At 72.7% G+C, this 55,945-nt stretch carries 53 protein-coding genes (1 of these 53 cut by a window edge); 24 read left to right on the top strand and 29 right to left on the bottom strand.

All coding sequences use genetic code 11. The features are described from left to right. A protein-coding gene (gene prcB / locus ACIBG4_RS18860) for a proteasome subunit beta (RefSeq protein WP_310709052.1) crosses the window boundary here: on the bottom strand, positions 1-480 show its 5' portion. The gene continues 369 nt to the left of window position 1, outside the view; 480 of the gene's 849 nt are visible here — the first part of the coding sequence; its start codon is at positions 478-480; its stop codon lies off the left edge, out of view. Positions 481-687: 207 nt separating this feature from the next. On the opposite strand from prcB, the gene ACIBG4_RS18855 reads away from it, so the two are divergent. Continuing rightward, positions 688-1,797 carry a DNA polymerase IV gene (locus ACIBG4_RS18855; RefSeq protein ID WP_397202831.1) on the top strand — a complete coding sequence of 370 codons (1,110 nt, stop codon included), beginning with the start codon at positions 688-690 and terminating at the stop codon, positions 1,795-1,797. Here the strand turns inward: ACIBG4_RS18855 and ACIBG4_RS18850 are convergent. Then, positions 1,773-2,762, bottom strand: a complete 990-nt coding sequence (locus ACIBG4_RS18850; protein ID WP_397202830.1) for an endonuclease domain-containing protein — start codon at positions 2,760-2,762, stop codon at positions 1,773-1,775. The genes ACIBG4_RS18855 and ACIBG4_RS18850 overlap by 25 nt on opposite strands. Positions 2,763-2,812: 50 nt before the next feature. Beyond that, positions 2,813-3,022, bottom strand: a complete 210-nt coding sequence (locus ACIBG4_RS18845; protein WP_355449279.1) for a ubiquitin-like protein Pup — start codon at positions 3,020-3,022, stop codon at positions 2,813-2,815. A gap of 148 nt (positions 3,023-3,170) precedes the next feature. Between ACIBG4_RS18845 and ACIBG4_RS18840 the strand changes: the two genes are divergently transcribed. Beyond that, the gene (locus tag ACIBG4_RS18840; RefSeq protein ID WP_397202829.1) at positions 3,171-3,578 is read left to right on the top strand and encodes a hypothetical protein; all 408 of its coding nucleotides are present in this window, start codon (positions 3,171-3,173) and stop codon (positions 3,576-3,578) included. Between the two features lie 84 nt (positions 3,579-3,662). On the opposite strand, the gene dop is transcribed toward ACIBG4_RS18840, so the two are convergent. The 4 genes from dop to ACIBG4_RS18820 all read right to left on the bottom strand — a co-directional run bounded on the left by dop (position 3,663) and on the right by ACIBG4_RS18820 (position 9,344). Continuing rightward, positions 3,663-5,177: a depupylase/deamidase Dop gene (gene dop, locus ACIBG4_RS18835; RefSeq protein WP_310709047.1), complete on the bottom strand. Its 1,515-nt coding sequence runs from the start codon at positions 5,175-5,177 to the stop codon at positions 3,663-3,665. A gap of 86 nt (positions 5,178-5,263) precedes the next feature. Further along, complete coding sequence (locus ACIBG4_RS18830) at positions 5,264-6,388, bottom strand: acyltransferase family protein (RefSeq protein ID WP_397202828.1); 1,125 nt, start codon at positions 6,386-6,388, stop codon at positions 5,264-5,266. 127 nt (positions 6,389-6,515) lie between these two features. Then, positions 6,516-8,279: a proteasome ATPase gene (gene arc / locus ACIBG4_RS18825; RefSeq protein ID WP_310709045.1), complete on the bottom strand. Its 1,764-nt coding sequence runs from the start codon at positions 8,277-8,279 to the stop codon at positions 6,516-6,518. A gap of 204 nt (positions 8,280-8,483) precedes the next feature. Then, positions 8,484-9,344, bottom strand: a complete 861-nt coding sequence (locus ACIBG4_RS18820) for a tRNA (adenine-N1)-methyltransferase (protein ID WP_310709044.1) — start codon at positions 9,342-9,344, stop codon at positions 8,484-8,486. A gap of 55 nt (positions 9,345-9,399) precedes the next feature. On the opposite strand from ACIBG4_RS18820, the gene ACIBG4_RS18815 reads away from it, so the two are divergent. Further along, positions 9,400-10,491: a GNAT family N-acetyltransferase gene (locus ACIBG4_RS18815; RefSeq protein ID WP_397202827.1), complete on the top strand. Its 1,092-nt coding sequence runs from the start codon at positions 9,400-9,402 to the stop codon at positions 10,489-10,491. 154 nt (positions 10,492-10,645) lie between these two features. Then, positions 10,646-11,161 (top strand): hypothetical protein, encoded by a 516-nt coding sequence (locus ACIBG4_RS18810; protein WP_397202826.1) that lies wholly within the window; start codon positions 10,646-10,648, stop codon positions 11,159-11,161. A 28-nt stretch (positions 11,162-11,189) separates the two neighbouring features. Here ACIBG4_RS18810 and ACIBG4_RS18805 read toward each other — a convergent pair whose 3' ends face one another. Both ACIBG4_RS18805 and ACIBG4_RS18800 read right to left on the bottom strand, forming a co-directional pair. Next, on the bottom strand, positions 11,190-12,800 hold the full coding sequence (locus ACIBG4_RS18805) for an FHA domain-containing protein (RefSeq protein ID WP_397202825.1): 1,611 nt from the start codon (positions 12,798-12,800) through the stop codon (positions 11,190-11,192). A 418-nt stretch (positions 12,801-13,218) separates the two neighbouring features. Next, on the bottom strand, positions 13,219-14,355 hold the full coding sequence (locus ACIBG4_RS18800) for a site-2 protease family protein (protein WP_397202823.1): 1,137 nt from the start codon (positions 14,353-14,355) through the stop codon (positions 13,219-13,221). A gap of 113 nt (positions 14,356-14,468) precedes the next feature. Between ACIBG4_RS18800 and ACIBG4_RS18795 the strand changes: the two genes are divergently transcribed. The 3 genes from ACIBG4_RS18795 to ACIBG4_RS18785 all read left to right on the top strand — a co-directional run bounded on the left by ACIBG4_RS18795 (position 14,469) and on the right by ACIBG4_RS18785 (position 17,590). Continuing rightward, positions 14,469-15,329, top strand: coding sequence for a RecB family exonuclease (locus ACIBG4_RS18795; RefSeq protein WP_397202822.1), 861 nt, complete (start codon positions 14,469-14,471; stop codon positions 15,327-15,329). Between the two features lie 360 nt (positions 15,330-15,689). Next, the gene (locus ACIBG4_RS18790; protein WP_397202821.1) at positions 15,690-16,910 is read left to right on the top strand and encodes a sensor histidine kinase; all 1,221 of its coding nucleotides are present in this window, start codon (positions 15,690-15,692) and stop codon (positions 16,908-16,910) included. After that, positions 16,907-17,590: a response regulator transcription factor gene (locus tag ACIBG4_RS18785; RefSeq protein WP_310709037.1), complete on the top strand. Its 684-nt coding sequence runs from the start codon at positions 16,907-16,909 to the stop codon at positions 17,588-17,590. The genes ACIBG4_RS18790 and ACIBG4_RS18785 overlap by 4 nt, the downstream gene beginning before the upstream one ends. A 69-nt stretch (positions 17,591-17,659) precedes the next feature. On the opposite strand, the gene ACIBG4_RS18780 is transcribed toward ACIBG4_RS18785, so the two are convergent. The 8 genes from ACIBG4_RS18780 to metH form a co-directional block, all read right to left on the bottom strand. Next, entirely contained in the window at positions 17,660-18,652 is a 993-nt protein-coding gene (locus ACIBG4_RS18780; protein ID WP_355449325.1) for a dipeptide ABC transporter ATP-binding protein, read from the bottom strand. Positions 18,653-18,720: 68 nt separating this feature from the next. Then, positions 18,721-19,749, bottom strand: coding sequence for an ABC transporter ATP-binding protein (locus ACIBG4_RS18775; RefSeq protein ID WP_310709035.1), 1,029 nt, complete (start codon positions 19,747-19,749; stop codon positions 18,721-18,723). After that, on the bottom strand, positions 19,746-20,759 hold the full coding sequence (locus ACIBG4_RS18770; protein WP_310709034.1) for an ABC transporter permease: 1,014 nt from the start codon (positions 20,757-20,759) through the stop codon (positions 19,746-19,748). Before ACIBG4_RS18770 ends, ACIBG4_RS18775 begins: the two co-directional genes overlap by 4 nt. A 96-nt stretch (positions 20,760-20,855) precedes the next feature. Further along, positions 20,856-22,622, bottom strand: coding sequence for an ABC transporter substrate-binding protein (locus tag ACIBG4_RS18765; protein ID WP_397202820.1), 1,767 nt, complete (start codon positions 22,620-22,622; stop codon positions 20,856-20,858). Positions 22,623-22,680: 58 nt separating this feature from the next. Continuing rightward, the gene (locus ACIBG4_RS18760; RefSeq protein ID WP_397202819.1) at positions 22,681-23,679 is read right to left on the bottom strand and encodes an ABC transporter permease; all 999 of its coding nucleotides are present in this window, start codon (positions 23,677-23,679) and stop codon (positions 22,681-22,683) included. Positions 23,680-23,993: 314 nt separating this feature from the next. Next, a complete protein-coding gene (locus ACIBG4_RS18755) occupies positions 23,994-24,494 on the bottom strand; it encodes a cellulose synthase (protein WP_310709031.1) in 501 nt (166 codons plus the stop codon). Positions 24,495-24,648: 154 nt separating this feature from the next. Then, a complete protein-coding gene (locus ACIBG4_RS18750; protein WP_397202818.1) occupies positions 24,649-25,293 on the bottom strand; it encodes an HAD family hydrolase in 645 nt (214 codons plus the stop codon). A 68-nt stretch (positions 25,294-25,361) separates the two neighbouring features. Beyond that, positions 25,362-28,829 (bottom strand): methionine synthase, encoded by a 3,468-nt coding sequence (metH, locus tag ACIBG4_RS18745; RefSeq protein WP_397202816.1) that lies wholly within the window; start codon positions 28,827-28,829, stop codon positions 25,362-25,364. Positions 28,830-29,056: 227 nt separating this feature from the next. Here metH and ACIBG4_RS18740 point away from each other — a divergent pair, with 227 nt between their 5' ends. Continuing rightward, complete coding sequence (locus ACIBG4_RS18740; protein WP_397202815.1) at positions 29,057-29,911, top strand: PAC2 family protein; 855 nt, start codon at positions 29,057-29,059, stop codon at positions 29,909-29,911. A gap of 253 nt (positions 29,912-30,164) precedes the next feature. Beyond that, complete coding sequence (locus ACIBG4_RS18735; RefSeq protein ID WP_397202814.1) at positions 30,165-30,665, top strand: hypothetical protein; 501 nt, start codon at positions 30,165-30,167, stop codon at positions 30,663-30,665. Between the two features lie 85 nt (positions 30,666-30,750). Here the strand turns inward: ACIBG4_RS18735 and ACIBG4_RS18730 are convergent, their stop codons facing one another. Continuing rightward, positions 30,751-31,458 (bottom strand): sirohydrochlorin chelatase, encoded by a 708-nt coding sequence (locus ACIBG4_RS18730; protein WP_397202813.1) that lies wholly within the window; start codon positions 31,456-31,458, stop codon positions 30,751-30,753. A gap of 86 nt (positions 31,459-31,544) precedes the next feature. Continuing rightward, positions 31,545-32,714, bottom strand: a complete 1,170-nt coding sequence (locus ACIBG4_RS18725; protein ID WP_397202812.1) for a uroporphyrinogen-III synthase — start codon at positions 32,712-32,714, stop codon at positions 31,545-31,547. 296 nt (positions 32,715-33,010) lie between these two features. Between ACIBG4_RS18725 and ACIBG4_RS18720 the strand changes: the two genes are divergently transcribed. Beyond that, positions 33,011-33,496, top strand: coding sequence for a peptide deformylase (locus ACIBG4_RS18720; protein WP_310709024.1), 486 nt, complete (start codon positions 33,011-33,013; stop codon positions 33,494-33,496). On the opposite strand, the gene ACIBG4_RS18715 is transcribed toward ACIBG4_RS18720, so the two are convergent. The 3 genes from ACIBG4_RS18715 to ACIBG4_RS18705 are packed head-to-tail and all read right to left on the bottom strand — an operon-like array spanning position 33,432 to position 35,260. After that, positions 33,432-33,716, bottom strand: coding sequence for a WhiB family transcriptional regulator (locus ACIBG4_RS18715; RefSeq protein WP_310709023.1), 285 nt, complete (start codon positions 33,714-33,716; stop codon positions 33,432-33,434). The two genes, ACIBG4_RS18720 and ACIBG4_RS18715, sit on opposite strands and share 65 nt — an antisense overlap. Before the next feature lie 30 nt (positions 33,717-33,746). Then, positions 33,747-34,670 carry a glycosyltransferase gene (locus ACIBG4_RS18710; RefSeq protein ID WP_397202811.1) on the bottom strand — a complete coding sequence of 308 codons (924 nt, stop codon included), beginning with the start codon at positions 34,668-34,670 and terminating at the stop codon, positions 33,747-33,749. Continuing rightward, positions 34,667-35,260: an HAD-IIIA family hydrolase gene (locus tag ACIBG4_RS18705; RefSeq protein WP_310709021.1), complete on the bottom strand. Its 594-nt coding sequence runs from the start codon at positions 35,258-35,260 to the stop codon at positions 34,667-34,669. The genes ACIBG4_RS18710 and ACIBG4_RS18705 overlap by 4 nt, the downstream gene beginning before the upstream one ends. Positions 35,261-35,432: 172 nt before the next feature. On the opposite strand from ACIBG4_RS18705, the gene ACIBG4_RS18700 reads away from it, so the two are divergent. The 10 genes from ACIBG4_RS18700 to ACIBG4_RS18655 all read left to right on the top strand — a co-directional run bounded on the left by ACIBG4_RS18700 (position 35,433) and on the right by ACIBG4_RS18655 (position 45,285). Further along, entirely contained in the window at positions 35,433-37,064 is a 1,632-nt protein-coding gene (locus ACIBG4_RS18700) for a carbamoyltransferase (RefSeq protein ID WP_397202810.1), read from the top strand. Further along, positions 37,061-38,011 (top strand): glycosyltransferase family 2 protein, encoded by a 951-nt coding sequence (locus ACIBG4_RS18695; protein ID WP_397202809.1) that lies wholly within the window; start codon positions 37,061-37,063, stop codon positions 38,009-38,011. Before ACIBG4_RS18700 ends, ACIBG4_RS18695 begins: the two co-directional genes overlap by 4 nt. Next, on the top strand, positions 38,008-39,021 hold the full coding sequence (locus ACIBG4_RS18690; protein WP_310709018.1) for a glycosyltransferase family 9 protein: 1,014 nt from the start codon (positions 38,008-38,010) through the stop codon (positions 39,019-39,021). Before ACIBG4_RS18695 ends, ACIBG4_RS18690 begins: the two co-directional genes overlap by 4 nt. Beyond that, the gene (locus tag ACIBG4_RS18685) at positions 39,018-40,250 is read left to right on the top strand and encodes a glycosyltransferase (protein WP_397202808.1); all 1,233 of its coding nucleotides are present in this window, start codon (positions 39,018-39,020) and stop codon (positions 40,248-40,250) included. Before ACIBG4_RS18690 ends, ACIBG4_RS18685 begins: the two co-directional genes overlap by 4 nt. A gap of 3 nt (positions 40,251-40,253) precedes the next feature. Next, positions 40,254-40,802 carry an SIS domain-containing protein gene (locus ACIBG4_RS18680; RefSeq protein ID WP_310709016.1) on the top strand — a complete coding sequence of 183 codons (549 nt, stop codon included), beginning with the start codon at positions 40,254-40,256 and terminating at the stop codon, positions 40,800-40,802. Then, the gene (locus ACIBG4_RS18675) at positions 40,799-42,133 is read left to right on the top strand and encodes a PfkB family carbohydrate kinase (RefSeq protein ID WP_397202807.1); all 1,335 of its coding nucleotides are present in this window, start codon (positions 40,799-40,801) and stop codon (positions 42,131-42,133) included. Before ACIBG4_RS18680 ends, ACIBG4_RS18675 begins: the two co-directional genes overlap by 4 nt. Before the next feature lie 74 nt (positions 42,134-42,207). After that, positions 42,208-42,882, top strand: coding sequence for an SDR family oxidoreductase (locus ACIBG4_RS18670; RefSeq protein ID WP_310709014.1), 675 nt, complete (start codon positions 42,208-42,210; stop codon positions 42,880-42,882). Beyond that, positions 42,873-43,757 carry a glycosyltransferase family 9 protein gene (locus tag ACIBG4_RS18665; protein WP_310709013.1) on the top strand — a complete coding sequence of 295 codons (885 nt, stop codon included), beginning with the start codon at positions 42,873-42,875 and terminating at the stop codon, positions 43,755-43,757. Before ACIBG4_RS18670 ends, ACIBG4_RS18665 begins: the two co-directional genes overlap by 10 nt. Further along, a complete protein-coding gene (locus ACIBG4_RS18660; RefSeq protein WP_310709012.1) occupies positions 43,754-44,716 on the top strand; it encodes a UDP-glucuronic acid decarboxylase family protein in 963 nt (320 codons plus the stop codon). Before ACIBG4_RS18665 ends, ACIBG4_RS18660 begins: the two co-directional genes overlap by 4 nt. Positions 44,717-44,745: 29 nt before the next feature. Continuing rightward, positions 44,746-45,285 carry an isochorismatase family cysteine hydrolase gene (locus ACIBG4_RS18655; protein WP_355440936.1) on the top strand — a complete coding sequence of 180 codons (540 nt, stop codon included), beginning with the start codon at positions 44,746-44,748 and terminating at the stop codon, positions 45,283-45,285. Between the two features lie 31 nt (positions 45,286-45,316). Here ACIBG4_RS18655 and mshC read toward each other — a convergent pair whose 3' ends face one another. From mshC to ACIBG4_RS18630, 5 genes are read right to left on the bottom strand one after another with little or no spacing between them, the layout of a single operon-like run. Next, positions 45,317-46,558 carry a cysteine--1-D-myo-inosityl 2-amino-2-deoxy-alpha-D-glucopyranoside ligase gene (mshC, locus tag ACIBG4_RS18650; RefSeq protein ID WP_397202805.1) on the bottom strand — a complete coding sequence of 414 codons (1,242 nt, stop codon included), beginning with the start codon at positions 46,556-46,558 and terminating at the stop codon, positions 45,317-45,319. A 10-nt stretch (positions 46,559-46,568) separates the two neighbouring features. Then, entirely contained in the window at positions 46,569-47,267 is a 699-nt protein-coding gene (locus tag ACIBG4_RS18645) for an NRDE family protein (protein ID WP_397202804.1), read from the bottom strand. A gap of 23 nt (positions 47,268-47,290) precedes the next feature. Continuing rightward, positions 47,291-48,055 (bottom strand): SCO1664 family protein, encoded by a 765-nt coding sequence (locus ACIBG4_RS18640; protein WP_397202803.1) that lies wholly within the window; start codon positions 48,053-48,055, stop codon positions 47,291-47,293. Further along, positions 48,052-48,600 (bottom strand): DUF3090 domain-containing protein, encoded by a 549-nt coding sequence (locus ACIBG4_RS18635; protein WP_310709007.1) that lies wholly within the window; start codon positions 48,598-48,600, stop codon positions 48,052-48,054. The genes ACIBG4_RS18640 and ACIBG4_RS18635 overlap by 4 nt, the downstream gene beginning before the upstream one ends. A gap of 9 nt (positions 48,601-48,609) precedes the next feature. Further along, positions 48,610-49,296 carry a histidine phosphatase family protein gene (locus tag ACIBG4_RS18630; protein WP_397202802.1) on the bottom strand — a complete coding sequence of 229 codons (687 nt, stop codon included), beginning with the start codon at positions 49,294-49,296 and terminating at the stop codon, positions 48,610-48,612. 64 nt (positions 49,297-49,360) lie between these two features. Between ACIBG4_RS18630 and ACIBG4_RS18625 the strand changes: the two genes are divergently transcribed. Both ACIBG4_RS18625 and ACIBG4_RS18620 read left to right on the top strand, forming a co-directional pair. Next, the gene (locus ACIBG4_RS18625; RefSeq protein ID WP_310709005.1) at positions 49,361-50,308 is read left to right on the top strand and encodes an aldo/keto reductase; all 948 of its coding nucleotides are present in this window, start codon (positions 49,361-49,363) and stop codon (positions 50,306-50,308) included. Between the two features lie 132 nt (positions 50,309-50,440). Further along, positions 50,441-51,334 carry a hypothetical protein gene (locus ACIBG4_RS18620; protein WP_397202801.1) on the top strand — a complete coding sequence of 298 codons (894 nt, stop codon included), beginning with the start codon at positions 50,441-50,443 and terminating at the stop codon, positions 51,332-51,334. 75 nt (positions 51,335-51,409) lie between these two features. Here the strand turns inward: ACIBG4_RS18620 and fabI are convergent, their stop codons facing one another. Together fabI and fabG are read right to left on the bottom strand one after the other, a co-directional pair. Further along, positions 51,410-52,174 (bottom strand): enoyl-ACP reductase FabI, encoded by a 765-nt coding sequence (gene fabI, locus ACIBG4_RS18615; protein ID WP_310709003.1) that lies wholly within the window; start codon positions 52,172-52,174, stop codon positions 51,410-51,412. A 1-nt stretch (position 52,175) separates the two neighbouring features. Next, complete coding sequence (gene fabG, locus ACIBG4_RS18610; protein ID WP_310709002.1) at positions 52,176-52,871, bottom strand: 3-oxoacyl-ACP reductase FabG; 696 nt, start codon at positions 52,869-52,871, stop codon at positions 52,176-52,178. A 77-nt stretch (positions 52,872-52,948) separates the two neighbouring features. On the opposite strand from fabG, the gene ACIBG4_RS18605 reads away from it, so the two are divergent. Beyond that, positions 52,949-54,445 carry a TldD/PmbA family protein gene (locus ACIBG4_RS18605; RefSeq protein ID WP_397202800.1) on the top strand — a complete coding sequence of 499 codons (1,497 nt, stop codon included), beginning with the start codon at positions 52,949-52,951 and terminating at the stop codon, positions 54,443-54,445. Positions 54,446-54,477: 32 nt separating this feature from the next. Continuing rightward, positions 54,478-55,833, top strand: a complete 1,356-nt coding sequence (locus ACIBG4_RS18600) for a metallopeptidase TldD-related protein (protein WP_397203134.1) — start codon at positions 54,478-54,480, stop codon at positions 55,831-55,833. The last annotated feature ends 112 nt before the right edge of the window (positions 55,834-55,945 follow it).

Here is a 55,945-nt window from a genome sequence, read left to right as displayed (position 1 = left end):
GGCCGCGAACAGCGGCACCACCACCAGCCCCTGCATCGCCATGCCGAGGTTGCCGCGGATCATCGTGGCCAGGCGGTTGGCCTTGCCCGCCACCGAAAGGGTGCGGCCCTCCATCTTCTCGTAGTGCTCCAGCTCCACGCGGTAGAGGCGGGCCATCTCGATGCCGGTGCTGGCCGTGCCCGCGATGCCCATGCAGGAGTAGTCGTCGGCCCGGAAAACCTTCTCCACGTCACGCTGGGAAATGATGTTGCCGGAGGTCGCCCGGCGGTCACCCGCCATCACCACGCCGCCCGCGAAGGTCGCGGCGACGATCGTGGTCGCGTGGGGAACCTGGTCACCGATCGGGGTGGCGAGGACCTTGTCACGCTGCGGCAGGATGTCAGGCGCGTACCCCGCGACGAACTCCGTGAACGAGGAACTCCCGGTGTTGTGGAAAAGGTGGTTCACCAAGCCGGCGGGCAGATCCCTGTGCGATGCCACGCGACTCCCTCCCAAAGGTCAGTGTTCCTAGAGCGACCCTACTCATGTTGTGTTGCTGTCTGCACTTCCCACGATCAGCTCACGGCGAACCGGTCACCAGATCGTTTCTTTACACTCGCCAGAGCACCGGCCCCTCCCCCCCCGACGCGGCGGCCGCCGCCGGGCACGAAACGGGCGTCAGCCCTCTGAGCGGGACATACTTGCAGCATGTCCACCGGGCCCACCGACTCGACGGGATCCACCGGATCCGGCCGCGACTGGATCCTGCACGTGGACCTCGACCAGTTCATCGCCGCCGTGGAGCTGCTGCGCCACCCCGAGCTGCGCGGCCGGCCCGTCGTCGTGGGCGGCTCCGGCGACCCCACAAAGCCGCGCACCGTGGCCGCCACCGCCACCTACGAGGCCCGCGCGTACGGCGTCCACTCGGGCATGCCGCTGCGCACCGCCCTCAGACGCTGCCCCGACGCCGTCTTCCTGCCCGCCGACCGGCCCGCCTACGAGGCCGCCTCCGAGCGGGTCATGGCCACGCTGCGCGGCCTCCCCATCCGCCTGGAGGTCTGGGGATGGGACGAGGCGTTCGCCGGCGCCCGGACCGACGACCCCGAGGCCCTGGCCGCCGAGCTCCAGCGGGCCGTCCTCACCGCCACGGAGCTGACCTGCTCGGTCGGCATCGGCGACAACAAGCACCAGGCCAAGCTGGCCTCCGCCTTCGCCAAGCCCGCCGGGATCTTCCGGCTCACCACCGACACCTGGCGGGAGGTCATGGACGACCGGCCCACGGACGCCCTCTGGGGCATCGGGGCCCGGACCGCCGGGAAGCTCGCGGACCTGGGCCTGCACACGGTCGCCCAGCTGGCCGCCGCCGACCCCGCCGAGCTGGCCCGCCGCTTCGGTCCCACCAACGGCCCCTGGTACCGCTACCTCGCCCTCGGCCACGGCGAGTCGGAGATCGTCACCACCCCGTGGGTGCCGCGCGGTCACAGCCGCGAGACCACCTTCCCCCACGACCTCACCGACGCGGCCGACATCGCCGCGCACGTCGCCACCCTCGCCGGACAGGTCGCCTCGGACGCGGCCGCCGAGAACCGCGCCGCCGTCCGCGTCTCCGTCAAGGTGCGATTCGCCCCGTTCCTCACCCGCACACGCCAGACGAAACTCGCGGCACCGACCACGGACCCCGCCGAGCTGACCCGCGTCGCCCTCGCCGTCCTCGGCCGGTTCGACCTCACCCGCCCCGTCCGCCTGCTCGGCGTCGGCGTCGAGTACGCCCCACCCGACGGCGAACAGGCCCCCTACACCCTCACCACCCTGGAATAGAACTCCGACCAGGCATCCTCATCCACCTGCTCCAGCCGCGCGAACTCCTCAGGGGACAGCTCCACCTCGGCGTAGCACTCAGCCTCCTCGGGCGTGGCCGCCTCCACGTAGGCCAGAGCCCGCCGCACCACCCCGGCGTCGTCCCGGAACTGCCCGATCCCCGTATTGCACGGCAGGCAGAGCGCGAAGCGGACATCACCCGTACGGTGACAATGATCGACATGCTCCGGCGGGCGGTCCCAGCACACCACGCACAGCCCGAACTGGTCGGCGATCATCCGCTCGACGTCCTCGTGCCGCACCCCGTAACGCTGCGACAGGTGGTACGACCTCGTCCGGGCCACCTCCCCGCCCGGCCGCCCCTGCGGCGGCACCACGAACTCGGGCCGAAACCCCCATCCATCGAGATAGAAGGCGGCCAGCTCCAGCAGCACGGTGTTGTCGCCGAAGTGCCCCAGTCCGTTGTTGCAGTTGAAGCACAACACGCCGCGCACCCGCCCGCTGCTGTGGCAGTGGTCGACGAACGTGCCCGGTACGGCACGGCAGATGGCGCACAGACCGCCCTGTTCCGCCAGCATGCGGTCGAAGTCAGCCTCGGTGATGCCGTAGCGGTACTTCAGCAGATAATTCCGCTCGCTGCCGTGGTTTCTGATCTTGTTGTCGAGCATCACCCGGGCATGGCACGGCTTGCAGTACGAGGTCAGCCCGTCCTTGCTGGATCGGTTACTGCCGAACTCGGCATGTGCCTTGATCTCTTCGCACCTCGGACAGTACTTGTGGCCGGGGGGCGGCACCACCCGCTCACGCACGACCTTGCCCTGTTCGGCCTTGCGCTTGCGGTAGCTCCGGGTGGAGCGGACCTGGAAGCAGGGCTTGCAGTAGCGCGCACGGCCATCGGCCATGCGCTTGTTGAGCCCGAACTCGGAGAGCGTCTTGACCTCCCCGCAGTCCGGGCACCGCTTCAAGCCCTCATCGCTTTCCACACTCTTGCCCTACTTTGCCCGTCCGTTTCGTCCTACTGTCCGCCCTTTTGGACGTAACTGCGCACGAACTCCTCTGCGTTCTCTTCGAGAACTTCGTCGATTTCGTCCAGGATGGCGTCGACGTCGTCCGTCAGCTTCTCCTGGCGCTCCTGGACGTCGGGCGCCGCCGACGCCTCGGTCTCCTCGACCTCGCCCTCACGCCGGCCGGCCTGCTTCTGACCTCCGGAGTCCCTGTTCGCCATGTCGTACCTCCACTCGGGGGACTGCCTCTTGAGGCATATCTTCCCCGAACCGGGCGACATTTCGCGCCGAAGGACCGGCGATCTTGCCGGTTTGTCTGGATAGCTGTACTATCCAATACGCCCCAGACGCTCTGCCAGGAGGTTTCCCGTGTCCCCCGCGTCCCTGACCATGGCCGGTGTGCTGCTCATCACCGTGCCGACGATCGCCTTCGGCGGCGTCACCCTGCTGAAGTTCCTCATGCGCGGCGTGCCGGGCTACGTCGACAACCCCGTGCGGCGCGGTCTGTGGCGGGCCGGGCACGCCCACGCCGGCGTGCTGGTGCTGTTCAGCCTGGTGGCCATGCTCTACGTGGACCAGACCGGCCTGTCGGAGGGCCTGAAGTGGCTGGTGCGGGTGCTGATCGTGGCCGCGCCCATCCTGATGCCCCTGGGCTTCTTCCTGTCGGTGATCAGGCCGGGCGACACGAAGCCGAGCCGCCTGATCGGGCTGACCGTCGCGGGGGGCGCCTGTCTGGCCGTGGGCGCGCTGTCGCTGGGCGTGGGCCTGCTGATCTGAGCGGCCGTCGCCTTTACGTCGTAGATCAAAAGAGCGGCGTCCCGGACGAGGGCCGGGGACGCCGTAGAAGTGCCGGTGGGAGGGTCAGTCGCCGCCGGTGAGGGCGGCGACCAGGTCGGCCGCGGTGCGGCAGCGGTCGAACAGCTCGCCCACGTGCGCCTTGGTGCCGCGCAACGGCTCCAGGGTGGGGACGCGCTGCAGGGACTCGCGGCCGGGGATGTCGAAGATGACGGAGTCCCAGGAGGCCGCGGCGACCGACTCGCTGTACTGGCGCAGGCAGCGTCCGCGGAAGTAGGCCCGGGTGTCGGTCGGCGGGTTCTCCACGGCGCGCTGGACCTCGTCCTCGGTGACGAGGCGCTGGATGCGCCCGCGCGCGACGAGGCGGTTGTAGAGGCCGCGGTCGGGCCGGATGTCGGAGTACTGGAGGTCGACGAGCTGGAGCCTGGAGTGGGACCAGGGCAGGTTGTCGCGGGTGCGGTAGCCCTCCAGCAGCTCCAGCTTGGCGACCCAGTCGAGCTCGCGGGACAGCTGCATGGGGTCCTCGGCCAGGCGGGTGAGGACGGACTCCCAGCGGTCGAGGATGTCCTTGTTCATCTCGTCCTGGGCGGTGCCGCGCTCCTCGACGTACTTGCGGGCCTGGTCGAGGTACTCCATCTGCAGCTGGACCGCGGTGAGCCGGCGACCGTCGCGCATGGAGATCTCGTAGCGGCAGGTCGGGTCGTGGGAGACGGCGCGCAGCGCCTGGACCGGGTTGTCGACGGCCAGGTCGCGGGTGATGAAGCCGTCCTCGATCATGGCGAGGACGAGCGCGGTGGTGCCGAGCTTCAGGTACGTCGAGATCTCGGACATGTTGGCGTCGCCGATGATGACGTGCAGCCGCCGGTACTTCTCCGGGTCGGCGTGGGGCTCGTCGCGGGTGTTGATGATGGGGCGTTTGAGCGTGGTCTCCAGCCCGACCTCGACCTCGAAGAAGTCGGCGCGCTGGCTGATCTGGAAGCCCTCGCCGCGGGAGTCCTGGCCGATGCCGACCTTGCCGGCTCCGACGACCACCTGACGGCTGACGAAGAACGGGGTGAGGTGGCGGACGATGTCGGCGAAGGGGGTGGAGCGCCGCATGAGGTAGTTCTCGTGGCAGCCGTACGAGGCGCCCTTGGCGTCGGTGTTGTTCTTGTAGAGCTGGATGGGCGCGTTGGACGGGATGGCGGAGGCGCGCTGCGCCGCGTCGTACATGACCCGCTCGCCCGCCTTGTCCCAGAGGACGGCGGCGCGGGGGTTGGTGCACTCGGGCGTGGAGTACTCGGGGTGGGCGTGGTCGACGTAGAGGCGGGCGCCGTTGGTGAGGATGACGTTGGCCAGTCCGAGGTCCTCGTCGGTGAGCTGGCTGGGGTCGGCGACCTCTCTGGCGAGGTCGAACCCGCGGGCGTCGCGGAGGGGGTTCTCCTCCTCGAAGTCCCAGCGGGCCCTGCGCGCGCGGGCCGCCGAGGCCGCCAGATAGGCGTTGACCACCTGCGAGGAGGTCACCATCGCGTTGGCGCCCGGCTGACCTGGTACGGAGATGCCGTACTCGGTCTCGATGCCCATCACCCGACGCACCGTCATGCAGCACCCTCTGTTCGTCCGGATCTGCCTATCCGCCGTTTATATGCCCGAGCCTATGCCCTTCACAGTGCCCCAGGGTCACAGAGTTATGGCACCGACGCCTTTTCCACCTGTACGGCCGGGGCCGGTCGGGCCGGTGAGTGGCGGCGTGGCTTGAGCAGACGCTGGATCGGGCGTTCGGCAAAGGTGTAGACGAGATACGACAGGAGGATCGCCGCGAGCGCGGTCACGGTCGCGGTGAGCCATGGGGGCAGGCTGCCGGTCAGGCGCGGGACGAGGGCGACCGCGACGGCGGAGTGGAGCAGGTACAGCGGGTAGGTGGTCGCGCCGAGCGCGGTGAGGACCTTGGACGGCTTGAGCCGGAGGAGGCCGAGGGCGACGAGCGCCATCACGGCGAAGACGAGGGTGATGGTGATGATCACGGAGACGTCGGTCACCGGCATGTTCTTGAATCCGGCGACCTTGATGCGGCCGTGGACGCGTTCGAGGGCGGAGTGGAGGGACATGGCCCATCCGGCGACGACGTAGAGCCAGGGTAACCAGGCGCTGCCGCGCTTGTGGATGAGGTAGAGGGCCATGCCGGCGACGAAGTAGGGGGCGTAGCGGGGCATGACGAACTCGTTGAGGAGGTCGTTGCCGAGCAGTTCGGCGCCGAGGGCCGCGGCGAGCCAGACGCCGCCGAGGACGAGCACCCGCCCGTAGGTCACGCCGATGATGACGAGGATCGCCATGATCAGGTAGAAGCGGAGTTCGGCCCAGAGCGACCAGTAGACGCCGGCGGCGTCGGTGACGCCGAACAGCCGCTGGAGCATGGTGGCGTTCACGGCGTACTCGCCGGGGGTGAGCTTGGGGTCCAGCGCTTTGGCGCCGGTGAGGCCGTACAGGGCCGCGACGGCCGCCAGGCTCAGCCAGTACGCCGGGTAGAGGCGGACGAGCCGGGAGCGGGCGAAGGCGCCCAGGGAGCGGCCCCAGGCGCTCATGAGGATGACGAAGCCGCTGATGACGAAGAACAGCTCGACGCCGAGGATGCCGAGCCCGGCCAGGGGCGCGACGGCGGGGAACAGCTCGGCGGGCCGGTCGCCCCACACGGAGGCGTAGGCGACGAGGTAGTGGAAGGCGAGCACGGCCAGGGCGGCGGCGAAGCGCAGCAGGTCGAGCTCGGCCAGCCGGCCGTCCCCCCGGGCATGGCGCGGCCGGTTGCTGAGATGCACGACCCTTGGACGTCACGTCGATCACTTCGGTTCCCGCGGTAACAGCTTTCACAGACCGGCGCGGGGCGGAATGCGAGAGGGGCGCGCGGGTGACCCGCGCGGCCCTCTTCGAGGTGACGGGACGCGACTACAGGTACTGGCCGGTGTTGGCGACGGTGTCGATGGACCGGCCGGCTTCGGCGCCCTGCTTGCCGGAGACGAGCGTGCGGATGTAGACGATCCGCTCGCCCTTCTTGCCGGAGATGCGGGCCCAGTCGTCGGGGTTGGTGGTGTTGGGCAGGTCCTCGTTCTCGGAGAACTCGTCCACGCAGGCCGTGAGCAGGTGCTGCACCCGCAGGCCCTTCTGGCCGCTTTCGAGGAACTGCTTGATGGCCATCTTCTTGCCCCGGTCGACGATGTTCTGGATCATCGCTCCGGAGTTGAAGTCCTTGAAGTACAGGACCTCCTTGTCGCCGTTGGCGTAGGTCACCTCGAGGAAGCGGTTCTCCTCGCTCTCGGTGTACATGCGCTCGACGACGCTCTGGATCATGCCGTGGATGGTCGCCTCGCGGGAGCCGCCGTGCTCGGAGAGGTCCTCCGGGTGGAGCGGCAGGCCGGCCACGAGGTACTTGGAGAAGATGTCCTTGGCCGCTTCGGCGTCCGGCCGCTCGATCTTGATCTTGACGTCCAGGCGGCCGGGCCGCAGGATCGCCGGGTCGATCATGTCCTCGCGGTTGGAGGCGCCGATGACGATGACGTTCTCCAGGCCCTCGACGCCGTCGATCTCCGACAGCAGCTGAGGGACGATGGTGTTCTCCACGTCGGAGGACACGCCCGATCCGCGGGTGCGGAAGATCGAGTCCATCTCGTCGAAGAACACGATGACCGGGGTGCCCTCGGAGGCCTTCTCCCGGGCCCGCTGGAAGACCAGGCGGATGTGCCGCTCGGTCTCGCCGACGTACTTGTTGAGCAGCTCGGGGCCCTTGATGTTGAGGAAGAAGCTCTTGCCGGACTGGCCGGTCTTCTCCGCGACCTGCTTGGCCAGGGAGTTGGCGACCGCCTTGGCGATGAGCGTCTTGCCGCAGCCGGGAGGGCCGTAGAGCAGCACGCCCTTGGGCGGGCGCAGCTGGTGCTCGCGGAACAGGTCGGCGTGCAGGTAGGGCAGCTCGATGGCGTCACGGATCTGCTCGATCTGCCGGGACAGTCCGCCGATCTCCTCGTAGGAGATGTCGGGGACCTCCTCCAGCACGAGCTCCTCCACCTCGGACTTGGGGATGCGCTCGTAGACGTAGCCCGAGCGGGGCTCCAGCAGGAGCGAGTCACCGGCTCTGATGGGCTGGCCCACCAGCGAGTCGGCGAGGCGGACGACGCGCTCCTCGTCGGCGTGCGAGATGACGAGGGCGCGCCTGCCCTCGTCGAGGAGCTCCTTGAGCATGACGATCTCGCCGACCTCTTCGTAGCCGAGGGCTTCGACCACGTTGAGGGCCTCGTTGAGCATGACCTCCTGGCCGCGCTTCAGCGAGTCGACGTCGACGGCCGGGCTGACGTTCACCCGCAGCTTGCGGCCGCCGGTGAACACCTCGATCGTGCCGTCTTCTCTGGCCTCCAGGAAGGTGCCGAAACCGGATGGCGGCTGCGCCAGCCGGTCGACCTCCTCCTTGAGGGCGACGATCTGGTCCCGGGCCTCCTTCAACGTGGCGACCAGGCGCTCGTTCTGGCCGGTGACGGCCGCGAGGTTCGCCTGTGCCTCGTGGAGGCGCTCTTCGAGGACTCTGGCCTGACGGGGTGACTCGGCCAGCTTCCGCCTCAGCGCGGTGATCTCCTCTTGGAGGAAGGAGACCTGTGTTGAAAGATCAGCGACCTCCCGTTCGCGCTGCGCGGCTCGAGCCTCTGCATCATCGCGAGCTGCCACGCCCCGTCACCTCCTTCCCAGTCGAGGGCGACTACTTAGGACCTTACCTATCTCGGGCCCCTCCGTAACCTGGCCGGGCAGTGTTCGTAGAGTGACATTCAGTGTTCGGTGAATAATCCTCTGTCGTGCGTTTAATCCTGCCAGCGCGGGAACCCGGCGGCTTGTTCCCGTCTCACGCACCAAAGCATCCCCGTGGCCGAATTGTCATAGTTCCTCGGTGGTTCCCTTCGGTCGTCGGCGACGTGGCGGGGGTGTCACGCCGTCCGCCATGCGGCGGGCGGTGACGAGGAAACCCGTGTGCCCGATCATCCGGTGATCGGGCCGTACGGCGAGTCCTTCGACATGCCAGTCGCGAACCAGGGTCTCCCACGCATGGGGCTCCGTGAAACTCCCGTGATCGCGAATGACCTCGACGGTCTTGGACATCTGCGTCGTCGTGGCCACGTAGCAGCAGATCACTCCCCCGGGTGTCAGCGCCTTGGCGGCGGCGTCCACGCACTCCCACGGGGCCAGCATGTCGAGGATCACCCGGTCCACGTCGACCTCGTCGATCGAGGCCACGAGGTCGCCGACGACCAGCCGCCAGTTGGCCAGCGGCCCGTCCTCCTCGGTGCCGAAGAACTTCTCCACGTTGCCGCGGGCCACGTCGGCGAACTCCTGGCGCCGCTCGTACGAGGTGACGTGCCCCTCGGGGCCGACGGCCCGCAGCAGGAAGCAGGTCAGCGCGCCCGACCCGACGCCGGCCTCGATGACGCGGGCGCCGGGGAAGACGTCGGCCATGCCGACGATCATCGAGGCGTCCTTGGGGTAGATCACGGCGGCGCCGCGCGGCATCGCCAGGGTGTAGTCCTGCAGCAGGTGCCGGAACGCGAGGTACTGGGTGCCGCCGGAGGAGCGCACCACGGAGCCCTCCGGCTGCCCGATCAGCTCGCTGTGGGGGATGGCGCCCTTGTGCGTGTGGAAGACGCCGTCCTGCTTGAGCGTGATCGTGTGGCGCTTGTTCTTGGGGTCGGTGAGCTGCACCTGATCCCCCACCTGGAACGGCCCATGCCTGCGGAAACCCATGGCGGCAAGGTTATAGGGCTTTCGACCGGCCTCTGACGCGCGATATGTATGGGTCATGCTCCCTCGTGCCGTCCTGTCCACCGGTTCCCTCGTCCTGCGCGCCCCCGCGGAGGGCGACGTGGAGGCGATGACCGCCACGGGCGCCGATCCCGTGGCGGCGAGGTTCCTGACCTCGCTGCCTTCGCCGTACACCGAGCGGGACGCCCGCGAGCACCTGGCCGTGGCCGCGCGCAGGTGGGAGGAGGGCGGCGCCGAGTTCACCATCGCGCAGGACGGCGCCTACGCCGGGGGGTTGCGCGTCTCGGCGCCCGACCCGTGGGGGGCGGTCGAGATCGGCTACCTGGTCGCGCCGTGGGCCCGCGGCAAGGGCGTGGCCACGGCGGCCGTGCGGGCGGTGACCGACTGGCTGTTCGACCAGGGCGTCCACCGGGTCGAGCTGCGGGTCGCGGCCGAGAACGTGGCGTCCCTGCGGGTGGCGCTGAAGGCCGGCTTCCGTGAGGAGGGCCGCCGCCGCGACGCCCGGGAGACGCGCGACGGGCGGCTGACGGACGACGTCCTGTTCGGGCGGCTCGCCCTCGACGCGGGCGAGGAGGTGCCGCCGTACCTCCCGCTGCTGGAGGGCGGCGAGCTGACGGACGGCGTGGTACGGCTGGTGCCCATCGAGCTCGGCGACGCCGGGGACTTCCACCGGATGATGGCCCAGCCCAGTGTGGCGGCCTACGCGATGGGGCCGGCGGCCACGCCGGAGGAGATCGAGCGGCGCTGCCGCAACACCGGCTACTGGTGGGTGACGGCCCAGCGGGCGGAGCTCGCGGTCCGCGACGCGGAGTCGGGGGCGTTCGCCGGGCACGTGCAGCTCGCGCACGTGGTGCCGGTCCTGGGGCAGGCCATGGTGGGCTACTCCCTGCTGGAGGAGTTCCGGGGCAGGGGCTTCATGACGCGGACGGTGCGGCTGCTCGTGGACTGGGCGTTCGCGAACACGCCGCTGCACCGGATCACGGCGGGCACGAACGAGCGCAACGGGGCGTCGCACGCGGTGCTGGAGCGGGCGGGGTTCACGCGGGAGTGCGTCCACCGGGAGCTGTTCCCGGCGGCGGACGGCACGCGGGCCGACGACGTCCAGTGGGTACGCCTGCGGCCCCGCTAGCCTGGGCACGCTCCCACATCTGGGCAGAAATCAGACTTTCCCGTTCGGGTCTGGCCAAGCGGCGCGGCGCGGTGAATACTCCGGGTCACCGCACCGGAGACGCGTGCGAAGAGGGCACGCGGTCTCTCCCCCCTCCGCGGAGGGATACACCTCGATGCCTGGCAACCGCGCTCATGTCGTCGTGCACGAACTCATCCGCTCCTTCTCCTGCCCGGACGCGGCGGCGCTGGCCGACCTGCTGGCCCGCGCCGCGGCCGACGTCTCCGGAACGGGGTACGCCGGTCTCGTCCGGGTGGACCCGCTGCGGGAGGCCGCCCGGGTCGTCCACCTGCACGCTCCCCCGGGCGATCCGCTGGGGGTACGGCCATGGCTCGCCGAGCCGGGCGTGCTCAAGCTCCTGACCCTCTCGGCGGGGCAGGTGCGCCTGCCCCGGGACGCCACGGTGGGCGAGCCGGGGTTCCTGGCCACGCCCGTGCCCCTGGCCGCCCGCGAGCAGCTGCACCTCTGGGTGGCCGGGCGGGACTTCGGGGACCACGACGAGCACCTGCTCAGCCGGCTCGCCACGGCCGGAGGACGGGCTCTGGAGGCGGCCAGCGGCCTGGAGGCGGCCGCCCGGCTCCTGCGCGGGGTGCACGCCTTCGGCGCGGGCCGTCCGGCGCCCACGCGATGACGGGGGCGCCGGAGGGTCACGCGGGGCGTCAGCCCCGGTGGGGCTCGAAGCGCATCGTGCGGGACACGCCGACCCGGACCGTCGTGCCCGGGGCGATCGTGACCGGCTCGTTGGGCGGGATGTCGTAGAAGTTGGGATCGCCCGGCGGCTGGATCTGGGTGCCGTTGACCGAGCCGAGGTCGACCAGGTTGACGTCCCAGCCGTCGAGCGCGACCCGCAGGTGGCGGCGCGAGACCGAGCCGTCGGGGCTGGTGACCTTGGCGGGACGGGCGGAGCCGCCGGCCACCTCGGGGGCGCGCTCGGGGTCGCGGCCCAGGAGGTAGTCGGTCTCCAGCGGCAGCGTGGTGCCGTCGTCCAGGACGAGGACGCCGAGCGACGGGCGGGGGCCCTTGTACGGGACGAGGGTGCGCTGCACCAGGGCGATGCCGCAGACCGCGCAGTACGGCGAGCGGGGGTCGTTGAAGTGGTCGTTCTTGCAGTCGACGCCGTAGACGAGCGGGCGGTCGCCGTGCTCGGGCTGCTCCTGCGCGTGCTGACCCGCCTGGCCCTGACCCTGGCCCGGCTGTCCCTGACCCTGCTGGTCGTACGGGCCCTGCTGGTCGAAGGGGCCCTGCTGGTCGTACGGGCCCTGCTGGTCGAAGGGGTCGGACGGCGGTCCGGAGGGCTGGGCGGGCTCGAAGTAGTCGGGCACCGCCGACAGGTGCGCGCCTGGCTGCTGCTCGTACGGCTCGGGCTGCCCCGGCTGGTCGTAGGAGTCGCCGGCGCCGTTGGGAGTGTGCGCGGGCTCGTCGTAGCTCGGGTAGCCGGACTGCGGCTGCTCGTGCGGCGGCTGGAACGGCGAGGCCGGCGACTGCTCGGCCGGCGACGGCGGGTAGCCCGCACCGCCCGCGGACGCTCCGGCGCCGGAGGGCTCCGGCGGCGCGTACGCCGGCGAGGACGTGGGCGAGTGCGCGGCCGGGGCTGCCTGCGGCCCCGACGGCGGTCCCGGCTGGTAGGAGGGCGCCTGCTGCGCGGGCGCCGGCGGCTGGTCGCCCGACATGGGGTAGGGCGGCATGTTGACCGGGGCGCGCTCGGGCGCCGGCGGCTGGACGAGGTCGGGCTCCATGTACAGGCCCGTGTTGGGCAGCTCGCTGGTGAGCGGCCCGGACGGGGCGGGCGCGGCCTGGTCGCCGAAGTCGCCCGCCAGGCCGCCGCCGTGGACCACGCCGCCGTCGAAGCGGACCGCGGGGTGCGGGGTGCCGGCGCCGGGCAGGGTCAGCTCGACCCGCTCGACCGGGCCGCCGATGAGCCGGTCGGCCCAGGTCAGCGAGTCGCTGCCGGCCAGCCTGGTCTGGCCGTCCGCGGTGGTGATGACGGCCGCGGCCGAGCCGCTGACCAGCACGGCGACGCCGCCGTCGCTGACCGGTCCGGCCACCGCGCAGGTGGCGGGGTCGCCCGTCATGTTGGCGGCGAGCACCTGGGCCGCGCGCCTGGCGAGGGCCCGGCCGTCGCCGCCGGAGGCGGCCGTCGAGCGCAACGCCTCGAGCAGGTCGCCGGCCGCGCTCTCGCCCGCGTCGCAGGCGAGCAGCAGCCCGCCGAGGTAGGCGACGAGGCCGTCCCCGGGAAGCGGACGCACCACGCCGAAGCCCTGGTCGGTCATGAGCCCTCCTTCACGCCGACGGTGCTGCGCTCGCGCTCAACGGTGCCCTCGCTGCGCTCGGTCACTCAACTCTCCTCCCCGGAAGCCGGCGACATCACGGCGCCCGCACTGCATTACGGCACCCGCACTGCCGTGCCGGCCACCAGCCCTTACGCGTCCCAGTGGCGGGGCGGCGCCGCGGCGGGGCGGTGCCGATCCGCCGGATCGTCGGATCGTCGGGCCGCGGCGAACCCCTCCGGTCTGTGAGTTCGGCCAAACGGAACACTATCGGCCAGCCGTCGCATCCTCGAATCGCCGGGGTGGGATCGGGCCGGCACGCATCCGGCCTGATCACCAGTTACGACACTAGCCGGGGGATGCCCGTTATTCGAGTGGGACAAATCAGACGCTCGGGCGGGGACACCGGTCGCGGGGGCGGTCAGACGCCGGCGAAGACGCGGTTGACGTCGGCCGTGGCGAGGACGCCGTAGATCTCGCCGGTCCGCTCCACCAGGAGGTACTCCGCCGCGGGGGTCTCCCGCATGGCGTCGATGAGGGGCTCGCCGGTCAGGTCGGCGGCGAGCACCATGGACGGCTCCAGCGACTTGGCCAGGGACGAGACGCTCACCCACGGGCGACGGTGCTCGGGGGTGGCCTGGACGGCGGCCTCGTTGACGATGGCGACGGGCCGGCCGTCGTGGTCGACGACGACGAGCGCGCCGGCCCGCCGCTCGCCGGCCTGGCGCAGCGCCTCGGCCAGCGGGGTGTCGGAGCTGACGGGGATGGCCCGCCGGGCCAGGGCGCGGGCGTCGACCTGCGGGATGCGGGCGCGGATGCGGGCCATGCGCAGCGACTGCGAGGCGCCCATCCAGATGAACGAGGCCAGCACCAGCGGCCAGATCATGCCCGTGGGATCGACCTTCTGACCGTTCATGGTGACCATGGCCAGCGGCGCGAGGACGAGCAGCACGGCCAGGACGCGGCCGCCCCAGGCGGCGGCGATGGTGCCGGTGCCGGGCCGGTGGGTGAGCTTCCACACCCCGGCGCGCAGCATCCGGCCGCCGTCGAGCGGCAGGCCGGGCAGGAGGTTGAAGACGCCGACGATGAGGTTGGACACCCAGAGCTGCCAGATCAGCTCCTGGGGGATGCCGCCGCCGTTGACGAGGTACAGGTCGGCGAGCAGGCCGGCGCCGCCGAGCACCAGCGAGAGCGCGGGCCCCGCCGCGGCGATCATGAACTCCTTGCCCGGCGTGGGCGGCTCCTTCTCGATCTCGGACACACCGCCGAGCAGGTAGAGCGTGATGCGGCGCACCGGCAGGCCGTAGGCCTTGGCCAGGACGCTGTGGGCCAGCTCGTGCAGCAGGACCGAGACGTACAGCAGGACCGCGAAGACGAAGGCGACGGCGTAGGCGGCGGGGGCGTCGAGCTCGGGCAGCGTGCCGCGCACGCGTTCGCCGTACATCCAGGTGATGAAGGCGGCGATGATGAACCACGTCCAGGAGACGTAGACCGGGATGCCGAACGGCCTCCCCATCCTCAGGCCGGAGAACTCCTGCTGGGGACTCTGCTCGCTCACCGAACTCCTCGCCGTCCGTCATAGGGTGCCGCTGCCTCGATGCTACGCGCCGGACGGGGTGATCCCGTTTTCACGGCCCCGTTCTGTCGGGGGATTGACCTAGAGTGCGGTGCATGACGTTGACCGATCCGGTGATCATCGGAGCTCTCTCCCCGTCCCGGGCGGGCGACTTCATGACGTGTCCCCTCCTCTACCGGTTCCGGGTGATCGACCAGTTGCCGGAGCGGCCGTCACAGGCGGCGGTGCGCGGCACGGTGGTCCACGCGGTGCTGGAGCGCCTCTACGACCTGCCCGCGCCCGGCCGCTCGGTCCGGGCGGCTCTGGAGCTGCTGGAGCCCCAGTGGCGGCGGCTGCTCGACGAGGAGCCCCAGTACGCGGAGATGTTCGCCGACGAGGCCGAGCAGGCCGCGTGGCTGGCGCAGGCACGGGGCATGCTGGAGCGCTACTTCACCCTGGAGGACCCGACCAGGCTGGAGCCGGCCGAGCGCGAGCTTTACGTCGAGGCGGTGCTGGAGGGCGGGCTGATGCTGCGCGGCTACGTCGACCGGCTCGACGTCGCGCCGAGCGGCGAGGTGCGGGTGGTCGACTACAAGACGGGCAGCGCGCCGGGGCCCGACTTCGAGGCCAAGGCGCTGTTCCAGATGAAGTTCTACGCGCTGGTGCTGTGGCGGCTGCGCGGCGAGGTGCCGAGGCTGCTCCAGCTCGTCTACCTGGGCGGCGGCGGCGAGGTGCTGCGGTACGCGCCCGACGAGGCCGACCTGCTGGCCACCGAGCGCAAGGTGCGGGCGCTGTGGGCGGCGATCGAGCGGGCGCTGCGGTCGGGCGAGTGGCGGGCGCGGCGCAGCCGGCTGTGCGACTGGTGCGATCACCAGGCGCTGTGCCCGGAGTTCGGCGGGACCCCGCCGCCGGTGCCCGCCCGTCAGCCGGGCGACACGGTGCGCCGCAACCGCCGGGCGGCGACCGACGAGCTCTAGCGGGACCTGGTCACCCGAGCCGGTCCGCCGTGCTCCGGCGGGACCTGGTCACCCGAGCCGGTCCGCCGTGCTCTGGCGGGACCTGACCGCCGGAGCAGGGCCGCCGGAGCGGCGCCGCCGGGCCTGGTCTGCCGCCGGGCCCTGGCCGGCCGCTCTCGGCCCGCCGGTGGCCCATGAGGGCTCTCTGGGGGGAGGTCCGGTTCCTCCCCTGGGAGGAGGTTCGCTGGGCCGCCCGGGCCTACAGTGGCAGGCACCCGCCCCCGTGGTGGGCCGGAGCGGCGACCTCACGCGGGGAGGGTCGCACGTGTCCCAGGGGTTCGCGCCCCGCCACCATCCCCGGAGGCGTCCTGGGAGCCTGTGGTGAGAGTGTGGGGCCGGGCGGGGCCGGGCCGGCGGGTGCTGGTCCGGGACACCCTGCCGGCCGTGCTCGTGGCGGGGGCGTCGGTGGTGCTGTTCGGCGTCCACGGTCGTGGGCAGCTCGGCGGGCCGGGCGTCCCGGTCGAGGGGCTGCGGGAGCCGGACGCGCTCGGGGTGGCGCTCCTGCTGCTGGCGTGCGTGCCCGTCGCGGTGCGCAGGCGATGGCCGCTGACCGGCCTGTGCGCGGCCCTGCTGCCCGAGACGGCCTTGGAGGGACTCGGCTACGGCACGGGACTGACGGGCGTCGCCGGCCTGGTGATGCTGTACTCGGTGGCCGCCTACCGGGGTCTGGCGGTGGCGCTGGGGGGCCTGGCCCTGGCCGTGGTGCTGTACACGGCGTCGATGGCGGCGGGGGCGGGCCCCCCGGCGGCCTGGAGCGGCCACCTGGTGATGATCGTGGCGCTGGTGGCGGTGTGGGGCGTGGGCCGGAGCCTGCGGCTGCGGCGCGCGTACATGGCGGAGCTGAAGGACCGCGCGGCGCGTCTGGAGCGGGCGCGGGCGGCCGACCGGCGGGCGGCCCGCGCCGAGGAGCGGTCCCGGATCGCGCGGGAGCTGCACGACGTGGTGGCGCACCACGTGAGCGTGATGACCGTGCAGGCGTCGGCGGCGCGCCGGGTGCTGGCCTCGGACCCCGAGCTGGCCGGTGAGGCGCTGTCGGCGATCGAGGAGACGGGCCGGATGGCGCTGACCGAGATGCGGAACATCGTCGGGGTGCTGCGGGCGGGCGCGCGGGCGGAGCTGGGGCCGCAGCCGGGCACCCGGGATCTGCCGGCCCTGGTGGAGCAGATGCGGGAGGCGGGGCTGGCGACCGGGCTGACGGTGCAGGGCCCGCCGGGGCCGATCCCCGCCGGTGTGGACCTGGCCGCGTACCGGCTGGTGCAGGAGGGGCTGACGAACGCGCTGCGGCACGCGGGCGCGGGCGCGACGGCGCGGGTGACCGTACGGCACGAGCCGCACGAGCTGGACGTCCGCGTCGAGGACGACGGGCGCGGCGCGGACGGCGGGTGGGGCGCGGACGGCGGCCGGGGCGCAGACGGGACCGGGCATGGATTGGTGGGGATTCGCGAGCGTGTGGCGCTCTATGGTGGAATTCTCAGCATCGGCCCGAGGCCAGGGGGCGGTTTCGAGGTGCGGGCGAGGTTCCCCCTGAAGGACGGACAATGACGATCAGAGTGCTGCTGGTGGACGACCAGCCGCTGCTGCGCACGGGATTCCGCCTGATCCTCGAGGCCGAGCCGGACATCACGGTCGTGGGGCAGGCCGGTGACGGCAAGGACGCCCAGGACCAGACGCGGGCCCTGCTGCCGGACGTGGTCCTGATGGACATCCGGATGCCGGGGGTCGACGGGATCGAGGCGACCCGGCGGATCGTGCGGGAGGCGGCGCCGGGGGCGCACGTGCCGAAGGTGCTGGTGCTGACCACGTTCGACCTCGACGAGTACATCGTGGAGGCGCTGCGGTCGGGGGCGTCCGGGTTCCTGCTGAAGGACGTGCCGCCGGACGAGCTGGTGCAGGCGATCCGCGTGGTGGCGGCGGGCGAGGCGATCGTCGCGCCGAGCGTGACGCGGCGGCTGCTGGACCGGTTCGCGGCGCGGCTGCCCTCGGCCTACGAGCAGCCCGCCCCTGCGCGGGTGGACCGGCTGACGGAGCGCGAGCTGGAGGTGCTGCGGCTCATCGCCAAGGGCATGTCCAACGCGGAGATCGCGGCCAAGCTCGTGGTGAGCGAGACGACGGTGAAGACGCACGTGGGCAACGTGCTGACGAAGCTCGGGCTGCGCGACCGGGTGCAGGCCGTGGTGCTGGCGTACGAGACGGGGCTGATCACTCCCGGGGCCCTGTCCTAGCGGCGGGCACGACCGCCCGCCCCCGGCAGGTGGGGAGGCGGGCGGTGCGGCGGGTGGTGCGGCCGGGTGTCAGGCCGTGACCGGCTCTTCCTTGCCGGCCGCGGGCACGTCCGGGGCGTTCTCCGGGAAGTGGCAGGCGACGCGGTGCCCGGTGGCCAGCTCCGCCAGCGGCGGCTCGACCTTCTTGCAGATGTCCTGCGCCTTCCAGCAGCGGGTGTGGAAGCGGCAGGCGGGCGGCGGGTTGAGCGGGCTGGGCACGTCGCCGGTCAGGCGGATGCGCTCGCGCCCGGCGCGTCCGCGCGGGTCGGGCACGGGCACGGCCGACATGAGGGCGTTGGTGTACGGGTGCATGGGCGCGGCGTACAGGCTCTTGCGGTCGGCGATCTCGACGATCTTGCCGAGGTACATGACGGCCACGCGGTCGCTGATGTGGCGGACCACCGACAGGTCGTGCGCGATGACCACGTACGTGAGGTCCAGCTCGTTCTGCAGGTCCTCCAGCAGGTTGACGACCTGAGCCTGGATGGACACGTCCAGGGCCGACACCGGCTCGTCGGCGATGATGAGCTTCGGCTTGAGCGCGAGCGTGCGGGCGATGCCGATGCGCTGGCGCTGGCCGCCGGAGAACTCGTGCGGGTAGCGGTTGTAGTGCTCGGGGTTGAGGCCGACGAGTTCGAGGATCTCCTGGACGGCCTTCTTGATGCCGTTGTCGGTCTGGACGCCCTGGATGCGGAACGGGGCGCCGACGATGGCGCCGACCGTGTGGCGGGGGTTCAGCGACGAGTACGGGTCCTGGAAGATCATCTGCATGTCGCGCCGGAGCGGGCGCAGCCTGCCCTGGCTCATGTGCGTGATGTCGCGGCCCTCGAACAGGACCTGGCCGGCCGTGGGCTCCAGCAGCCGGGTCACCAGGCGGCCCGTGGTGGACTTTCCGCAGCCCGACTCCCCCACCAGGCCGAGCGTCTCGCCCTTGTAGACGTCGAAGCTGATGCCGTCGACGGCCTTGACGGCGCCGACCTGCCGCTTGAGCAGGCCCTTGGTGACGGGGAAGTGCTTCTCCATGTCCCGGACGGACAGGAGCGGGTCGCCCTGCCGGGCGGGCTCGGTCGCGGGCGGGGTCTGGGGCTCGCTCACTGGCTCTCCAGCACTGGCTTGATCTCGGTCTCCCACAGGGTGCGCCGCTCGGCCGGGCTCATGTGGCAGCGCACGAGGTGGCCGCCCTCGGTCTCGGCGAGCGCCGGCACCTCCGTGTCGGCCCTGCCGCCGGTCCGCTCCGCGTACGGGCAGCGCGGGTGGAAGGCGCAGCCGGGCGGCACGTTGATGAGCGACGGCGGGCTGCCCTTGATCGGCAGGAGCCGCTCGGTGGGCTCGCGGTCGAGGCGGGGCATGGATCCCAGCAGACCCCAGGTGTAGGGGTGCTCGGGACGGTAGAAGATGTCGTCGGCCGTGCCGTACTCGATGCACTTGCCGCCGTACATGACGAGGATGTCGTCGGACAGCTCGGCGACCACGCCCAGGTCGTGGGTGATGATGATGAGCGCGGAGTCGAACTCCCGCTGCAGGTCCCGCATGAGGTCCAGGATCTGGGCCTGCACGGTGACGTCCAGCGCGGTGGTCGGCTCGTCGGCGATGAGCAGCTCGGGGTCGCACGAGAGCGCCATGGCGATCATGGCGCGCTGGCGCATGCCGCCGGAGAACTCGTGCGGGTAGGCGTCCACCCGGCGGGCCGGCTCGGGGATGCCGACGCGGCCCAGCATGTCCACGGCGTGCTTCCTGGCCACGGACTTGGAGACGTTGTGGTGGATGCGGTACGCCTCGATGATCTGGTCGCCCACGGTGTAGAAGGGGTGCATCGCCGACAGCGGATCCTGGAAGATCATCGCCATCTTCTTGCCGCGCAGGCCGCGCACGTGCTCCTGGGAGGCGCCGACCAGCTCCTCACCGTCGAGCCAGATCTCGCCGGAGATGTCGGCGCCCCTGCCCTTGTGCAGGCCGAGGATGCCGAGGCTGGTCACGGACTTGCCGGAGCCGGACTCGCCGACGATGCCGAGCGTCTTGCCCCGTTCGAGGCTGAAGGTCAGCCCGTCCACGGACCTGACCAGGCCGTCGTCGGTCGGGAAGTGGATCTTCAGGTCTTTGACATCGAGAAAGGGGGTCACGCCAGCCTCACCCTCGGGTCGACGACCGCGTAGAGCAGGTCCACGATCAGGTTGGCCAGGATGATGAAGGTCGCCGCGAGCAGCGTGACGCCCATCACCTGGGGGAGGTCGTTGTTGCTGATGGCGTCCACGGCGTACTTGCCGATGCCGGGCAGGGAGAACGTGCTCTCGGTCAGCACCGCGCCGCCGAGCAGCAGTCCCAGGTCGAGGCCGAACATCGTGAGCACGGGCGTGAGCGTGGCGCGCAGGCCGTGCTTGAGCACCACGACCCGCTCAGGCAGGCCCTTGGCCCTGGCCGTTCGGATGTAGTCCTCGGACATGGTCTCCAGCATGCCGGCGCGGGTGAGCCGGGCGTAGCCGGCCGCGTACAGGAAGGCCAGCGTGACCCACGGCAGGATCAGGTTGTTGGCCCAGGTGAACGGGTCCTCGGTGAGCGGCACCCAGTCGGCCACGTCGCCGACCAGGCCGAGCTGGTCGCGGAAGATGGCCAGCGAGACGATGCCGGTGAAGAAGATGGGCAGGGACACGCCGGCCAGGGCGATGCCCATGGAGACGCGGTCGAAGAAGCTGCCCCGCTTGAGCGCGGACACCACGCCGGTCGCCACGCCGAAGATGACCCACACGACGGCCGCGCCGAGTGCCAGCGACAGCGTGATCGGCAGCCGGTTGAGCAGGTCGGGCAGGACCGGGTTCTGGGACACGTAGGAGTAGCCCAGGCAGGGGGCCGGGCAGTGCTCGATGCCGGGGCCGTAGTTGCGGTCGACGCCGACGAAGATGCCCTTAACGAACCGGCCGTACTGCACGATGATCGGGTCGTTGAAGCCCAGCCGGATGGCCGTGTCGTGGATGACCTGGGCGTTGGCCGCCTTGCCCACGTACCGGGAGGCGAGGTCGTCAGCGGACATCCCAGCGAGCCGAGGCACGAGGAAGAAGATGGCGAACGTCGCGATGCTCACCACGAAGAGCAGCATGACGGCCGCTACCAACCGTCTGAGAATGTATGTCACCACTGATCTCGGCCACGGCGGCCGGGCCTTGTGGGCCCGGCCGCCCAAGCCTTCACCTGCTTTCGACGGACGTTCCTGCGGGATTGCCCCGGCCGGGTGCTACTGGGTGCTCAGCGTGAGGAACTCGTACATGCCCCAGTTCTGGCTGACGAAGACGTTCTTCAGCGTGGGCGGCCGGTAGAACAGGCCGTGCGCCCACACGTAGGGCAGGATGAACGCCGAGTCCATGACCTGCTTGTCCACCGCGGCCCAGATGGCGCCGCGCTTGGTGGCGTCCGTCTCGGCCGCCGCCTGGTCGATCAGCTCGTCGATCTTGGGGTCCTTCACGCCGAGGTTGGTGTTACCGGCGGGACGGATGACCCGGCTGTCGACGATCTGCTGGAAGAAGCCGAAGCCCTCGGGGTAGTCGGCGCCCCAGCCGTAGACGATGAGGCCCAGGCCGTTCTTCTTGGCGAAGTCGGGCTTGCCGGCGTACAGCTTGAAGTAGTCACCCTGCGGGTAGCCCTTGACGTCCAGCTTGATGCCCACGCGGGCGAGCGACTGCTGCAGCGCCTCGGCGGTCTGCTTCTCGGCGGCGCGCTCGTTGCGGAAGGAGATGGTGGTGCTGAAGCCGTTCGGCTGGCCGCAGGCCGCCAGCTCCTCCTTGGCCTTCTCGACGTTGCCGCCGGGGTTGGCCTCGACGCCGTACGGGTCGATCTTCTGGTAGCCGGTCATCTTCGGCGGCATGAGGCTCAGGGCGACGTCGCCGCCGGCGTCGGGGCCGCCGTAGGCGCCCTGGATGGCCGAGCGGTCGGCCGCGTAGAGGACCGCCTTGCGGCAGTGGATGTTGTCGAACGGCTTGACGTCACCGTTGATGTTGGTGAACCAGGTCCGGTCGATCAGGGCCGAGTCGGCGTACTGCTTGACCTTGTCGTCGGTCAGGACCGTCTTGCGGGCGTTGGCGGCCACGCCGGTGCTGTTGACCTTGACGTCGATCTTGCCGGACAGCAGGCGCTGGTCGAGGTCGTCCTCGTTCTGGCCGAGCAGCACCTCGATGGAGTCGTTGAGCTGCTTGCGGTTCGGGTCGGTCGCCGGGTCCCAGTTCGGGTTCTTCACGAGCTCGATGCGCTTGGTGAGCTCGTGCGACTTGAACATGTACGGGCCCGTCGAGACCGGGTGCTCCTTGTACTTGGAGCCGGTGTCCTTGGCCTCGGGCACGGGGGCCGTCTGCGGGAGCATGGCGAAGTAGTCGAAACCGCCGTACGGCTTCTTCAGGTGGAAGACGACCGTCCGGTCGTCGGGCGTCTCGACGCCCTTCCAGTCGTCGAGCTTGCCCTTCATCTTGTACGGGCCCGTGTAGTCGCCCGTGTCGAGCCAGTCGTTGAAGTAGGTGGGGCCGCTGGGCAGGATGTCCTTGTCCAGCGAGCGGGCCACGGCGTACTTCACGTCCTTGGACGTCACCGGGGTGCCGTCCTCGAACTTGACGCCCTCGCGCAGCTTGTACGTCCAGGTCTTGCCGCCGTCGCTGGGCTTGCCCAGGTCCTCGGCGAGGTCGCCGACGAGCTGCAGGCCCTCCTCGCCCGGCACCGGCTTGAACATGGTCAGCGCGCGCGTGTAGAAGCGGGAGAAGTTCCACGCGTAGCCGTAGTACTGGTCGCCCGGGTCCACCGAGTCGAAGTCGCCGGGCATGCCCATCCGGAGCGTGCCGCCGGTCTTCGTCGACGGGTTGACGACCTGCGTCACCGCCGCGTTGTACTGGCTGGCGGGGGCCGCGTCACTGCCGCCGGAGGAGCTCTTGGAGCCACCGCCACCGCCGCCGCACGCGGAGACGACCAGGGCGAGAGCGGCGGTCGTTGCGACCGCCGACGCCGTTGATCTTATCTTCATGGACCTGACACACCCCTTGATCTAGGAGTTCGTAGAACTTTCGGAAACCTCACGAGGTCTATCGCGCCTTGGGGTCGAAAGCGTCCCTGAGGCCGTCACCGAGCAGGTTGAACGCCAGCACGGTGACGAAGATGGCGAGACCGGGGAAGAGCATGAAGTTCGGCGCGACGTCGTAGTTGTGCACGGCCTCGGCGAGCATGCCTCCCCACGTCGGGGTCGGCGGCCGCACGCCCACGCCCAGGAAGGACAGCGCGGCCTCGAACAGGATGTTCGACGGGATCAGCAGCGTCGAGTAGACGAGGATCGGCGCGATCAGGTTGGGCAGGATCTCCTTGAACAGGATCACGTGGTTGCGCGCGCCGAGGCTGCGGGCGGCGTCGACGAACTCGCGTTCGCGCAGCGTGAGGGTCTGTCCGCGGATGATGCGCCCGATGTAGGGCCAGTTGAAGAAGCCGATGATGAACACCAGCAGGCTGATCCTCAGTGTGTCGCCCGACATGCCGAACGCCTTGTCGGGGATCACCCCCGCCAGCGCCAGCGCGAACACCAGCAGCGGGAAGGCCAGGAAGATGTCCATGAGCCGGCTGATGACGGTGTCGATCCAGCCGCCGAAGAATCCGGCGATCATCCCGAACACGGTGCCGAGCACCACGCAGAGCAGGGTCGCGAAGAACGCGATCAGCAGGGAGATGCGGGCTCCGTACAGGATGCGGCTGAACAGGTCGCGGCCCGTGGTCGGCTCGACGCCGAAGAGGAAGTCCCAGCTCATGCCGCCGAACGCGCCGATCGGCGCCTGGATGGCCGGGTCGATCTTCTCCCGGTGCCACTCGGCCGGAGGGTGGCCGAGCCAGGAGACCAGCAACGGCGCGAAGATCGCGACCAGGATCAGCAGGATGATGACGATGCCGCCCGCCATGGCGACACGATCGCGCTTGAGGCGCATCCATGCGATCTGGCCGAGCGAACGCCCCTGGATGGCCTTGCGGTCCGCGCCGGCCGTGACCGCTTCCGGAGCGGCCTGCGACACGGATTCGGGCACGTCGAGCGGTGCGGTCATGCGCCCTCCCGTTGCGGCGCCGCGGGGCGCGCGAAGGCTCGCGTGACCGTGGAACTGCGCATGCGGTTCATGCCCCCTGGGTTGCAGACGACGACGTCCGTGCCGGACACCGTCCGATCTGGTGGCATCCGTGGGATCAGAGACCGCACGTCACGGCCCCAGGGTGCAGAATCTATGCCTTGAGCTGCGCTGACCAGCCCCCAGGGGCGCTATGTGGCTCAACTGTGACTGACGCGAAACTCATTCGTATTGATCTTGAACGGGATGTCAGGGAGGCATTCCGATTGTGTCGCAGATCTGTGACACAAGCCCGGTCACTTGATGCCGCGGCGCCGGAGGATGTCCTCGATGTCGGAGAAGTCCTCGTCACTCTTGCGCTTCGGGGGCGCCTCGACCGCAGGCTTGCCCGGCTGCGCGGGCCGCCCTCCGGCGCCCTCCTGGCCGGTCGCGGCCTGCCCCGTCACCTCTTCCCGGCGTGCCTTGCGGCCCTTGCGCGAGCCGCCCTCGCGGGCCAGCACGCGGCCCCGCATCACGCCGGAGACCACGAACAGCACCACGGACAGCCCGGCCACCGCGACACCGGCCCATACCAGCGGGTTGAGCACCAGGCTGGTGACGAACCCGACGACCGTCGCGCCGATCGTCCACAACGCCTGCAACGCGCCGGTCAGGTACGCGGCCACGGGCAGCAGCGCCCACGCCGCCGCGCGCATGCCCGCCGCCGCGCCCCTGCGGCGGAAGGCCAGGAAGCTGAGCACCAGCCCCGCGATGGTCAGTCCTGCGCACAGCGCCATCCACGGGATCTGTTCGAACATTCCGGCCGCCGCCCCTCGTCTCGACTACGCCTTCCATCCTGGCACGCGGACACCGGCCGGGCGCTCCTCCGCGAGGACCACTTCCCCCTTAGGGGAAGGGAGCCGGAGATCTCAGGGACGCCCCGCGGGGATCCCCCCCGGCGACCGGGGAGGGTCAGGCGGGGACGAGGGCGCGGAGGTCGGCGATCGTGACCGAGGTGAGCGAGGGGACGACCAGGCGGCCCGGGGCGGGCTCGACCGGCAGGACGCTCGGCACCGCCACCACCGCGCAGCCGGCCGCCGTGGCGGCCGCGACGCCCGTGGGAGAGTCCTCCAGCACCACGCAGCGGACCGGCTGCACGCCGAGCAGCCGCGCCGCCGTCAGGTACGGCTCCGGGTCCGGCTTGGTACGGGTCACGTCGTCGGCCGTGACGACCGCGTCGAAGCGCTCGCGCCCCACGCCCTTGAGCACCGCGTCCGCGATGTCCTTCAGCGAGGACGTGACCAGGGCCACCGGGACGCCCTCCGCGCGCAGCCCGTCGAGCAGCTCCGAGGCGCCCGGCATGATCCGCACCCCCTCGGACAGGGCGGCGACCATGCCGTCGACCATCCACTGCCACAGAGTCGCCGCAGGCACGTCCGCGCCCGACACCTGGATCATGTAGTCGACCGTGCGCTGCATGGAGCCGCCCACGAGGTGTGCCTGGTGCTCGGCGGTCCAGACGGCGCCCAGCCGGGCCATCACGCCGGTCTCGATCTCCAGCCACACCTTCTCGGTGTCGACGAGGAGGCCGTCCATGTCGAAGAAGGCGGCTTGCATGCGGCTCCGATCGGTCGCTGACGGGTGGCCGGACGGCCCGGCGCGGGGCCGGGCCGCCGGCTGGGGCGTCAGACGTTGAAGTACTTGGCCTCGGGGTGGTGGGCGACGAGGGCGGAGGTGGCCTGCTCGGGGTGGAGCTGGAACTCCTCCGACAGCGTGACCCCGATGCGCTCGGGCGAGAGCAGCTCGAAGAGCTGCACCTGGTCCTCCAGGTTGGGGCAGGCCGGGTAGCCGAACGAGTAGCGGCAGCCCTCGATGTTGACCTTGAGCATGTCGTCCAGCGACTCCTCGCCGCCGATGCCCAGCTCCGCCCGGACCCGCGCGTGCCAGTACTCGGCCAGCGCCTCGGTGAGCTGGACGGACAGGCCGTGCAGCTCCAGGTAGTCGCGGTAGGCGTCCTTGGCGAACAGCTCCGCCGTGGCCTCGGAGATCTTGCCGCCCATGGTCGCCACCTGGAACGCGACCACGTCCACCTCGCCGGACTCGCGCGGGCGGAAGAAGTCGGCCAGGCACAGGTGGCGGTCGCGGCGCTGGCGCGGGAACGTGAAGCGGGTGCGCTCGCGGCCCGCGTCGTCCAGGATGATCAGCGAGTCGCCGTCGCTGACGCACGGGAAGTAGCCGTACACGACGGCCGCCTCCAGCAGGCCCTCGGTCTGGATGCGGTCGAGCCACATGCGCAGCCGGGGCCGGCCCTCGGTCTCCACCAGCTCCTCGTAGTCGGGGCCGTCGCCGCCGCGGGTCGGCTTGAGCCCCCACTGGCCCAGGAACAGCGCGCGCTCGTCGAGGAAGGCGGCGTACTCGGTCAGCGAGATGCCCTTGACGATGCGGTCGCCGTGGAAGGGCGCCACCGGCACGCGGTTGTCGGTGGCCACGTCGGAGCGGGCGGGCAGCTCCTCGACGGGGGTGCGCTGGAGCACGGCGCCGGTCTTGACGCGGCGCTCGCGCAGCGGCGGCAGCGTCGCGCCGGCCACGCCGCGCTTGACGGCCATGAACGAGTCCATGAGCCGCAGCCCCTCGAAGGCGTCGCGGGCGTAGCGCACCTCGCCCTCGAACAGCTCGGCGAGGTCCTGCTCGACGTAGGCGCGGGTGAGCGCGGCGCCGCCCAGCAGCACCGGGTACTTCTCGGCCAGGCCCCTGGAGTTCATCTCCTCCAGGTTCTCCTTCATGATGACCGTCGACTTCACCAGCAGGCCGGACATGCCGATGACGTCGGCCTTGCTGTCGTCGGCGGCCTCCAGGATCGCGGAGACGGGCTGCTTGATGCCGAGGTTGACGACCTGGTAGCCGTTGTTGGACAGGATGATGTCGACGAGGTTCTTGCCGATGTCGTGGACGTCGCCCTTGACGGTGGCCAGCACGATGCGGCCCTTCGTCTCGCCCTCCACCCGGTCCATGTGCGGCTCCAGGTAGGCGACGGCCGCCTTCATGACCTCGGCCGATTGGAGCACGAACGGCAGCTGCATCTGGCCGGAGCCGAACAGCTCGCCGACGGTCTTCATGCCGTCGAGCAGCACCTCGTTGATGATCTCCAGGGCGGGCCGCTGGTCCAGGCCGGCGTCGAGGTCGGCCTCCAGGCCCTTGCGCTCGCCGTCGATGATGCGCCGCTTGAGCCGCTCCCACAGCGGCAGCGCGGCCAGCTCCTCGGCCCTGCCGGCGCGCACGGCGGCGGCGTCGACGCCCTCGAACAGGTCCATGAACCGCTGCAGCGGGTCGTAGCCCTCGCGGCGCCGGTCGTAGACCATGTCGAGCGCGACCTGGCGCTGCTCGTCGGGGATGCGGGCCATCGGCACGATCTTGGAGGCGTGGACGATGGCCGAGTCGAGGCCGGCGTTGACGCACTCGTTGAGGAACACCGAGTTGAGCACCATGCGCGCGGCCGGGTTGAGGCCGAAGGAGATGTTGGACAGGCCCAGCGTGGTCTGCACGCCCGGGTAGCGGCGCTTGAGCTCGCCGATGGCCTCGATGGTCTCCAGGCCGTCGCGGCGGGTCTCCTCCTGGCCGGTGGCGATGGGGAAGGTCAGGCAGTCGACGATGATGTCCTCGACCCGCATGCCCCAGTTGCCGGTCAGGTCCTCGATGAGGCGGGTGGCGACGCGCACCTTCCAGTCGGCGGTGCGGGCCTGGCCCTCCTCGTCGATGGTGAGGGCGACCACGGCCGCGCCGTGCTCCCGGACCAGCCGCATGATCTTCTGGAAGCGGGAGTCGGGGCCGGCGCCGTCCTCGTAGTTGACGGAGTTGACGGCGGCGCGGCCGCCGAGCATCTCCAGGCCGGCCTTGAGCACCTCGGGCTCGGTGGAGTCGAGCATGATCGGCAGCGTGGAGGCGGTGGCGAAACGGAAGGCCAGCTCCCGCATGTCGCCGACGCCGTCGCGGCCGACGTAGTCGACGCACAGGTCGAGCATGTGGGCGCCGTCGCGGGCCTGGTCGCGCGCCATCTCGACGCAGTCGTCCCAGCGGCCCGCCAGCATGGCCTCGCGGAACGCCTTGGAGCCGTTGGTGTTGCACCGCTCGCCGATCGCCAGGTAGGAGGTGTCCTGCCGGAACGGGACGCTCTGGTACAGCGAGGACGCGCCGGGCTCCGGGTGCGGGCGGCGCGTCACGGGCTCGCGGCCGCGCACCCGCTCGACGACCTGGCGCAGGTGCTCGGGCGTGGTGCCGCAGCAGCCGCCGATCATCGACAGGCCGTAGTCGCGGGTGAAGGCGTCGTGGGCGTCGGCCAGCTCCTGGGCGCCGAGCGGGTAGTAGGCGCCGTCGGAGGTCAGCACCGGCAGGCCGGCGTTGGGCATGCAGGACAGCTTCAGCCGGGAGTGGCGGGCGAGGTAGCGCAGGTGCTCGCTCATCTCGGCGGGGCCGGTGGCGCAGTTGAGGCCGATCACGTCGACGCCGAGCGGCTCGATCGCGGTCAGCGCGGCGCCGATCTCGGAGCCGAGCAGCATCGCGCCGTTGGTCTCGATCGTCACCTGGGCGATGACCGGCACGTCACGGCCGGAGTCCTCGGCGGCCCGCTTGGCGCCGACGACGGCGGCCTTGACCTGGAGGAGGTCCTGGCAGGTCTCGATGATGATCGCGTCGGCGCCGCCCGCGATGAGGCCGGCGGCGTTGTCGCGGTAGGCGTCGCGCAGGCTGGCGTACGGCAGGTGACCGAGGGTGGGCAGCTTGGTGCCGGGACCCATCGAGCCGAGCACGAAGCGCGGCTGGTCGGGGGTGGACCAGTGGTCGGCCCGCTCCCGGGCGATGCGCGCGCCCGCCTCGGAGTACTCGAAGACCCGGTCGGAGATGTCGTACTCGCCGAGGGCCGCGAGGTTGGCGCCGAAGGTGTTGGTCTCGACGCAGTCGACGCCGACGGCGAAGTACGCGTCGTGGACGCCGGCGACGATGTCGGGCCGGGTGACGTTGAGCACCTCGTTGCAGCCCTCGAGTCCCTCGAAGTCGTCGAGGGTGGGGTCCTGCGCCTGCAGCATCGTCCCCATGGCGCCGTCGGCGACGATCACTCGCTGGGACAGGGCTTCACGGAAGGAGGACGCGGGGCTGCTCATGGCGCTCAGCTTATCGGCTGTGCCCGCCGCGGGTTCTCGGGGACACGGGAATTGGATCATCAGGGCTCGCGTCCCTGCACCGGCGTCACTCCGGTAACGGGATCCGGCCGCCGGTGGATGGTGCGGAGCCGGGCCCGCGTCTGGTAAAGGTGATCATCAGCACTCGGTGACATGAGCGGCTCCTCACCGCATAGGCTTAGCGGGACGGAGGAGAGAGGAGGCGACACATGATCGAGCTCGAAGGGCTCCCCGAGCTCGTCGACCCGGTGCTCATCGCCGCGTTCGAGGGGTGGAACGACGCGGGCGAGGCTTCCAGTGGTGTGATCGCCCACCTCGAGTCCGCGTGGAAGGCCGAGCCGCTGATCGCGCTCGACCCCGACGACTACTACGACTTCCAGGTCACCCGGCCCATCGTGGAGATGGGCGACGGGCTGACGCGTTCGATCGTGTGGCCGACGACCCGGCTCTTCCACGCGCGCCCGCCGGGGCTGGAGCGCGACGTGGTGCTGCTGCGCGGCATCGAGCCCAACATGCGCTGGCGCTCGTTCTGCGCCGACATCATCGAGGTCTGCCGCGAGCTGGGCGTGGAGCTGGCCGTCATGCTGGGCGCGCTGCTCAACGACTCCCCGCACACCCGGCCGGTGCCGATCCTGGGCGGCGCGACGGACGAGGCGCTGGCCCGCTCGACCAACCTGGAGCTGAGCCGCTACGAGGGCCCGACAGGCATCGTGGGCGTGCTCCAGCAAGCCTTCGGCGAGGCCGGGCTGAAGGCCGTGTCGCTGTGGGCGTCGGTGCCCCACTACGTCGCCCAGCCGCCCAACCCGAAGGCGACGCTGGCGCTGCTGCGCCGCATGGAGGACGTCCTGGACATCCCCATGCCGCTCGGCGACCTGGACGAGGAGGCCCGCGCGTGGGAGCGCGGCGTGGACGAGCTGGCGTCCCAGGACAGCGAGGTGGCCGAATACGTCAAGGAGCTCGAGGACCGCAAGGACGCGGCGGAGCTCCCCGAGGCCAGCGGCGACGCGATCGCGGCCGAGTTCGAGCGGTACCTGCGGCATCGCGACACCGATACTGACAGCTAACTTCCAGCATTTCCGGCGCGCTTCCCGCGCGCCGTCCGGGTCATAATCGGGGCCGTACGACGGCGAGGCCGGCCGGGGGTTCCAACCCGGTCAGGGCCTGGCCGAGGCTGAGGCAGGAGAGTCGGGCGTGCGCCGGTCACAGGGGCGTCACGCCGCCCCGTTCCACGTGACCGCCCACGTAAGGCCCCCCATGGTGACATCTCACGTAGACCCGCACCAGCGAAGCCAGGACGCCAGGCGACGTGTCCTGGAGATGGCGCTCTCCCTGCGCGACGGGCCGCCGGGCGGCTCGGTCGACCACTTCCTCGCGCTGCTGCAGTACCGCCTGCCGTTCTGGCTGAGCGTCCTGCACGACCTGTCCAACCACGCCGGCCGTGACACGGTCCGCGGCAATCTGGTGCCGGTGGCGCGGGCGGGCGTCGAGTACCACCTGGAGGTGCAGTCGGCCGCTCTGCCCGCGTTCAGCTCGCCTGACGTGACCGTGCGCGTCCGCGAGGCCATCCGCGCCGCGGGGCTCGGGCCGGACGCGGAGGTGACGCCGCTGGCCGCCTACCTGGAGGAGGAGCGGCGGCTCGGCCGGGTGGCGGCCCGCGTGGACCCGGAGGCGAGCGCGCGGCTGCTGCTCGCGGGCTGCTTCCACCGGGCCTACCTTGAGCTGTTCGTCGGGGCGGACGCGGTCCCGTCACGGGACGTGAGCGCCGAGGAGATCGTCCGCGAGCTACGGCTGGATCTTCCGCCTGAACGGCCCGCCTGACCGCCCGCCTGCTCCGTCCGCCCGCCCCCGCTGTGGCGGGCGCACGGAGGGGGCGGCGCGGGTCACGGCGGGCCTTCGGGTCAGGTCAGGCCGTCGCGGCGCGGGCGGCCAGGGCGGCCTCGTCGTAGCGGGCCCACACCAGCGACGCCACGTCCGGGTCCGCGCCCAGGGGGTCGGTGACGAGGTCGGCCCCCGCGGCCAGGAGACGGCCGTGGAAGTGACCGGGCGCCAGCACGTACGACGCGACGACCACCCGCCGGGCCGGACCGGACCCGGCCCGTTCCAGCGCCTCGGAGAGCGTCGGCGTGCCGGCCGAGGCGAACGCCGCGGTGACCGGCCGGCCGAGCCGCACCGCGAGGCGGTGGGCGGCGGCGCGCACGTCGGCCAGCGCCGCCGGGTCGGACGAGCCGGCCGCGCCGAGGACGACCGCGTCGGTGCGGCGCAGCCCCGCGCGGGTGAGCGAGCGGATCAGCGCGGAGGTGAGCAGCCCGTGGGGGCCGAGCGGCGCCGCCATGAGCGCCCCCGGCCGGTGCTCGGCGAGCACGGCGGGCAGGTCGACGTGGACGTGGTAGCCGCCGGCGAGCAGCAGCGGCGCCACGACCACCGGCCCCGGGACGGCCGGCAGGACGTCGCGCAGCAGCGGGCCGCTGATCTCCAGGTAGGCCAGCTCGACGCGGCGCCCCGGCCGTCGCCGGCGGACGGCGGCGGCCAGGTCGGCGAGGGTGCGCTCCCCCTCGGCGCTGCGCGTGCCGTGCGCCGCCAGCACCAGCGTGGGCGCGCCGCCCCGGGACACCGCCGGGGGAAGCCCCCGGGACGGCCCTTTCGGCAGCGCCCGGGACGGATGCGGAGACGGGCTCCGGGGCGGGCCCGGACGCACGCTCACTGGTGGGCCTCGTGGGTGCAGGCCAGGCGGTAGCCGCGCTTGACCACCGTCTCGACGATGCCGCCCGGCCCGAGCGCGCGCCGCAGCCGGGTGATCGCCATCTCGACCGCGTGCTCGGCCGAGTCGCGGGCCAGGCTGCCGGGCAGCACCGTGCGCAGCTCCGTACGGGACACCACGTGGCCGGGCTTGTCGGCCAGCCGCTTGAGCACGGCCATCGGCGCGGGCGGCAACGGCCGCAGCTCGCCGTCCACGACGACGGCGTGGCCGCGGATCTCCAGGTGGTGCCCGCCGGCGAGGACGCGGGTGACACCGTGCTCGGGCAGGTGCCGGGCCAGGGCGCGGGCCAGCGCGCCGAGCCGGGAGCGTTCCGGCTGGAGGGTGGGGATGCCGCGGGAGACGAGCGGGTCGGCGGTGACGGGGCCGACGCAGGCGGCGACGACCCGCTCGCCGAAGGCGGCCAGCAGCGGCTCCTCCTGCCCTTCGGCGCGGGCGGCGGCGAGCATGGCGTGCACGGCGGGCGCGCTGGTGAAGGCGACGGCGTCGACGGCTCCGGAGATCGTCTGGGTGATGAGGCGGCGCAGGGGCGAGGGGTCGCGGTAGGGCAGCCACCGGTAGACGGGGATCTCGATCACCTCGGCGCCCGCCGCGCGCAGGTCGGCGACGAAGTCGGCCAGCGGCTCGCCGTGGAGCTGCACCGCGATGCGCCGGCCCCGCAGGTCCTGGGCGAGCAGGTGCTCCTTGACCTCCTGGCAGGAGTCGGTGGCCGGCGTCCAGTGGTCGTCCAGGCCGGCGGCGCGGACCGCTCCCCTGGCCTTGGGGCCGCGGGTGAGCAGGCGGGCGCGGGCGAGCCGGGCGACGAGGTCGCCGGACAGGCCCCAGCCCTCGGCGGCGGCCACCCAGCCCCGGAAGCCCACGCCGGTGGTGACCACCACGTCGTCGAGGGGTCCTTCCAGGCTGAGGCGGGTGGCGGCCAGCAGGTCGGAGTCCTCGGCGAGCGGCACGAGGCGGATCGCCGGCGCGCTCACCACGCGGGCGCCTCTCCGTTCGAGCAACGCGCCGAACTCCTCCCGCCGGCGGGTCGCGGTGACGCCGACGGTGAAGCCGGACAGGGCGTTGGGAGCCGTCTCGTGGGTACGCGACGGGTCCTCGTCGGGGAGCGCGCTCACGCGGACACCTCCTGATGGATCGGGGGAGCCGGCGGGCCCGGCCGGGCCCCGAGCACCCGGCCGGGCATCACAGGCACGTGAGCCAGAAGTGAGATCACGCGGTCCATGGTGCTTTCGTGCCGTTTCGCCGCTGGGTCCCTTCTGTTACCGCTGTGCTACAAGCGCCCCGGAAACCGTGCGCGGCGAGAACGGCAGGCAGTTGTCACCGCGGTGCCACATCCGCCGCCGTCCGGGATTGATCGCGAGCGGGCGCGGGAAGCCTTCCGGGTGACCAAGCGACCTTTCGGGGAGGTTCGGTGACGGTCCGGCCCATCCGCCTGTTCGACGACCCGGTGCTGCGCTCGGTGGCGGCGCCGGTGCGCGACTTCGACCGCGAGCTGCGCGGCGTGGTCAAGGCGCTGATCGCGACGATGCGCGCCGGTCCGGGGCGCGCGGGACTGGCGGCGCCCCAGATCGGGGTGCCGCTGCGGGTGGTCGCCTACGCGTACGAGGGCCGGTCAGGCCACCTCGTCAACCCCCGCCTGGAGCTGTCGGAACGACGCGTCACGGCGGACGAGGCCTGCCTGTCGGCGCCGGGGGTGTGGTGGCCGCTGGAGCGCTCCTACATGGTGGTCGCGCGCGGCCGTGACATGTTCGGCAAGCCCGCGACGGTACGGGCGCTGGGCGTGCTGGCGAGGGTGCTGCAGCACGAGGTGGACCATCTGGACGGCGTGCTGTTCAGCGATCACCTGGAAGCAGGCGAGCGGGAACGGTTTCTGGCCGTCGCACGACCATCGGGATGAGGGAGCGGCGCTGGTCGGGGTCGGTGCCGCCCCAGACGCCGTTGACCTGGCGGGTGTCGATCGCGTAGTCCAGGCAGGGCTGGCGCACCGGGCATCCCCGGCACACCGACTTGGCCTGCTCCACCTGCTCACGGCCCGGCCCCTCCATCGTGATCGGGAAGAACAGTTCCGGGTCCATGGCCTGGCAGGCGGCCCTGCGTGACCAGTCGAGCATCATCATGCTCAGGGCGCCTACCCCTTTCCCCGCGGGTCACACCACTTCGTCGAGCAGCCTGTCCCAGTCGGCGAGGAACCGGCCGAGCCCGTAGCGGGTCAGGGCCGCGGCGCGGGCGGCCTTCCCGGCCTGGGCGGCCCGCTCCGGATCGGCGGCGAACTCCTTCAACGCTCCGACCAGCACGTCCATCTTGGTGGAGATGACGCCCGCCTCCGGCGGGACGGCCTCGACGGCCTCGGTGGCGGCCAGCGCCACGACCGGCATGCCGATCGTCATCGCCTCGATGAGGGCCAGCCCGAGCGAGGTCCACCGGTACGGGTGCAGGTAGACGCGCCGCCGGGCCAGCTCCCGGTGCATGAGGTGCTGCGGCAGGTCCTCGTACGTCCCGTACGGCAGCTCGCTGACCTTCATGCCGAACACGTCGAGCGGCACCGCCTCGTGGAAGCGGGGCAGCAGGTCGGTGCCGGCGACGCGGGTGCGCCGCACCGGCTCGTTGACCACGACGCCGGCCCGGGGCAGCTCGCCGGTGTAGAGGTGGCCGGGGTCGGGGACGCCGTGCTCGATCACCCGGGTGGGGGCCCTGCCGTTGTCCCAGTACAGCTCGTTGAAGTGGGTCACGTGGACGAGCGTGACGTCGTCCCGGCCGGCGAGCGGGTGGCGGGTGCGGGGCACGTCGCCCGCGGGCGTGTTGTGCTCGACGTAGACGCCGGGCAGGTCGCGGCCGAGCCACTCGCGGGCCAGGTCGAGGTCGCGGGGGCGCTGGTAGACGACGGCGTCGATCGGCTCGTGGCGCAGCCGGTCCCAGCTGACCTCGCGGGCGCTGCCGGGCCAGTCGTAGGTGTCGGCGCGGCCCAGGCCGTCGGGGCCGCGACCGGGGACGAGCGGCAGGACGTACTCGTGCGGCCCGCGGACGAACGCGCTGGTCCAAGCGCCGTGGACGTGCCACAGGAGGATCCTCACCAGCGGCTCCAGCCGATCACGCGGGCCCGGCGCGAGTGGCCGGCGGGGACGGGGGCGGCCTCCAGGTCGCCGAGCAGCCGGTCGGTCACCTCGGTGAGGTCGGCGGCCACCTCGGCGGCCTCCAGGACCTCCTGGTGCAGCGTCTGCGGCGTGGGCACGAGGATGCCGCGGGCGCCCGCCGCGCGCGCCGCCTCCATGTCCCTGCCGATGTCGCCGACCACCACGCAGTCGCGCGGGCTCACGTCCAGCACGGCCGCGGCCCTGATGACCAGGCCCGGCGCGGGCTTGCGGCAGGTGCAGCAGTCGCCGTCGTCGTGGACGCAGATCGCCCACGCGTCGAACGGCCCCATGAGCTCCTCGACCCGGGCGTTGACCTGCCCCATCTCGTCGGGCGTGATGAGCCCCTTGGCCACCCCGGACTGGTTGGTCACCACGGCCACCGGGATCTCCGCGCGCCGCAGGCGTGACAGCGCCTCGACCGCCCCCGGCATCGGCTGCACCTTGCCGGGGTCTCCGTTGTACGGGATGTCCCTGATCAGGGTCCCGTCACGGTCGAAGAGCACGGCCCCGGGACCTCGCTGTACGAACACCGCTCACCTCCGTCACGCCGGCCGGTCAGCTACCCGGCGAGGTCCCCCACAAACAACTACCGAGCGTGACCAATCGCAGAGCCAGCAGGCTGTTTCCGCACTTCCAGGCGATGCCGCATGTTTGAGAGTCGCTTCTCTCGGTAGCGGTTCTCCATCCGGTGGGAGGAGCCAGATGAGATTTCTCGGCATCAACGCGATCTTTCACGACCCCGCCGCGGCGGTCGTCGCCGACGGCCGCATCGTCGCCGCCGCGGAGGAGGAGCGGTTCAGCCGCCGCAAGCACGGCAAGCGGCCGCTCGCCTTCTCGGCCTGGGAGCTGCCGGAGCTGGCGGCCGCCTGGTGCCTGACCGAGGCCGGGCTGTCCCCCGAGGATCTCGACGCGGTCGCCTACTCCTACGATCCGGCCCTGGTCGTCCAGCGTCCCGAGGGCGACTGGGAGGACCTGCGCACGAAGTACGCGGTGCGCGCGCCGAACTTCCTCGCCACGGCCCTGCCCGGCCTGGACCCGGCGCGGGTGCGCTTCGTCCCCCACCATGTGGCGCACGCCGCCTCGGCGGGGCTGGCCGCGCCGTTCCGGGACTGCGCGGTGCTCGTGTGCGACGGCCGCGGCGAGAACGTCTCCCACCTGGCGGGCCGCTACCGCGACGGCGAGCTGGAGGTGCTCGCCGCGCAGGAGCTGCCGCACTCGCTCGGGCTGATGTACGAGGACGTGACCCAGCACCTGGGCTTCCTGCGCTCCAGCGACGAGTACAAGGTCATGGCGCTGGCCTCCTACGGCCGGCCGCGGCACCTGGAGTCGCTGCGCGAGCTGATCCGCACCACGGAGGACGGCGGGTTCCGGGTCGAGCCGATCGACTGGAACTCCTACGCCAAGGCCCTGTCCAGGGGCTCGCCGTGGACGCCGGACCACGCCGACCTCGCCGCGAGCGTGCAGGCGCGGCTGGAGGAGGTGCTGCTGGAGCTGGTCCGCTGGCTGCACGAGCGCACCGGGGAGCGGCGCCTGGCGCTGGCCGGCGGGGTGGCGCTCAACTGCGTCGCCAACACCCGCCTGCTGGCCGAGGGGCCGTTCGAGGAGGTGTGGGTGCAGCCCGCCGCGGGCGACTCCGGCACCGCGCTGGGCGGCGCCCTGCACCTGGCGCAGGCGTACGGCGAGCGGGCCACGCCCATGATCGGCGCCGACCTGGGTCGCGGCTTCACCGACGAGGAGCTGGGCGCCTGGCTGGACGTGGCGCGGGTGCCGTACACGCGGCCGGCCGACCTGGCCGACGCGGTGGCGGCCGAGCTGGCCGCCGACCGGATCGTCGCCTGGTTCCAGGGCCGCTCCGAGTACGGCCCGCGGGCGCTCGGCCGGCGCTCGCTGCTCGCCCACCCGGGGCACGCCCGCAACACCGAGCGGCTCAACGACGTCAAGGGCCGCGAGCAGTTCCGGCCGATCGCGCCGATGGTGCTGGAGTCGCGGGCCCGCGACATCTTCACGCGGGGGCCGGTGCCCTCGCCGTACATGCTGTTCGTGCACGAGGTCGACCCGGTGTGGCGGGAGCGGATCCCGGCCGTGGTGCACGTGGACGGGACGGCGCGGGTGCAGACGGTGTCGCCGCGCTCGGAGCCGCTGCTGGCCCGGATGCTGTCGTCGTTCGAGGCCCGCACCGGGCTTCCGGTCGTGGTCAACACGAGCCTCAACACCGCCGGGCGGCCCATGGTGGACGACCCGCGCGACGCGCTGGAGTGCTTCGGCTCCTCGCCGGTGGACGTGCTCGCCCTCGGGCCGTACCTGGTGCGGCGGCGGGAGGTGTTCGCTCAGTGATCACGGTGGTGGTCCCCACGGTGGGGCGGCCGAGCCTGCGCGCGACGCTCGCGGCGCTCGGGCCGGACGTGCCGGTGGTCGTGGTGGACGATCGGCCGGCCGGACATGACGGGGCGCCGCTGGTGACACCCGGGCACGTGAAGGTCGTGCGGTCCGGCGGGCGGGGGCCCGCCGCCGCGCGCAACGCGGGCTGGCGGGCGGCCTCGACGCCGTGGGTGGCCTTCCTCGACGACGACGTGGTGCCGGGGCCCGGCTGGTACGAGGCGCTGTGGAAGGACCTGGCCGGGCTGTCGCCGCCGGTCGCGGGCAGCCAGGGGCGGATCAGGGTGCCGCTGCCCGCCGGCCGGAGACCCACCGACGCCGAGCGGAACACGGCGGGCCTGGCCGGGGCGCTGTGGATCACCGCCGACATCGCCTACCGGCGGGCCGCGCTGGAGGAGGTCGGCGGGTTCGACGAGCGCTTCCCCCGGGCCTACCGCGAGGACGCGGACCTGGCGCTGCGCCTGACCGGCCGGGGGCACCGGCTGGTGCGGGGCGAGCGGGTGACCGTGCACCCGGTGCGCGACGACGGGTTCTGGGCCAGCGTGCGCTTCCAGCGGGGCAACGCCGACGACGCGCTGATGCGGCGCCTGCACGGGCCGGGGTGGCGGGAGGCGATCGGCGGGGCGCGGGGACGGCTGCGCCGCCACGCCGCGGCCACGGCCCTCGGTCTGGCCGCCGCCGGCCTCGGCGTGGCCCGGCTGCTGGGCGCCCGCCGGCCGGACACCGCCTTCCTGGCGGCGGCGGGCGCGGGGTGGGCGGCGTTGACCGCCGAGTTCGCCTGGGCGCGGATCGCGCCCGGCCCGCGGACGCCGCGCGAGGTGCTGCGGATGGCCGTCACCAGCGTGCTGATCCCGCCGGTCGCCTGCGCGCACCGGCTGCGGGGGGAATGGAAGGTGCGGCGATGAGCGGACGGGTGCTCGTGGCGCGGCTGGACGACGCCGGGGACGTGCTGCTGGCCGGCCCCGCCGTCCGGGCCGTGAGCGCGCACGCGCGCGAGGTGACCGTGCTCGCCGGGCCGCGCGGCCGGGCCGCGGCCGAGCTGCTGCCCGGCGTGGACCGGGTGATCGTGTGGCAGGCGCCGTGGATCGACCACCGGCCGCCGCCCGTGTCCCCGGAGGACGTGGACGACCTGCTCGGCCGGATCCGCGGCGTCGACGAGGCGGTGATTCTCACCTCGTTCCACCAGTCGGCGCTGCCGCTGGCGCTGCTGCTGCGGCTGGCCGGGGTGGGCCGGATCTGCGCCATCAGCAACGACTACCCCGGCTCGCTGCTCGACGTGCGGCACGTCGTCGACGAGGGGCTGGACGTCCCCGAGGCGGAGCGGATGCTCGCCGTGGCCCGCGCCGCCGGCTTCGACCTGCCGCCCGGCGACGACGGCCGGCTCGCCGTCCGCCGCCCGCTGCCGGACGTGTCCCGCTTCGGCCTCGGTCCCGGCCCGTACGTCGTCGTGCACCCCGGAACCTCGGCGCCCGCCCGGACCTGGCCGCCCGAGCGCAACCGCGAGGCGGTGCGGGAGCTGGCCGACGACGGCCACCGGATCGTCGTCACCGGCATGGAGCGTGAGCTGACCGCCCATGTCGCGGCCGGGGCCCCCGAGGCGGCCGTGGACCTCGGCGGCGCGACCACGCTGGCGGAGCTCGCGGCCGTCATCGAGGGCGCCGCCGTGCTCGTCGCCGGCAACACGGGCCCCGCCCACCTGGCGGCGGCGGTCGGCACGCCGGTCGTCAGCCTGTTCGCCCCGGTCGTCCCGGCCGCGCGGTGGGCCCCGTACCGGGTCCCCACGGTCCTGCTCGGCGACCAGGGGGCACCATGCCGGGACTCCCGGGCGCGCGTGTGCCCGGTGCCCGGCCATCCCTGTCTGGCGCAGGTGACCAGTGAGCAGGTCGTCAAGGCAGTGAGGGAGCTGAACCAGTGAGAATCGCCCTGGTCTCGGAGCACGCGGACCCGCTCGCGGCCATCGGCGGCGTCGACGCCGGCGGGCAGAACGTCTACGTCGCTGCCCTGGCCGCAGCTCTCGGGACGCGCGGCCACGAGGTGGTCGTCCACACCCGGCGCTGGGGCCCGGACCAGCCGGACCGCGTCGTGATCGCTCCGGGCGTGTGCGTGGAGTACGTCACCGCGGGCCCGGCCGCGCCGGTCCCGAAGGACGAGCTGCCGCCGTACATGCCGGAGTTCACCGCGCGCCTGGCGGCGCGATGGGAGGAGGAGCCGCCCGACGTCATCCACGCGCACTTCTGGATGAGCGGGCAGGCCTCGCTGCGGGCCGCCGGGAACGTGCCGGTGGTGCACACCTTCCACGCGCTCGGCACCGTCAAGCGGCGCTGGCAGGGCGCCGCCGACACCAGCCCGGCCCACCGGGTGGACACCGAGCGGCAGATCGGCCGCAGCGCCGACGCCGTGCTCGCGACCTGCCGCGACGAGGTGAACGAGCTGCGCGCGATGGGCGTGCCCGAGCAGCGGATCGCGATCGTGCCGTGCGGCGTGGACACCGGCGTGTTCCGCCCCGACGGCCCGTCGGCGCCACCCTCCGGCGCCTCCTGGGCCTGGGACGGCGCGGGAGCCCCGGGCGGCGGGCGGATGGCGCGGGTGCTCAGCATCGGCCGGCTGGTGCCGCGCAAGGGCGTGGACACCGTCGTGCAGGCCATGCGGCTGCTGCCGCGCGCCGAGCTGGTGATCGCCGGCGGGCGCGTGGACGACGAGGAGGCGGTACGGCTGCGCGACCTGGCCGACGGGTGCGGCCTCGGCGACCGGGTGCGGGTCGTCGGCAGCGTCCCGCGCGACGAGGTGCCCGCGCTCATGCGCTCGGCCGACGTGCTGGTGACGGTGCCGTGGTACGAGCCGTTCGGGATGGCGCCGGTCGAGGCGATGGCGTGCGGCGTGCCGGTGATCGCCTCGGCCGTCGGCGGCCACCTCGACACCGTCGCCGGATGCGGCCTGCTCGTGCCGCCCCGCCGCCCGCGCGCCCTGGCCAGGGCGCTCAAGGACGTGCTGGCGGATCCGGCCCGGCGCCGCGCGATGGGCGCGGCCGGGGCGCGCAGGGCGCGCGAACGGTACGGCTGGCCGCGCGTCGCCGAGCGCACGGAGGCCGTGTACACGCAGGTCATCGACGGCAGGCTGTGCCGTCTCACGGCGCTGGGAGGGTGAGCCATGGACGCGCATCTGCAGAAGCTGTGCGCCACCCTGGCGCGCGTCGACGGCCACACGGCCGTCGTCCGCGCGTGGGGCGGCAAGCTGGCCGGGGTGCTGGGCTCCGGCGGCAGGCTGCTGGCCTGCGGCAACGGCGGCTCGGCGGCCGAGGCGCAGCACCTGACGGCCGAGCTGGTGGGCCGCTTCCGCGCCGACCGCCCGCCGTACGCGGCGATCCCGCTGCACGCCGACACCTCGTCGCTGACGGCGATCGTGAACGACTACGGCGCCGAGGAGGCGTACGCGCGGCAGGTGCGCGCCCACGGCCGCGAGGGCGACGTGCTCGTGTGCCTGTCCACCAGCGGCGGCAGCGCGAACGTGCTGGCCGCCGCCAAGGCCGCCCGCGAGTGCGGGATGCTCGCCTGGGCGCTGACCGGGCCCGGCCCCAACCCGCTGGCGGGGCTGTGCGACGAGGCCGTCACCGTGCCCGCCGAGGAGACCGCGACGGTCCAGGAGGTGCATCTCGCCCTCATCCACCTGCTCTGCGACGCGGTCGAGGAGGCGCTGTGAGCGGTCCGCTCGTCGTCATCGGCGACACCCTGCTGGACGTGGACGTCGAGGGCGTGGCGGACCGGTTGTGCCCGGACGCGCCCGTCCCCGTGGTCGACGTCGAGGCCGAGCACTCCCGGCCGGGAGGAGCCGGCCTGGCGGCGCTGCTGGCCGCCCGCGACGGCGCCGACGTGGTGCTCGTCACCGCGATCGGCGACGACCAGGACGGGCGGCGCCTGTGCGGGCTGCTGGCCGGCGAGGTGGAGCTGGTGCGGCTGCCGCTGCGCGGCGACACCGTGCGCAAGACCCGCGTCCGGGCGCGGGGGCAGACGCTGGTGCGCGTCGACTCCGGCGACGGCAGGGCCCGGCACGCGGCGGGCGAGGAGGTCGCCGCGGCGCTGCGCCAGGCCGGGGCCGTGCTCGTGTCCGACTACGGCCGGGGCGTCGCCCGGGCGGTGCGCGAGGCCCTGCGCGGGCTGGATGTGCCGCTCGTGTGGGACCCGCACCCGCTCGGCCAGGAGCCGGTGCCCGGGTGCGCGCTGCTGACGCCCAGCGAGGCCGAGGCCCGCCTCATGTGCGACGTCCCGTACGAGGGCCCCGACCAGGCGGCCCGCCACCTCATGCGCTCGCTGCGGGCGCGGGCCGTCGCCGTCACGCTCGGCGTGCGGGGCGCGGCGCTGGCCCGCCAGGGCGGCGCGCTCACCCAGGTGCCGGCGCCGGTGTCCGCCTCCGGGCAGGACGTGTGCGGCGCCGGGGACCGGCTGGCCGCCGCCTCCGCGCTCGCGCTGCGCGACGGCTCCGGCGTGGAGGAGGCGGTCACCATCGGCGTCGGCGAGGCGTCGCGCTTCGTCGAGCGGGGCGGCGCCGCCTCCATCCGCACCCAGGAGCAGGAGCTCGGCGACCGGCCGCGCACCGCGCTGGAGGTGGCCGAGCTGACCCGCGCGTACGGCGGGCGGCTCATCGCCACCGGCGGCTGCTTCGACCTGCTGCACGCCGGCCACGTCAGCCTGCTGCGGCGGGCCCGCGCGCTCGGCGACGCCCTGGTGGTGTGCGTCAACTCCGACGACTCCGTCCGCCGGCTCAAGGGACCGACCCGCCCGATCGTGGACGTCCGCGACCGGGTCGAGGTGCTGCGGGCGCTGGCCTGCGTGGACGCGGTGCTGGTGTTCGACGAGGACACCCCGGCCGCGGCCATCGAGCGGCTCAGGCCGGACGTGTGGGTCAAGGGCGGCGACTACGAGGGCGACGTGCTGCCCGAGGCCGAGATCCTCGACCGGCTCGGCGCCGAGATCGTCGTCCTCAGCAGCCTGCCGGGCCGTTCCACGACCAACCTCATCAGGGAGATCCGCTGAGCCGCGCCGGCCGGGGCTCCCGCGGTGCGCGGGAGCCGTACCGCCACGAGAAACCGCCACGAGAAGGAGAGCACATGAACGTCCTCATCACCGGAGGGGCCTCGGGCCTGGGCCTGGCCACCGCCGAGGCCGTGGCCAAAGAGGGCTGGCGGCCGCTGGTCGCCGACGTGCGCGAGCCCGGGCAGGGCGTCGATCACGTGGTCGCCGACCTGTCCGACCGGGCCGAGGCCGAGCGGGCCGTGCGCGAGCTGGCCGAGCGGGCCGGCGGGCTCGACGCCGTGGTCACCGCCGCGGGCGTCGACGCCTGCGGGCGGCTGGAGGACGTGGCCGCCGACGACTGGGACCGCGTGATCATGGTCAACCTGCTGGGCACCGCCTCGGTCGTGCGCGCGGCGCTGCCGTACCTGAGGACGTCGCGCGGCAAGGTCGTCACCTGCGCCTCCACGCTGGGGCTGCGGCCGCTCAGCGACGCCACCGCGTACTGCGCGTCGAAGTTCGGCGTGGTGGGCTTCACCCGGGCGCTGGCCGTCGAGCTGGCCGGGCAGGTGGGCGTGACGCTCCTGGTGCCCGGCGGCATGCGGACCGCGTTCTTCGACGGCCGGCCGGAGCAGTACAAACCCGGGCCCGACGCGGGCCTGAACGATCCGGCCGACGTGGCGCGGACCATCGTGTTCGCGCTCGGGCAGCCCGCCGGGTGCGAGGTCAGGGAACTGGTCGTGTGCCCCTCGACGGAGACGTCATGGCCCTAGAACTCGTCGCGCTGCGCGGGCTCGGCCTGGGCGACCTGCTCACGGCCGTGCCCGCGCTGCGCGCGCTGCGCCAGGAGTTCCCCGTCCACCGGATCACGCTCGCGGCGCCGGCCGCGCTGCGGCCGCTCATCCCGCTGACCGGGGCCGTCGACGACCTGATCGACGTGCGGGGTCCCGGCCCGGTGCCGGTCGAACGGCCCGACGTGGCCGTCAACCTGCACGGCAAGGGCCCGCAGAGCGTCGAGGCGCTGCGCCGTACCCGGCCCGGGCGGCTGCTGAGCCACACCGACGGCCCGCCGTGGCGGGAGGGCGTGCACGAGGTGCGGCGCTGGTGCGACATGCTGGAGTGGTACGGCGTCAAGGCCGACCCGTCGGACCTGACGCTGGGCGTGTCGGACCGGACCGGGCCCGTGGTCGTCCACCCGGGCGCCGCCTTCCCGTCGCGCCGCTGGCCGCCCGAGCGGTTCGCGCAGGTGGCCGCGGCCCTGGAGGGCTCCGTGGGCGAGGTCGTCGTCACCGGCAACGCCGAGGAGGAGGCCATCGCCGCGCGCGTGGCGGAGCTGGCCGGGCTGCCCGCCGGGCGGGTGCTCGCCGGCCGCACCGACCTGGCCGGGCTGATCGACCTGGTGGGCCGGGCCCGGCTCGTCGTGTGCGGCGACACGGGCGTGGGGCACCTGGCGACCGCGTTCTGCGTGCCGTCGGTGGTGCTGTTCGGGCCGGTGCCGCCCGCGTGGTGGGGGCCGCCGCCCGGCTGGCGGCACGTCGCGCTGTGGGCCGGGCTGCCCGGCGACCCGCACGGCGACCGGGTCGACCCCGGGCTGCTGCGGATCGAAGTCTCCGAAGTCGTCGAGGCCGTGATGGAGGTCACGTCATGAGGGCTCTGGTTACCGGTGGAGCCGGTTTTCTCGGCTCCCACCTGTGCGAACGCCTGCTCGGCCAGGGAGCCGAGGTCATCTGCATGGACAGCTTCCTCACCGGCGGGCCGCGCAACGTCGAGCATCTGATCGACCGCCCCCAGTTCCGCATCATCGAGTGCGACCTGACCGGGTACGTCCACGTCCCCGACCGGCTGGACCTGGTGCTGCACTTCGCCTCGGCCGCCTCCCCCGCCGACTACCTCCGCTACCCCATCGAGACGCTGCGGGTGGGCAGCGTCGGCACGCTGCACGCGCTGGGGCTCGCACGGGAGAAGGGCGCCCGGTTCATCCTGGCCTCCACCAGCGAGGTGTACGGCGACCCGCTGGAACACCCGCAGAAGGAGACGTACTGGGGCAACGTCAACCCGGTCGGGCCGCGCAGCGTGTACGACGAGGCCAAGCGCTTCGCCGAGTCGCTGACGACCGCCTACCGGCACTCCCGTGACACCGACACCGGCATCGTGCGGATCTTCAACACGTACGGCCCGCGCATGCGGCCCTTCGATGGCCGGGCGATCCCGACCTTCATCCGGCAGGCGCTGCTGGGCGAGCCGATCACGATCACCGGCGACGGCGGGCAGACCCGGTCCGTCTGCTACGTCGACGACACGGTCACAGGCATCCTGGCCATGGCCGGGAGCGACTTCGCCGGCCCGGTGAACATCGGCAACCCCGGCGAGCTGACCATGCTGGAGCTGGCCACGCTGATCAAGGAGCTGACCGGGTCGTCGTCGCCGATCGAGTTCATCGAACGGCCGGCCGACGACCCGATGGTGCGCCGGCCGGACACGACGCTGGCGGCCGAGCGGCTCGGCTGGCGGGCCGCGGTGCCCGCAGCGGAGGGGCTGCGCCGGACCATCGACTGGTTCGCCGCCGAGCTGGCGGGCCACGGCAAGCTGGAGCGGCTGGGCGCCTGAGCGTGGCGTCGGGGGGTGGTGGTCCGAGGATGCCGGGAATCGCGATGATCGTGCTCGACATGCTGAACCCGTACGAGCACGAGGACGCCGACCGGCTCGTGCACGGGGTGGAGCCGATCGTGCCCAAGCTCGCCGAGCTGGCGGGGCGGGCGCACCGGCGCGACGACGTGGAGCTCATCTACGTCAACGACAACTACGGCGACTTCGCCGCCACCCGGGAGGATCTCGTGACGCGGGCGCTGAAGGGGCGCCGGCCCGACCTGGTGCGGCCGATCGTGCCGCCGAGGGACTGCGCGTTCCTGGCCAAGGTGCGCCACAGCGCCTTCTACGGCACCGCCCTGGAGCACATGCTGCGGCAGCGCGGGATCGGCACCGTGCTGCTGGCCGGGCAGGTGACCGAGCAGTGCGTCCTCTACAGCGCGCTGGACGCGTACGTGCGGGAGTTCGACGTGGTGGTGCCGCCCGACTGCGTGGCGCCGGTCCACGGGGATCTCGGCCGGGCCGCGCTGCGCATGATGGAGCGCAACATGTCGGCCGAGATCATCCCGTCACGCCGCCTCCTGGTGTGAGGCATCCCCGTCCGAGCCGGACGGGCCTCCGCTAGAGGGCGACGCCGAGCAGGGCGTCGGACAGGTCGCGGACCAGGGCCGGCGCTCCGGCGTCGGCCCCCTCCCCCACGAGCGCCCGCTCCCCCGCGAGCGCCCGCTCGGCCCAGGCGTCGATGGCGGCCAGCGCGCCCGGCGCGTCGAGGTCGTCGGCGAGCCGCTCCCGCACCAGCGCCAGCAGCTCGTCGGCGGGCGGCCCCGACGGCAGCGCCACCGCCTCGCGCCAGCGGGCCAGCCGCCGCTCCGCCCGCTCCATCAGCTCCGGGGTGTACTCCCAGTCGGCGCGGTAGTGGTGGGCCAGCAGGACCAGCCGGACGGCCATCGGGTCGTGCTCCCGGCGCAGCCGCGACACGAACACCAGGTTGCCCTTGGACTTCGACATCTTCTCGCCGTCGAGGGCGACCATGCCGGCGTGGGTGTAGAACTTGGCGAAGGGCCACTCGCCGGTCGCCGCGTGCCCCTCCGAGGCGCCGCACTCGTGGTGCGGGAAGATCAGGTCCGTGCCGCCGCCGGCCACGTCGTAGCCGGCGCCCAGGTGGTCGAGCGCGATCGCGGTGCACTCGATGTGCCAGCCGGGCCGGCCCCGGCCCAGCGGCGAGTCCCACGCCGGCTCGCCCGGCCGCTCGGCCCGCCACAGCAGCCAGTCGAGCGGGTGGCGCTTGCCCGGCCGGTCGGGGTCACCGCCCCGCTCGCCGAACAGCTCCAGCATCTCGTTCTCGCCGTACCCGGACACCTGACCGAACTTGGGGGCGTCGGCCGAGCTGAAGTAGACGTCGCCGTCCAGCTCGTAGGTGACGCCCTTGGCGGACAGGGACGCGATCAGCTCGGCGACGCGGCCGACGACCTCGGTGACGCCCACGTACTCGCGGGGCGGCACGATGCGCAGCGCCTCCATGTCCGTGCGGAACAGCTCGATCTCCCGCTCGGCCAGGTCCTGCCAGGCGATGCCGGTCTGCTCGGCGCGCTCCAGGAGCGGGTCGTCGACGTCGGTGGTGTTCTGCGTGTAGTGGACGTCGTGGCCGCCGTCGCGCCACACGCGGCCGACCAGGTCGAAGGCGTGGTAGGTGTTGGCGTGACCGAGATGGGTGGCGTCGTAGGGGGTGATGCCGCACACGTACATCCGGGCCGTGGGGCCGGGATCGGTCGGGCGGACCTGCCCGGTGGCCGTGTCGTGGAGCCGCAGCGGGACGCTCTGACCGGGCAGCTTGGGGACGTTCGGGGCGGACCACGATCTCATAGCTTCGAGCCTATCTGTCCCGTTCGGCGGTCAAGTCCGTGAAGTCGTACGTCACATCTCCGGCCGCCAGCGTGACCCGCATGGCCGACAGCGACGTGAGGATCTTGCCCTCGGGCGTCTCGTGGCGGACCAGGAGCGACTCGGGATCGGCGGACGGCGCCTCCTCCCCCGGGACGCGCCAGTCACCGGCCCGGAAGCGCGGCAGGTTGGCGACGACGCGGGGATGGGCGGGGTCGAGTCCCGCCGCGTTGACGATCATGTTGGTGCCGTCGGGCACGCGGGTGACGGTCAGCCGCTCGCCGTCCCAGCCGGCCAGCCGCGCTCCCGGCGGTTCGGCGAGGAGAAGGAAGAAGGGGTCGTACACGGTGAGGTCCGCCTCGGACAGGCTCACCTCCGGGGGGACGTCCGCACGGGGCGGGTCGCCCGGCAGGGTGCCGGTGGCGGCGGCGCGCAGGGCCAGGTCGCCGCGGGAGACCCGGGTGGCCTCGGCAGCCGTGACGCCGCAGCCGTTGAGCAGGGCGGCCGCGCGGTGGGCCGTGGGGTGGAGCGCCAGCCAGGTGCCGCCCGCCTTGAGGTCGCGACCGCCGATCAGGCCGGGGTAGCGGTCGGGCCAGTGCTCGCCCGGCCCCTCCCAGGGCCGGTCGGCGTACTCGTCGCGCACGAACAGGAGGGTCAGTGGCCACCCTGTCTTCACGATCACGGTGCACATGAGGCAAAGAGTAGTGAACGCCGCTAAATGGGCGGCCAGGGGATGGCGGGCCAGTCCTCCGACGGCGACGGGTGGACGCCGGTGTCGAGCAGCCGCCTGACCCGCTGCCAGGTCGCCTCCACCTCGGCCTGCGTGAGCAGCTCCCGCAGCCGGCGCCCGAGCGCGCCCGCCTCCAGGTCGCGCTCCAGCTTGGCCAGCACGGCGACGGCCTCGCGCGCCAGCGGCTTGCCGCGCCACTGCCACAGCACGGTGCGCAGTTTGTCCTCGGCGGCGAAGCAGACGCCGTGGTCGACGCCGTACACGTGGCCGGTGGGCAGCGGCAGCAGGTGGCCGCCCTTGCGGTCGGCGTTGTTGACCACGGCGTCGAACACCGCCATCCGCCGCACCACCGGGTTGCGGCTGCGCACCAGCCGCATCAGGTCGATCTCGCGCTCGGTGTCGATCCAGAGCTGGCACATGCCGGGGCCGAACGGCCCGTCGCGGTAGACGGTCGGCGGCACGATCTGCCAGCCGGTCGCCTGGGACACCTCGAAGGCCGCCACCTCTCGGGCCGCGAGGGTGCCGTCGGGGAAGTCCCACAGCGGGCGCTCCCCGCGTACGGGCTTGTAGACGCAGGCGACGGTCTGCCCGGCGAGCGTGACGGAGCAGTAGAGCGTCAGGTTGGTCGCCTCGACCAGGCGCCCCACCACGTCGAGGCGCCCGTCACGGAGGAGCTTCAGCGCGCTCTCCTCATCCATGACCGGCGTGTGCGAGTGCCTGACGGCGGGCTCGCTCTCCGGGGCGCTCATGAGGCCGCCTCACCCCCGCGGTAGCCGTTGAGCCGGACACAGATGTGCCCCTCGGCGTCGAGGGGCTGGCCGCACAGGGGACAGGGTGGCCTCCCCGCGGCGACGAGCCGCAGGGCGCGCGCGGTGAAGGCCCGCGCGGCCCCGGCGCTGATGTGGACCCGCAGCACCGCGGGATCGGGCACGTCGAGGTCCTCCTCTTCGACCATCTCCTGCGCCTCGATCACCACCTGCGAGGTCTCGGGGTCCCAGGCGAGCGCCATGGTGCCCACCCGGAAGTCCTCGGAGAGCGGAACGTCGAGGGGGTCGTCGTCGGCGAGGTCGGCGGGTGCGAGGGCCGGCACGTGCGCGGTGCCCCCGCTGCGCCGCAGCACCTCGTCGAGCAGCTCGTCGAGCCTGCCCGCGAGCGCGGCGACCTGGAGCTTCTCCAGCGCGACCGTGGTCAGTCTGCCCTCGGCTCTGGCCTGCAGAAAGAAGGCTCGGGCGCCCGGTTGCCCCAGGGCACCGGCCACGAACCTCTCTGGTGGGTCGTAGTCGAAGACCGGCATAGCCTGACCTTACGTGGTCCCGGGTCCGCCGCCGACGGCGGCATCGCTCCCGGTGATGTTTTCTCCCCCGTCTTTCTCCTCCGAATCCTCGGGGAGCCGCAATTCCCCCATATCGTTAAGCCTGAGGAGAAAGGGACGCAAGGGGGTATATCGAATCACAGTGAGGGCGGCCGGATCAGCGGTTATCCGCTGGAACTGGTCGAGGTGGAGGCCCAGCGCGTCGGCCACGATCGCCTTGATCACGTCGCCGTGGCTGCACACGAGGTAGACGGCCTTCTCCCCCAGGCGCGCGTTCCACTCCCGCACCGCCGCCACCGCCCGGTGCTGCACGTCGGCCATGGGCTCCCCGTCGGGGAAGACGGCCGCGCTCGGGTGGGCCTGCACGACCCGCCACAGCGGCTCCTCGGCCAGCTCCTTCAGCGGGCGGCCGGTCCACGTGCCGTAGCCGCACTCCACGAACCGGTCGTCGGTCTTCACGGCCATCGCGCGATCGGCGGCCACGGCCGTCGCGGTCTCCACGCACCGCTCCAGCGGGCTGGAGACCACCGCGTCCAGGCGCACGCCCGCGATGCGGCCGGCCAGCGCCTCGGCCTGCCGCCGGCCCTCGTCGCTCAGGTGGACCCCCGGGGTGCGGCCGGCCAGGACGGGCCCCGTGAGGGCGGTGAGGCCGTGGCGGGCCAGAAGCAGCGTGGTCACGAACCAAGTGTCGCAGGCCGGGATCACGGTTTTTCCCCGGCCCGGACGGTAACCTGGCGGGATCATGCAGCAGCGCTATGTCGGCCGTAGCGGCCTGTCGGTGTCCCGAGTGGGGCTCGGCACGATGACCTGGGGGCGGGACACCGACGCCGACGAGGCCTCGGCACAGCTCCGCACCTTCATGGACGCGGGGGGCACGCTCGTCGACACGGCCGACGTCTACACCGGCGGCGACGCCGAGCGGCTGCTCGGCCGGCTGGTGCGCGACACGGTGCCGCGCTCCGAGCTGGTGATCTCCACCAAGGCCGTGGTGACGCCGCTCGGCCGCCGGCCCCGCGACGCCTCCCGCCGCCACCTCGTGGCCGCCGTGGACGAGTCACTGGCCCGGCTCGGCGTCGACTACGTCGACCTGTGGCAGCTCCACACCTACGACGAGGAGGTGCCGCTGGAGGAGACCCTCGCGGCGCTCGACGCGATCGTCTCCTCCGGCCGGGCCGTCTACGCGGGGGTGTGCGACTACACCGGCTGGCAGCTCGCCGCCGCGGGCGTCGCCCAGCGCTCCGTCCCGGGGCGCGTGCCGATCACCTCCGCCCAGGCCGAGTACTCCCTGCTGGCCCGCGAGCCCGAGCGGGAGCTGCTGCCGGCCGCCGACCACGTGGGCGCCGGGGTGCTGGCCTGGTCGCCGCTGGGGCGGGGGGTGCTGACCGGCAAGTACCGCACCGGCATACCGGCCGACTCGCGGGCCGCGACGCCGCACTTCGCCGACTTCGTCCGGCCGTACCTGGACGAGCGCAGCCGGCGGGTGGTGGAGTCGGTCATGACGGCCGCCGACGGGCTCGGCGTGTCGCCGCTGGCCGTGGCGCTGTCGTGGGTGCGTGACCAGCCCGGGGTGGCCTCGGCGATCGTGGGGGCCCGCACCCGGGCGCAGCTGGCCGGGATACTGGCGGCGGAGGAGGTCGTGCTGCCCCGCGAGATCCGCGAGGCCCTGGACGACGTCTCGTCCCTGGACTGACCGGCTGAACGGGAGTCGGGCTCGCGTATCACTAGTCGATACCGAATCGCAACTTTGGCGGAAAACACCTGCGTCTCGGCGGCGATGTCCGTAAAGATTTCAATCCAAGGCGATGCGGGAGGGGACGGACCGATGGGGAGCAGGACCGTGACGGCGGCCGGTGTCCTGGCGACGGCACTGGCGGCGACCGCGGTCACCGTGGCCCTCACGGTCACGCTCGCGGGGCCGGCCGCCGCGGACGACTGCCCCCAGGGGGGCGGCTTACTCGGCGGGGTGACCGGCACGCTCTGCGACACGGTGGGCAAGGTCACCGACACCGTCGACGCCGTGACCGGAGGCAGGGCGAAGGGCCTGACCGACACGGTGGACGACACCACGGGCAAGGTGCTCGGCAAGGTCGGCGAGGCCGTGCCCACGACCAGGCCGGGCCAGGCCAGGAAGGCCGACCCGGAGCCGTCCGCCACCACCACGCTGCTGCCCGAGAAGCTGACGGACGTCTGCCTGCCGGTGCTGGCCTGCGACGACCAGAGCGTCCACGACGACGGCGTGACGCCCGCGCCGCGCGCCACCGAACACCCGCCCGCCGAACGGCGCACCGGGCAGCCGGAGCAGCCGACGCGCTCCGGTACGGCCCGCCAGCGCAAGGACGACAAGCAGCACGCGGCGGTGCCCACGGCCGCGCCCACCCGCCCCGCGAGGCAGCCGGAGAGCCAGCCGTACCTGATGGACACCCGGCAGGAGCGGGTCGGCGAGGAGCCGGAGGCCGACCCCGACGAGGCCCGCATCGACCTGCTGTGGCCGCAGCCCCTCGTGCGCGAGCTGACGGCGCCGATGCGCGACCAGCAGGTGGTACGGCCCAGCACCCCGGCCTCGGACGTGCTGGGCACGGCGCTGACGATCGCGCTGCTGCTGTCGGCGGTGGCGGCCACGCGGGTGGTGCAGCAGCGGCGGCAGCGGGCGGACCGGGCCGACTCGATCCCGTTCGAGCCGTCGACGGCCGCCAACGGCCGCCACCGCCTGGCCTGACGCGGGACCGGCCCGAGGACGAGCCGGCCTGGACAGGGACCTCTCCGGCGGGGGGCCGGCCCGATGGAGGGGCGGTCAGGCGCCGATCGCGTGGACGCCGCCGTCGACGTGGACGATCTCGCCCGTCGTCGCCGGGAACCAGTCGGACATCAGCGCGACGCACGCCTTGGCCGCCGGCACCGTGTCGCCCAGGTCCCAGCCGAGCGGCGCCTTCTCCGGCCAGCTGTCCTCGAACTCCTTGAAGCCGGGGATCGACTTGGCCGCCATCGTCCGCAGCGGCCCGGCCGCGACGAGGTTGACCCGGATGCCCTGCTTGCCGAGGTCGCGGGCCAGGTAGCGGGAGGCGGACTCCAGGCCGGCCTTGGCCACGCCCATCCAGTCGTAGACGGGCCACGCCTTGGTGGCGTCGAAGTCGAGGCCGACGACCGCGCCGCCCTCCTTCATCAGCGGCAGGCAGGCGACGGCCAGCGACTTGAACGAGTACGTGGACACGTGCAGGGCGGTGGAGACGTCCTCCCACGTGGTGTTGAGGAAGTTGCCGCCGAGCGCGGTCTGCGGGGCGAAGCCGATGGAGTGCACGACGCCGTCGAGCCCGTCGACGTGCTCGCCGACCCGGTCGGCCAGGGTGTCGAGGTGCTCGGTGCTCTGCACGTCGAGCTCCAGCACCGGGGCGGGGTGCGGCAGCCGCTTGGCGATGCGCTCGACCAGGCTGAGCCGGCCGAAGCCGGTGAGCACCACCGTGGCGCCCTCCTCCTGGGCCAGCTTGGCCACCGAGAACGCGATGGAGGCGTCGGTCAGGACCCCCGTCACGAGGATCCGCTTGCCTTCGAGAATGCCCACGTCAGTGCCCCATTCCAAGTCCGCCGTCGACGGGGATCACGGCCCCGGTGATGTAGGAGGCGTCGTCGCTCGCCAGGAAGCGGACGACGCGCGCGACCTCGCCCGGCGACGCCTGCCGCCCGAGCGGGATGTTCTTGATGATGGCCTCCTCGTCCAGGCCGGCCGTCATGTCGGTCCGCACGAAGCCGGGCGCGACCACGTTGACCGTGATGCCGCGCGAGCCGTACTCGCGGGCCATGGACCGGCCGAACCCGATGAGCCCGGCCTTGGAGGCGGCGTAGTTGGTCTGGCCGGCGGAGCCGGACAGGGCGACGACGGAGGAGACGAGGATGACGCGCCCGCGCTTGAGCTTCATCATCGGCCGGATGGCCCGCTTGGCGACCCGGTAGGCGCCGGTCAGGTTGGCGTCGATGACGTCGGTGAAGGTGTCCTCCTTCATCATCGCCAGCAGGGTGTCCTTGGTGACGCCGGCGTTGGCCACCAGCACCTCGACGGGCCCGTGCTCGGCCTCCACCTTGTCGAAGGCGGCCTCGACGTCGGCCATGACGGTCACGTCGCACCGGACGCCGAACAGCCCCTCCGGGGGCTCCCCCGAGCGGTAGGTGACCGCGACGGCGTCGCCGGCCGCGGCGAGTTCTCGGGCGATCGCGAGGCCGATGCCGCGATTGCCCCCGGTGACGAGTACAGAGCGTGCCATGGGACCTGACGCTATCTCCTACCGGCTGGTATGCGCTTGTCCGGGGCAGACAAGATCACAGGGTTAGGATCGTGGACATGCGCCAGATGGACCCCGATTTCCTGGAGCTGCCGCTGCGGCAGCTGGCGGACGCCGCCCTGCAACGCGCCCGCGACCTGGGTGCCGAGCACGCCGACTTCCGGCTCGAACGCGTCAGGGCCGAGTCGATGAGCCTTTACGACGCCCGGCTCGAAGGCGCGATGGACGCCGACGACCTGGGCTACGCCGTGCGTGTCGTCAAGGGCGGCACGTGGGGCTTCGCCTCCGGCATCCTCCTCACCCCGGAGGCGGCCGCGGCGGTGGCCGAGCAGGCGGTGCGCGTGGCGGAGGTGAGCGCGCCGATCAACAGGGAGCCGATCGAGCTGGCGCCCGAGCCCTCCCACCGCGAGGTGACGTGGGTCTCCTCGTACGAGGTGGACCCGTTCACGGTGCCGTCGGCCGACAAGGTCGCGCTGCTGGCCGACTGGTCGGCGGAGCTGATGAAGGGGGCCGACCACGTCTCGGCCCGGCTGCTCCAGGTCAAGGAGCAGAAGTTCTACGCCGACTCGGCCGGCACGGTCACCACGCAGCAGCGGGTGCGCCTGCATCCCGTCCTCAACGCGATGAAGGCCGCGGGCGGCGGCTTCGACGACATGTCGACGATCGCGCCGCCGGTCGGCCGGGGCTACGAGTACCTGACCGGCACCGGCTGGGACTGGGCGGCCGAGCTGGCGCAGCTTCCCGAGCTGCTGGCGGAGAAGCTGGCCGCGCCGTCGGTCGAGGCGGGCGAGCACGACCTGGTGATCGACCCGTCCAACCTGTGGCTGACGATCCACGAGTCGATCGGCCACGCCACGGAGCTGGACCGGGCGCTCGGCTACGAGGCGGCCTACGCGGGCACCAGCTTCGCCACCTTCGACCAGCTCGGCGAGCTGGTGTACGGGTCGCCGGTCATGAACGTGACCGGTGACCGCACGGTCGAGCACGGCCTGGCCACGATCGGCTACGACGACGAGGGCGTGCAGGGGCAGTCGTTCGACATCGTGCGCGACGGGATCCTGGTCGGCTACCAGCTCGACCGGCGGATGGCGCTGCTGAAGGGGTTCGGCCGCTCCAACGGCTGCGCCTTCGCCGACTCGCCCGGCCACATGCCGATCCAGCGCATGGCCAACGTCTCGCTCGCCCCGGCCCCGGACGGACCGTCCACGGAGGAGCTGATCGCGGGCGTGGAGCACGGCCTCTACATCGTGGGCGACAAGAGCTGGTCGATCGACATGCAGCGCTACAACTTCCAGTTCACCGGGCAGCGGGCCTACCGCATCGTCGGCGGCCGGCTGGCCGGGCAGGTGCGCGACTTCGCCTACCAGGCGACGACGACCGACTTCTGGCAGTCCATGGAGGCGGTGGGCGGGCCGGGGACGTACGTGCTCGGCGGCGCCTTCAACTGCGGCAAGGGCCAGCCGGGGCAGGTCGCCCCGGTCAGCCACGGATGCCCCTCGGCGCTGTTCCGGGGCGTGCGGATCCTCAACACCGTGCAGGAGGGTGGCAAGAAGTGAGCGAGCGCATCACCGGCGGTTCGCCGCAGGACATGGTGGAGCGGGCCCTGGAGCTGTCGGGGGCCGACGGCTGCATGGTGCTCGCCGACGAGAGCTCCACCGCCAACCTGCGCTTCGCGGGCAACACCCTCACCACCAACGGCGTCGCCCACTCGTCGCGGCTGACCGTGATCTCCGTCGTGGGCGAGGGCGTCGGCGTGGTGTCCCGCGCCGCCGTACGGCCCGGCCAGCTCGCCGACGTGGTGGCGGCGGCCGACCGGGCGGCGCGCGAGGCCCGGCCGGCCGAGGACGCCCGGCCGCTGGTCGAGGGGGTGCCGGCCAGCCCGTCGTGGGGTGAGCCGGTGACGCCCACGGACATCGGGGTGTTCGAGGGGTTCGCGCCGGCGCTGGGCGAGGCGTTCGCCGCCGCCGAGTCGGGCGGCAGGAAGCTGTACGGCTTCGCCGAGCACTCCCGTACGACGACGTTCCTGGGCACGTCGGCGGGGCTGCGGCTGCGCCACGACCAGCCGTCGGGCCGGCTGGAGCTGAACGCCAAGTCGGCCGACCTGAAGCGGTCGGCGTGGACGGGCGTGGCGACGCGCGACTTCTCCGACGTGGACGTGACGGGGCTCGACTCGTCGCTGGCCCGGCGGCTCGAATGGGCCAAGAACCGGATCGACCTGCCGGCGGGCCGTTACGAGACGCTGCTGCCGCCGAGCGCCGTGTCCGACCTCATGATCTACATGTACTGGTCGGCGGGCGCCAGGGACGCGCTCGACGGCCGCTCGGTGTTCTCCAAGCCGGGCGGCGGCACCCGGGTGGGCGAGCGGCTGGCCGAGCTGCCGATCACGCTGGCGGGCGACCCGTCGGCGCCGGGGCTGGAGTGCGCGCCGTTCGTGGTGGCGCACGGGCCGAGCCGCGAGGCGTCGGTGTTCGACAACGGCCTGCCGCTGGAGCCCACCGCGTGGCTGCGGGACGGGCGGCTGGAGGCGCTGCCGCAGACCCGCTACTCCGCGCAGCTCAGCGACATGCCGGTGACGCCGTCGATCGGCAACCTGATCATGACCGGTGGCGAGGGCGGCCGGTCGCTGGAGGAGATGATCGCCTCCACGCGGCGCGGCCTGCTGCTGACCTGCCTGTGGTACATCCGCGAGGTGGACCCGCAGTCGCTGCTCGTGACGGGGCTGACCCGTGACGGCGTCTACCTCGTCGAGGACGGCGAGGTCGTGGGCGAGGTGAACAACTTCCGGTTCAACGAGAGCCCGGTGGACCTGCTCGGCCGCGTGTCGGAGGTGGGATCGAGCGGGCAGACGCTGCCCCGGGAGTGGAACGACTACTGGACCCGGGCGGTCATGCCGGCCCTGCGGGTGCCCGACTTCAACATGTCGACGGTCAGCCAGGCGAGCTGACCCGCCGGCCCGGGGCCCCCCCCCCCCCCCCCGGGCGGCGGCCGGCGCGGACCACCCGGCCCAGCCCACCTGCGCCGACCGACACACCCCCCCCCCAGCGGCGCCCCCCCCC

Source organism: Nonomuraea sp. NPDC050383, from assembly GCF_044459125.1.
In the GTDB taxonomy this organism is placed as follows: domain Bacteria; phylum Actinomycetota; class Actinomycetes; order Streptosporangiales; family Streptosporangiaceae; genus Nonomuraea.
The sequence above is the reverse complement of the archived record's forward strand: the minus strand, read 5'-3'. Positions and strand labels throughout refer to the sequence as shown.

What these genes read in the sequence shown, in the direction of transcription:
- ACIBG4_RS18855 (WP_397202831.1), top strand. Translation starts at nt 688, where the DNA reads ATGTCCACCGGGCCCACCGACTCGACGGGATCCACCGGATCCGGCCGC.
- ACIBG4_RS18845 (WP_355449279.1), bottom strand. Translation starts at nt 3,022, where the DNA reads ATGGCGAACAGGGACTCCGGAGGTCAGAAGCAGGCCGGCCGGCGTGAG.
- dop (WP_310709047.1), bottom strand. Translation starts at nt 5,177, where the DNA reads ATGACGGTGCGTCGGGTGATGGGCATCGAGACCGAGTACGGCATCTCC.
- ACIBG4_RS18820 (WP_310709044.1), bottom strand. Translation starts at nt 9,344, where the DNA reads ATGGGTTTCCGCAGGCATGGGCCGTTCCAGGTGGGGGATCAGGTGCAG.
- ACIBG4_RS18815 (WP_397202827.1), top strand. Translation starts at nt 9,400, where the DNA reads ATGCTCCCTCGTGCCGTCCTGTCCACCGGTTCCCTCGTCCTGCGCGCC.
- ACIBG4_RS18810 (WP_397202826.1), top strand. Translation starts at nt 10,646, where the DNA reads ATGCCTGGCAACCGCGCTCATGTCGTCGTGCACGAACTCATCCGCTCC.
- ACIBG4_RS18805 (WP_397202825.1), bottom strand. Translation starts at nt 12,800, where the DNA reads ATGACCGACCAGGGCTTCGGCGTGGTGCGTCCGCTTCCCGGGGACGGC.
- ACIBG4_RS18795 (WP_397202822.1), top strand. Translation starts at nt 14,469, where the DNA reads ATGACGTTGACCGATCCGGTGATCATCGGAGCTCTCTCCCCGTCCCGG.
- ACIBG4_RS18785 (WP_310709037.1), top strand. Translation starts at nt 16,907, where the DNA reads ATGACGATCAGAGTGCTGCTGGTGGACGACCAGCCGCTGCTGCGCACG.
- ACIBG4_RS18780 (WP_355449325.1), bottom strand. Translation starts at nt 18,652, where the DNA reads ATGGAGAAGCACTTCCCCGTCACCAAGGGCCTGCTCAAGCGGCAGGTC.
- ACIBG4_RS18765 (WP_397202820.1), bottom strand. Translation starts at nt 22,622, where the DNA reads ATGAAGATAAGATCAACGGCGTCGGCGGTCGCAACGACCGCCGCTCTC.
- ACIBG4_RS18760 (WP_397202819.1), bottom strand. Translation starts at nt 23,679, where the DNA reads ATGACCGCACCGCTCGACGTGCCCGAATCCGTGTCGCAGGCCGCTCCG.
- ACIBG4_RS18755 (WP_310709031.1), bottom strand. Translation starts at nt 24,494, where the DNA reads ATGTTCGAACAGATCCCGTGGATGGCGCTGTGCGCAGGACTGACCATC.
- ACIBG4_RS18750 (WP_397202818.1), bottom strand. Translation starts at nt 25,293, where the DNA reads ATGCAAGCCGCCTTCTTCGACATGGACGGCCTCCTCGTCGACACCGAG.
- metH (WP_397202816.1), bottom strand. Translation starts at nt 28,829, where the DNA reads ATGAGCAGCCCCGCGTCCTCCTTCCGTGAAGCCCTGTCCCAGCGAGTG.
- ACIBG4_RS18740 (WP_397202815.1), top strand. Translation starts at nt 29,057, where the DNA reads ATGATCGAGCTCGAAGGGCTCCCCGAGCTCGTCGACCCGGTGCTCATC.
- ACIBG4_RS18735 (WP_397202814.1), top strand. Translation starts at nt 30,165, where the DNA reads ATGGCGCTCTCCCTGCGCGACGGGCCGCCGGGCGGCTCGGTCGACCAC.
- ACIBG4_RS18715 (WP_310709023.1), bottom strand. Translation starts at nt 33,716, where the DNA reads ATGATGATGCTCGACTGGTCACGCAGGGCCGCCTGCCAGGCCATGGAC.
- ACIBG4_RS18700 (WP_397202810.1), top strand. Translation starts at nt 35,433, where the DNA reads ATGAGATTTCTCGGCATCAACGCGATCTTTCACGACCCCGCCGCGGCG.
- ACIBG4_RS18690 (WP_310709018.1), top strand. Translation starts at nt 38,008, where the DNA reads ATGAGCGGACGGGTGCTCGTGGCGCGGCTGGACGACGCCGGGGACGTG.
- ACIBG4_RS18680 (WP_310709016.1), top strand. Translation starts at nt 40,254, where the DNA reads ATGGACGCGCATCTGCAGAAGCTGTGCGCCACCCTGGCGCGCGTCGAC.
- ACIBG4_RS18670 (WP_310709014.1), top strand. Translation starts at nt 42,208, where the DNA reads ATGAACGTCCTCATCACCGGAGGGGCCTCGGGCCTGGGCCTGGCCACC.
- ACIBG4_RS18665 (WP_310709013.1), top strand. Translation starts at nt 42,873, where the DNA reads ATGGCCCTAGAACTCGTCGCGCTGCGCGGGCTCGGCCTGGGCGACCTG.
- ACIBG4_RS18660 (WP_310709012.1), top strand. Translation starts at nt 43,754, where the DNA reads ATGAGGGCTCTGGTTACCGGTGGAGCCGGTTTTCTCGGCTCCCACCTG.
- ACIBG4_RS18655 (WP_355440936.1), top strand. Translation starts at nt 44,746, where the DNA reads ATGCCGGGAATCGCGATGATCGTGCTCGACATGCTGAACCCGTACGAG.
- mshC (WP_397202805.1), bottom strand. Translation starts at nt 46,558, where the DNA reads ATGAGATCGTGGTCCGCCCCGAACGTCCCCAAGCTGCCCGGTCAGAGC.
- ACIBG4_RS18645 (WP_397202804.1), bottom strand. Translation starts at nt 47,267, where the DNA reads ATGTGCACCGTGATCGTGAAGACAGGGTGGCCACTGACCCTCCTGTTC.
- ACIBG4_RS18640 (WP_397202803.1), bottom strand. Translation starts at nt 48,055, where the DNA reads ATGAGCGCCCCGGAGAGCGAGCCCGCCGTCAGGCACTCGCACACGCCG.
- ACIBG4_RS18635 (WP_310709007.1), bottom strand. Translation starts at nt 48,600, where the DNA reads ATGCCGGTCTTCGACTACGACCCACCAGAGAGGTTCGTGGCCGGTGCC.
- ACIBG4_RS18625 (WP_310709005.1), top strand. Translation starts at nt 49,361, where the DNA reads ATGCAGCAGCGCTATGTCGGCCGTAGCGGCCTGTCGGTGTCCCGAGTG.
- ACIBG4_RS18620 (WP_397202801.1), top strand. Translation starts at nt 50,441, where the DNA reads ATGGGGAGCAGGACCGTGACGGCGGCCGGTGTCCTGGCGACGGCACTG.
- fabG (WP_310709002.1), bottom strand. Translation starts at nt 52,871, where the DNA reads ATGGCACGCTCTGTACTCGTCACCGGGGGCAATCGCGGCATCGGCCTC.
- ACIBG4_RS18605 (WP_397202800.1), top strand. Translation starts at nt 52,949, where the DNA reads ATGCGCCAGATGGACCCCGATTTCCTGGAGCTGCCGCTGCGGCAGCTG.
- ACIBG4_RS18600 (WP_397203134.1), top strand. Translation starts at nt 54,478, where the DNA reads ATGGTGGAGCGGGCCCTGGAGCTGTCGGGGGCCGACGGCTGCATGGTG.